The following is a 57671-nucleotide window of genomic DNA, read 5'->3' as shown; positions in this document are numbered from 1 at the left end:
CACCAATTGAAATTTCTATTGATAAAATAAATACAACAATAGGTTTTGAACTATCAGGGGAAGAAATTGAAGCGATTTTTGTACAATTAGGCTTTGAAACAACTAGAAATGGAGATAACTTAACTGTAATGGTGCCTTCTCGTCGTAAGGATATTACGATTAAAGAAGACTTAATAGAAGAAATTGCACGTATTTACGGTTACGACGAAATCCCATCAACATTACCTGTGTTTGAGGATGTCACACATGGTGCTTTAACTGATAGACAAGGTAAGTCTCGTGTTGTGAAAGCAACACTAGAAGGCGCTGGTTTAAGCCAAGCAATTAACTATTCATTGGTAGACAAGCAAAGAGCACAAGATTTCGCATTACAAGATCGCTCTACAATTGATTTATTAATGCCTATGAGTGAGGCACATGCTACTTTACGACAAAGTTTAATCCCTCATTTAATCGACGCTGTTTCTTATAACGTCGCACGTAAAAATAATAATGTGTGCTTGTATGAACTAGGACGTGTATTCTTTGGTAATGGGGACGGCGAATTACCTGATGAAGTTGAATATTTAAGTGGTATTTTAACAGGTGATTACACAGTGAATGCTTGGCAAGGTAAGAAAGAAGAAATTGATTTCTTTGTTGTCAAAGGTATCGTAGATCGCATTGCTGAAAAACTAGATATCCAATTTGAATATGAATCTGGCAATATTGATGGCTTACATCCAGGTAGAACAGCAGTGGTTAAATTAAATGATGAAATCATTGGTTTTGTGGGTGAATTACATCCTAAAACTGAAAAAGAAAACGACTTAAAACGCACATACGTTTTTGAATTAAATTATGAAAAAATGATGGCTGTCGCAGTTGGCTATATTAATTATCAACCAATTCCTAGATTCCCAGGTGTATCAAGAGATATTGCTTTAGTTATTAACCGTACAATACCATCAGCAAAATTAGTGAAAGTCATTGAAAATCATGGCGGAGATATATTACAAAACGCCGAAGTATTTGATGTTTATGAGGGCGAACATATTGCTGAAGATGAGAAATCAATTGCAATTCGTTTAGCTTATTTAGATACACAACAAACACTTACAGATGACAAAGTAAATGCAGTACATGAAGACATCTTAGCTGCGTTACAAGCAGAAGGTGCAACAATTAGATAAAATAGTATTGTTAAAAACCCTTGGTAGACCATTATAAACGGACTACCAAGGGTTTAGAGTGTCGACAAAGTCTCCAACTTTGTTGGCATTTTTTTGTGCATACTTTCTGCGGGCACAGCCTCAGATTGTAGTCTTCAATTAATGCTTTATTAACTAGTCGGGAGTCAGCCCAAAGCACTGCCAATTTAAAACAAAAATATAATACGTCATTTGAAATCAGGTGAAGGTTTAATTTGTTAATGACGTTTCTTTTGTACTAATTTTTCTGCTTTTGCGCGGTTAGCAAAATGCTTTTTAGTAATAGTGTCTAGGTAATCAACACCTTTGCGTTCAATAATTTTAGCTGCTGCAAGGTCGACTTTATTGCTAGCCCCTTTAGGAATCTCTGTTTTAGCAGAACGAGAGAGACTATCCATATTTTTAACAAAGGCATAACGTGAAATAATACTGGCTGCCGCAATTGCGATAGATTTAGATTCACCTTTTGTTTCGAATTTTGTTTTAGTACTGAAGGGTAAATCGGTTAGAGCATAGCGTTTATATACACCAGCTTCTGCAAATTGATCAATGACAATATAGTCTAATTCATCAGTATCTATCTTTTGTGTTACATTTTTAATTGCTTCGTTATGTAATACTGCTTTCATTTTAACTTGTGACCAGCCAGATTTTTGTTTTTCGTTGTATTTTTCATTATGCATAGTTAACAAAGAATGAGGGATAAAAGTCACAAGTTGTTCAGCTAATTCAACGATTTTTACATCGGTCAATTTTTTAGAATCATCGACGCCAAGTGTTTTCAGTACTTTTACGTTCTTTTTGGAAACATATGCAGCACATACAGTCAGTGGTCCGAAATAGTCACCACTACCAGCTTCATCACTACCAATACATTGGTAATTATTATATGGAATAGCCTGTTTAGCACTAGAAGTATTTTTGCTTGAATTTGTTGTGGACTTTGGAGGTTTAGCCGTATTAGGTAATAGTTGAGAAGCTATATTATCTGCATCTTTACCTTGAAACATAACTTTATTTGAATTGTAAATTGAAATTGAAGTGCTTTTATATTTGGTTTTGCCTTTCATTCCTTGAGAAACATTAGATGTGTCAAATTGAATTTTAGACATTAATTGCTGAATTTCTTGATTTGTTAATTTAAGTACAACATTTGTCATGTTTTTGGCCTCACTTTATATGAATTACTAATTTTTATATTTTGACAATGAATATCATATCACAAGTATAAATGACCGAGCTACTAGTGAAGTTTTAACTATTAAAAGACTTTATAGAGGTATTTTAATTTATATTGTCAAAAATGTTATAAATAACAAACATTTCGAATATTACAAATCACACCTCTTACAAAATAATATTTTGTCGTGTATAATGGTTCGTGATAAATAGTATAAATTACTAAATTAAACACTTAAAAGAAACAATTAGAGAATGAATTCGGAAATATAAACAAAAGTCAGGAGTTATTATATGGGAGAGTTTAAAAATCGGATTAATGTCACTATAAATGATCAGCGTTATACAATTGTCGGAGAGGACAATCCTGAGCATATCCGTTATGTAGCACATCTCGTAGATGAAAGGATTAAGGAGCTGGGGAGTAAAAGTGCAGGCCTAGACACGACAAGAAAAGCAATACTAACAGCAGTAAATATCATGCATGAAAAAGTACAATTAGAAGAAGAAAATTATCGTCTACAACAAGAAATAAAACAACTGAAAAACAGTGATGAATAATGATTTTTGATATATTAATTGTAATTGTTTTTATTTACATAGGAATGATTGGGTTTCGAAGAGGGGTATGGTTTAGTGCATTACATTTAGGAGCTACGCTGTTTTCATTATGGGTAGCGCAACAATTGTATTTGCAAATATCACAACGATTGGAATTATTTATACCTTTTCCTAAAACGCAGGCTTACGATTTGAATTATGCGTTTCAATTTGATAATCTACAACAGCGATTTGACCACATTATTGCATTTTTAACCGTAGCGACAATTACTAAAATGATCTGCTATGGAGTTATTGTGGTCTTTGATAAAGTTATTCAATACCAAGGGCTCAATTTAATAAGTCGGTTTACTGGTATGGTAATGGGGATAATATCTTCAATGATTATCTGCACGACACTATTGTATGGTGCAGCACTTTATCCATTAGAATTCATACAACAGCAACTCTCAAGCTCGATTATTGCAGAATATATGTTATTTCATATTCCTTATGTATCTACGTTGGTATTAAACATATAGACAGTACAATGTTAGTGAAATATATAGTGATTTTTAAAATACAGGAGGTCAGGGCATAACCAATTTACTGAGGAACGCATAACAGTAATCTGTCTTGACCTTTTTTTATGGAGTGAAAGTGATGACAAAAAAAGATATTATTCAATTATTAGAAAAAATAGCCACTTATATGGAATTAAAAGGTGAAAACACATTTAAAGTTTCAGCATATAGAAAAGCAGCACAAAGCCTTGAAATAGATGAACGCCCGCTCAATCAAATAGAGGATGTCACAGAATTAAAAGGCATTGGTAAAGGTGTAGGAGACGTGATTAAAGAATATCGACAAGAAGGAGAATCTTCGGCATTAGAATCATTACAAGAAGAAGTTCCAGAAGGTTTAATTCCTTTATTGAAAATACAAGGGTTAGGCAGTAAGAAAATAGCTAAACTTTATAAAGAATTAAATATAGATGGTAAAGAAGCATTACAAAAAGCTTGTGAAGCAGGTGAAGTGAGCCAATTAAGCGGCTTTGCTAAAAAAACCGAACAAAATATTTTAGAAGCAGTTAAAGCGCTTGGTGCGAAAAAAGATAAATACCCGATTGACCAAATGAGAGGTTTAAACATTGAAATCAATGAACATTTAGCTACGATTGCAGATATCGAACAGTACGAGGTTGCTGGTAGTTATAGAAGATTTAAAGAAATGAGTAAAGATTTAGACTATATTATAAGTACTAATGAACCGACAAAGGTACAACAAGCATTACTTGCTATACCTAATAAAATTAAGGAAGTAGCTGTTGGGCAAACAAAAGTGTCACTAGAAGTAGCTTATGATGATGAAACGATAGGTGTAGATTTTAGATTGATCGAGCCTTCAGCCTTCTATCACACGCTACAGCATTTCACCGGTTCTAAAGATCATAATATTCGTATTCGTCAGTTAGCTAAAGAAAGTGATGAAAAAGTGAGTGAATATGGTATAGAACAAGCAAATGGCGAATTACTACAATATCAAAGTGAAAAAGAAATTTATGAACATTTTGGTGTGAATTGGATTGACCCAGCGATACGTGAAGATGGAAGCGAGTTTGATAAAGACCTGTCAGATATCATTAAATTAGATGATATTAATGGTGATATTCATATGCATACGACATATAGCGATGGTGCTTTCAGTATTGAAGAAATGATAGAAGCAAACATTGCTAAAGGTCATCAATTTATGGTGATCACGGATCACTCTCAAAGCTTAAAAGTTGCCAATGGCTTGTCACTTGAGCGCTTATTACGTCAAAATGAAGAAATCAAAGCCTTGAATAACAAATATGAAGAAATTGATATTTACTCAGGTATTGAAATGGATATACTTCCTGATGGTCGTTTAGACTATGAAGACGAAGTATTGGCGCAATTAGATTATGTCATTGCAGCAATACACCAAAGTTTTAACCAATCACAAGAAGACATTATGAAACGTTTAGAAAATGCATGTCGCAATCCATATGTCAGACATATTGCACATCCAACAGGTCGTATTATTGGTAAACGTCCAGGTTATGAACCAGATATTGATAGATTATGTGAAATTGCTGAAGAAACAAATACAATATTAGAAATTAATGCGAATCCTAAACGTTTAGATCTAACTGCTGAAACAGTTAAAAAACATCCGAATGTTAAATTAACTATTAATACAGATGCCCATCATGTTGATCATCTAGAATTCATGAAGTATGGTGTTGCGACTGCACAAAAAGGGTTCGTTAAGAAAAACAGAGTCATCAATACGATGTCACGAGAGGCGTTTAAATCGCTTATAGAAAATAACATTAAATTGAAGAAATAGAGGGATTATATGAGGCAGAAATCATTAAATGTCCTAGAATTCGACAAAATAAAAGCACTAGTAGAAAATGAAACAATAAGTGATTTAGGTAAAGAAAAAGTTGTAGAGATGACACCTGCAACTGATTTCAATACTGTCGAATTTCAAATGAATGAAACGGATGAAATTGCTCAAATCTATAATAAGCATCGAATGCCAAGTTTAAGTGGTTTGGCAAAAATATCTACATTTATTCACAGAGCGACAATTGGTGGCGTACTCAATGTTAGCGAATTAAATGTAATTAAACGCTTAATACAAATACAAAACCAATATAAAACATTTTATAATAATTTATTGAATGAAGAAGAAGAAGAAATTAATTATCCAATTTTAAACGATAGAATGGAGCAACTACCAGTTCTATCAGACTTGTATCAAAATATACATCAAAAATGTGATGCATATGATTTATTTGATGATGCTAGTTACGAATTACAAGGTATCAGAAGTAAGATTTCTAAAACAACACAGCGCATAAAACAAAATTTAGATAAAATTGTAAAGCATCAAGGCAATCAAAAAAAACTTTCTGATGCGATTGTGACATTACGTAATGATCGTAATGTTATACCAGTTAAAGCAGAGTATCGTCAAGATTTTAATGGGATTGTTCATGATCAATCAGCTTCTGGTCAAACATTGTATATAGAACCTTCCTCAATAGTTGAAATGAGTAATCAAATTAGTAGTTTCCGTAATGATGAAGCAGTAGAGCGTGAACGTATATTGACTGAACTTACTGTACAAGTTGCTGAAGAAGCAGAAGCTTGTTTAGTTTCAGAATCTATTATGGGTCAAATTGATTTTTTAACAGCTAAAGCACGTTATGCACGTTCAATTAAAGGTACAAAACCAGAATTTACTACGGATAGAACTGTGTATTTACCAAAAGCATTTCATCCGTTGCTAGACAGAACCACTGTTGTGGCGAATACAATTGAATTTGCTCAAGATATAGAAACCGTGATTATAACGGGGCCAAATACGGGTGGTAAAACCGTAATGCTCAAAACACTGGGCTTAGTTATAGTTATGGCACAATCAGGCATGCTGATTCCCACACTTGATGGCAGTAAATTAAGTATTTTTGAAAATGTGTATTGTGACATTGGAGATGAACAATCCATTGAACAGTCCTTATCGACGTTTTCTTCACATATGAAAAATATTGTTGAAATACTTCAAAATACGACTAAAAAAAGTTTAATCTTATTTGATGAATTGGGTGCAGGGACAGACCCAAGTGAGGGTGCTGCCTTAGCAATGAGTATATTAGACCATGTACATGAAATTGGTTCTCTTGTAATGGCTACGACACACTATCCTGAATTAAAAGCATATAGCTATAATAGGGAAGGTGTAATGAATGCTAGTGTCGAATTTGATGTTAATTCATTAAGTCCGACTTATAAATTATTAATGGGCGTTCCAGGGCGATCAAACGCGTTCGATATTTCTAAAAAGTTAGGGCTCAATATGAAAGTGATTCAAAAAGCCAAATCTATGATTGGACAAGATGAACAAGAAATTAATGAAATGATTGCGTCATTAGAAAATAATTCTAAACGTGTCGATGAACAACGTATTGAATTAGATCAGTTAGTAAGAGAAGCACAAGAAGCGCGTGATGCACTTGCTAAACAGTATGCTCAATATCAAAATTATGAAAAACAACTTTTAAGTGAAGCGAAAGAAAAAGCAAATCAACGTGTGAAATCAGCTACGAAAGAAGCGGATGACATACTTAAAGAGTTGCGTGAACTTAGAGATAAAAAAGGCGCCGATGTTAAAGAGCATGAGTTAATCGATAAAAAGAAACAGCTTGAAGATCAATACGAAGCTAAGTCACTGAAACAAAATGTCCAGAAGCAAAAATGGGATGAGATCAAAGCCGGAGATGAAGTTAAAGTATTAACATATGGCCAAAAAGGTGAAGTATTAGAACTTATTGGTGATAAAGAAGCTGTAGTACAAATGGGCATTATAAAAATGAAATTACCCTTAGAAGATTTAGAAAAAACGAAGAAAACCAAAGAAGCACCAGCTAAGATGGTTAAGCGTGAAAATCGACAAAGTATTAAAATGGAGCTTGATTTACGTGGCTATCGATATGATGAAGCAATGGTAACTGTGGATCAATATTTAGATCAAGCAGTGTTGAGTAATTATGAACAAGTCTATATTATTCATGGTAAAGGAACAGGCGCTTTGCAAAAAGGTGTGCAAAATCATTTAAAACGACATAAAAGTGTGTCATCATATAGAAACGGAATGCCAAGCGAAGGTGGATTTGGCGTTACCGTAGCAGAATTAAAATAAACGTGAGCAAGAGATATGCAGAATGTTATAAAGTCTGTTATAATTTCTTCATCATTTGAAATTTAAGGAGGATTGGCAGTTATGGCAATCGTAAAAGCAACAGATTCAAACTTTGATGAAAACATCAAATCAGGTGTAAATTTAGTGGATTTTTGGGCAACATGGTGTGGCCCTTGTAAGATGATTGCTCCAGTATTAGAAGAATTAGCTGGTGACTATGATGGCAAAGCTAATATTTTAAAACTTGATGTAGATGAAAATCCATCAACAGCTGCTAAATTTGAAGTTATGAGTATCCCAACTTTAATCGTATTTAAAGATGGCGAACCAGTAGATAAAGTAGTAGGTTTCCAACCTAAAGAAAACTTAGCAGAAGTAATCGAGAAACATTTATAGTAAATCATTAGCAAAGCTGGGACATTAATTTAATTAATGTCCCAGTTTTCAATTTATCAGCGTTTCAATAGATTGTTTAATGGGATGGTACTATTTATAATAGATTGTAGGTAATATTTAAAAACTCAAATAATGAGACTCATATATGATTAAAAAATTATTAACTGAAACATGATATGGAATTGTTATCATGTGGTTATACTATATAGGTTTAAACGGAAATATAGAGTGAAAGGAGGAGACAATAACATGGTGACATATCAAGAACAAATTAAACAAAAACTCACAGTTGTGCCAACTGAACCAGGTTGCTATTTGATGAAAGATCGCAATGATCAAATTATTTATGTCGGTAAAGCGAAGAAATTAAGAAATAGATTAAGATCTTATTTTACTGGTGCCCACGATGCAAAGACAACACGCTTAGTTGGAGAGATTCGAAATTTCGAATTTATTGTTACGTCTAGTGAGACAGAATCACTGTTACTGGAACTTAACCTTATTAAACAATACCAACCAAGATATAATATTTTATTAAAAGACGATAAAAGTTATCCATTTATTAAAATTACTAAAGAAAAATACCCACGATTAATTGTGACAAGAACAGTTAAAAAAGGTACTGGAAAGTATTTTGGCCCATATCCTAATGCGTATTCTGCGCAAGAGACAAAAAAATTACTTGATCGCATTTATCCTTTTAGAAAATGTGATAAAATGCCTGACAAATTGTGTTTATATTATCACATTGGTCAATGCCTTGGACCTTGTGTCTATCCAGTTGAATTAGAAAAGTATGCAGAAATGACTAAAGAGGTTTCAGATTTCTTAAATGGCGAAGATAAAACAATTTTGCGTAATTTAGAACAAAATATGAAAGATGCTAGTGAAACATTGGATTTTGAAAGAGCAAAAGAGTATAGAGACTTAATTCAACATATTCATAATCTAACTAAAAAACAAAAAATCACAACATCAGACTATACAATAAGAGATGTTTTTGGTTATAGCGTATCCAAAGGTTGGATGTGTATTCAAGTGTTTTTCGTTCGCCAAGGGAATATGATAAAACGTGATGCAACGATGATACCGATACAACAAACAGAAGAAGAAGAATTCTATACTTTTATTGGTCAATTTTATGATTTGAATCAACATTTGTTGCCTAAAGAAGTGCATATTCCTCAACATTTAGATAAAGCTATGGTCGGTTCAGTGGTAGATACAAAAATTGTGCAACCAATAAAAGGTAAAAAGAAAGAATTGGTAGATTTAGCTAATCATAATGCTGAAGTGACACTTGAAAATAAATTCGAATTAATCGCAAAAGATGAGTCGCGAACAGTTAAAGCGATTGAAGAACTTGGAGACCGTATGGGTATTCAAACACCAATTAGAATTGAAGCGTTTGATAATTCTAATATACAGGGAGTCAATCCAGTTTCTGCCATGGTCTCGTTTGTTGATGGTAAACCCAATAAAAAAGGCTACCGGAAATATAAAATAAAAACTGTAGATGGGCCAGATGATTATAAATCGATGCGTGAAGTGGTTCGTAGACGTTATACACGTGTCCTAAATGAAGGCACACCATTACCAGATTTAATTATTGTAGATGGTGGTAAAGGGCATATGAGTGGTGTAATAGATGTGCTCGAGAATGAATTAGGTTTAGATATACCTGTTTCAGGCCTTCGTAAAAATGATAAGCATCAAACGTCAGAGATATTATATGGAGAAAGTGCTGAAATCGTTCCGCTTAAAAAAAATAGCCAAGCATTTTATCTGTTACAAAGAATACAAGATGAAGTGCATAGATTTGCTATTACTTTCCATAGACAAACACGTCAAAAGACAGGTCTACAATCAGTATTAGATACTGTAGATGGTATCGGTGCCAAGCGTAAAACGAAATTGTTGCGAACGTTTGGTTCAATTAAGAAAATGAAAGAAGCGAGTATTAATGATTTGAAAGCATCAGGCTTACCACAAAATGTAGCGGAAAATTTACATCAAGCCTTATACAATAAAAAATAAAATGTTTATGGCGTGAGAATCATTCTCATGCCCAAAATGTTTTTAATTAGTGTTACAATAGCAAATAAGAGGAATTCTTTTTTTAAAAGGATGTGGAAGCGTTTTCTAATTGAGAAAAATTATCATTTAAATTTAAACCTTTTAAACAGTGAGTAATATTCAATTAAGGATTCACTTAAATGTTTAGAATTATACGGCATAATATTATATTGCGGCAAACATATAATATTATGATAAAGTGTTGTGCGTTTAGTTTTAAATGAAATTATGTAATCGCTTTATATAATTTTAGGAAAGAATTTCAAAAAAAATTAACTGTTTCACAGGGGGGAACTTCCTTTTGGCATACTCGAAAAATCAATTCTATTTAAGACGTTTACATTCTTTACTTGGTGTTATACCTATAGGTGGATTTTTAATATTCCATTTACTCGTAAACCACCAAGCGACGAAAGGTGCAGCTGCATTCAACCAAGCGGCCGGATTTATTGAATCTTTACCTTTCTTAATTGTATTGGAATTTGTATTGATTTACATTCCGATTCTGTATCACGCAGTTTATGGTGTACATATTGCCTTTACGGCAAAAGAGAACGTAGGACATTATTCAGCTTTTAGAAACTGGATGTTCCTATTACAACGAATAACAGGTATTATCACTTTTGTGTTTGTTGCTATTCATGTATGGCAAACACGTATCCAACGTGCTTTAGGTCATGAAGTCAACTTTGACATGGTACATGATATCGTAACAAATCCAGGTTGGTTAATATTCTATATTGTTTGTTTATTAGCTGTTACATTCCACTTTGCGAATGGTTTATGGTCATTCTTAGTAACATGGGGTGTATTGCAATCTCAAAGATCACAACAAATTTTTACATGGGTTTCATTAGTGGTATTTATCGTAGTTTCATACATTGGTATAACTGCTATTCTTGCGTTTTTATAAGATAAAAATTAAGTTTCAGATTTATATTTAGGGGAGTGACAATTTATGGCAGAGAAGAAAGTTATTGTTGTCGGTGGAGGACTTGCCGGTCTAATGTCAACAATTAAAGCAGCAGAACAAGGCGCACATGTCGACTTGTTCTCACTTGTTCCTGTTAAACGCTCACATTCTGTGTGTGCACAAGGTGGAATCAACGGAGCAGTAAATACAAAAGGTGAAGGCGATTCGCCAACAGTTCACTTAGACGATACAGTATATGGCGGAGATTTCTTAGCAAATCAACCACCGGTTAAAGCGATGACAGATGCAGCACCTAAAATCATTCATTTACTTGATCGTATGGGGGTAATGTTCAACAGAACAAAAGAAGGTTTGTTAGACTTTAGACGTTTTGGTGGAACAATGCATCACAGAACAGCTTATGCTGGTGCAACAACTGGTCAACAACTACTATACGCTTTAGACGAACAAGTTCGTAGCTTTGAAGTCGATGGTTTAGTTACTAAGTACGAAGGCTGGGAATTCTTGGGCATAATTAAAGATGATGACAACATGGCTAGAGGTATTGTTGCTCAAAATGTAACGACTTCTGACATTGAATCATTTGGCTCTGATGCAGTTATCATGGCTACAGGTGGTCCAGGTATTATCTTTGGTAAGACTACCAACTCAATGATTAACACTGGTTCTGCAGCATCAATTGTTTACCAACAAGGTGCAATGTATGCTAACGGTGAATTTATACAAATCCATCCAACAGCAATTCCTGGTGATGATAAACTTAGACTAATGAGTGAGTCAGCACGTGGTGAGGGTGGACGTATTTGGACATATAAAGATGGTAAACCTTGGTACTTCTTAGAAGAGAAATATCCAGACTATGGTAACCTTGTTCCACGTGATATTGCTACACGTGAAATCTTTGAAGTTTGTGTTAACCAAAAATTAGGTATCAACGGTGAAAACATGGTATACCTAGATTTATCACATAAAGACCCACATGAATTAGATGTTAAATTGGGTGGAATCATTGAGATCTACGAGAAATTCACAGGTGATGATCCTCGTAAAGTGCCAATGAAAATCTTCCCAGCAGTGCATTACTCAATGGGTGGGCTATATGTAGATTACGATCAAATGACAAATATCAAAGGCTTGTTCGCAGCTGGAGAATGTGATTATTCTCAACATGGTGGTAACCGTTTAGGTGCCAACTCATTATTGTCAGCAATTTATGGTGGTACAGTTGCAGGTCCAAATGCTATCGAATATATTTCTAACATTGAAACTTCTTACGCTGACTTAGATGATAGTATCTTCGAAAAACGTGTGAAAGAAGAACAAGAGAAATTTGATAAATTACTCAATATGCAAGGTTCAGAAAATGCGTACAAATTGCATAGAGAGCTCGGAGAAGTTATGACAGCTAACGTAACTGTTGTTCGTGAAAATAAATCTTTATTAGAAACTGATAAAAAGATTTTAGAATTAATGGAGCGTTATAACAATATTGATATTGAAGATACTCAAACTTGGAGTAACCAAGCAGTATTCTTCACTCGTCAATTATGGAACATGCTTGTACTTGCCCGTGTAATTACAATCGGTGCATACAACCGAAATGAATCTCGTGGTGCACATTACAAACCAGAATTCCCTGATAGAAATGATGAAGAATGGTTAAAAACTACTTTAGCCACATATCAAGGAAAAACAGAAGCGCCTAAATTCACTTACGAAGATGTTGATATAAGCTTAATTCCACCTCGTAAACGAGACTACTCTACGACGTCTAAAGGAGGTAAATAATTATGGCAGATACAAAAGAAGTAAATGAAACGGCAGCACAAGAAGAACAAAACCAACAACCAATCCAGAAATCAATCAAATTAATTATTAAACGTCAAGATACCGAAGAATCAAAACCTTATGAGGAAGAGTTTGAAATTCCTTATAGAGAAAACTTAAACGTTATAGCATGTTTAATGGAAATCAGACGTAACCCAGTTAACAGTAAAGGTGAAAAAACGACACCTGTAATTTGGGATATGAACTGTTTAGAAGAAGTATGTGGTGCTTGTTCAATGGTTATTAACGGTCAAGCAAGACAATCATGTTCTGCAATTGTTGATCAATTAGAACAACCAATTAAATTAGAACCAATGAGTACTTTCCCAGTAATTCGTGACTTACAAGTTGACCGTACGAGAATGTTCGATAACTTGAAACGTATGAAAGCTTGGATCCCAATTGATGGTACTTATGATTTAGGTCCTGGACCACGTATGCCTGAGAAAAAACGCCAAACAGCTTACGAATTATCAAAATGTATGACATGTGGTGTATGTTTAGAAGTTTGTCCTAACGTTACAAGCAGTAATGATTTCGTTGGTGCACAAGCAATATCACAAGTTAGATTATTTAACTTACATCCAACGGGTTCAATGACGAAAGATGAACGTCTTGATGCTTTAATGGGTGGCGGTGGACTACAAGCATGTGGTAATTCTCAAAACTGTGTCAATGCATGTCCTAAAGGTATTCCTTTAACAACATCGATTGCGGCATTAAATAGAGAAACATCATTCCATATGTTTAAATCATTCTTTGGTTCAGATCACCAAGTTCATTAATAACATATAATATAAACGAAAGTATTTGGGACATAAATATCTCATTCTCAAATCTAAAACACCAATCTATTAGTTTCTAATGGATTGGTGTTTTCTATTCAAAATCGGTACAATTATATAAATTCATACAAAAAATAAGCCGCTTTCGTATAATAAAGTTACTCTAACCTAACTTTAAACGAGGTGTCTTATGTATAAAAATTATAATATAACTCAGTTAGCACTGCCAATGGACTTAACAACTGTTTAAAGCAGATGTTAAGTCTTTTTATTTTGAAAGGATTATTTGCTTGGGATATGGGTAGAGTCTTTAATTTCACGCTCATACTATTCCCCTAGGCGTTAGTTTTTTTACCAATCGGTATATTTATATAGGCATAGTAAAAAAATAATATTGTATTTCAGTCTTGATAAATGATTTTGAAAACAAGGCTGTGCTACAATAAAGGACAAGCAAATGAATAAGGATGTAATAAAATATGGAGAAACCAATTGGTGTAATAGACTCGGGTGTGGGTGGTTTAACAGTAGCAAAAGAAATCATGCGCCAACTACCACACGAAACAATTTATTATTTGGGTGATATTAAACGTTGCCCTTATGGCCCGAGAGAAGGCGCAGAAGTTAGGAAATTTACAACTGAACTAGCTGAAAAGTTAATGACATTTGATATAAAAATGCTTGTTATTGCTTGTAATACTGCGACGGCAGTTGCTTTAAAACATTTACAAAAATTATTAGCTATTCCAGTCATTGGAGTCATTGAGCCCGGTGCAAGAACGGCAATTATGACAACGAAAAATAATGATGTTTTAATCTTAGGTACAGAAGGTACAATTAAATCTGAGGCTTATAGATATCATATTAAAAATATTAATCCTAATGTAGAAGTTTCTGGTATCGCATGTCCTGGGTTTGTTCCTTTGGTTGAAGAAATGCGTTATAAAGATCTTACAATAACTAGTATTATCGTGCATCAAACATTGAAACATTGGAGAAATAGTAACGCAGACACGGTTATATTAGGTTGTACGCATTACCCATTACTCTATCAGCCAATAAACGATTATTTTGGTGGCGAAAAAGTGGTGATTTCTTCTGGCTTAGAGACAGCACGTGAAGTAAGTGCACTCTTAACGTTTAGTAATGAACATGCCGCTTATACAGCTCATCCAGAGCATAGATTTTTTGCTACTGGTGAAACTGAGCATATCGAACATATAATAGAAGAGTGGTTAAATATGGAAGTGAAAGTAGAAAAAATAGAAGTATAGAAAGAGGGGACATAATAATGGAGGATATTGTAATTGCATCAACTAATAAAGGTAAGATAAATGACTTTAAAGTTATTTTTTCGGATTTTAATGTCATAGGCATTTCTGAAATTATTGAAGACTTTGATGTAGAAGAAACTGGAGATACTTTTGAAGCTAATGCAAAACTAAAATCAGAAGCAGCAGCAAAAGCATTAAACAAACGTGTGATAGCAGATGACAGTGGACTTGAAGTATTTGCCTTAAACGGAGAGCCAGGTGTTTACTCAGCTCGATATGCTGGAACGGCTAAAGATGATGATGCTAATATAGAAAAAGTACTTTCCAAATTAGGTGGCGAAACAAATCGTAGTGCACAGTTTGTATGTGTAATTAGCATGAGCACACCGAATGAAGAAACAGTTCAATTTAAAGGCACTGTCCAAGGAGATATCACATTAAATAAAATTGGTGAAAATGGATTTGGTTATGATCCGATATTTTATATAGAGGACAAAAATAAAACAATGGCTCAACTAACTGCTGAAGAAAAAAGTGAAATAAGTCATAGAGGTAGAGCGATAGAGAAGTTACAACACTATTTAGAAGGTGATGCTTAATGGCAAAATGGATTATAGTCAGTGATAATCACACTGAACAAGGTGTGCTTTTTGATGTCATCAATCATCATGAAGATTTAGATATTGCATTGCATTTAGGCGATTCTGAATTTGCTTATGATGATAATGAACTAAGCCATTTTCATAGGGTAAAAGGAAATACAGATTTTTCTCCAGAATTTCCAAATGAAGAAAAAATCGAAAAAAATGGCATTCATGCTTTCTCTACTCATGGGCATTTATACAGTGTGAATCGCACAAGAATGAAATTAGCTGAAAAAGCTACGGCGTTAGGTTGTGAATTTGCGTTTTATGGCCATACACATGTGGCAAAATATGAAAATATTGGTGGCATACATGTTATCAATCCTGGTAGTATTTCACAATCACGAAGCCAAGTTGAAGAAACTTATGCAGAATTGTTGGTCAATGAAGAAGACCAAAGTGCAACATTAAATTTCCGTAACCGAAACCATGACATAATTGATAGCGAAACATTTAAAATATAATGTAATAAGTGTATATTCATATCATTATGGATATGCGCTTTTATATATTATTAAAAAGATAAATAATTAATATGTCAGTTGCACCGGTTGTTTTAAATTAAATTTCAAAAATACTATGAAAATATGATAAAAGGTTTATTATAGTGAAAAATCATATTTATTTTTAACGGTTGGAGTATTGCTTTATGAGGCTAAGTTAGATATAATTATTCTTGTGTTCAAAAAGATTATGTCCTGGTAGCTCAGTTGGATAGAGCAATGGCCTTCTAAGCCATCGGTCGGGGGTTCGAATCCCTCCCAGGACACTATAACCCGTTGATATGACAACGTTTCAAGAGAGTGAGTGTCAAATATGTGTCAAGAGAATAATTCTCTGACACGTTGACCTTGCTCTTTTTTATGTTCATCAAGTAAATGTGTATAAACATCTAGTGTAATGGCTATGCTTGCGTGTCCTAATCTTTTGCTAATATATTCAATTGATATGCCTTTACTAATAAGATAACTAGCATGTGTATGTCTTAATGAATAAGGTGTTATTTCATCTTTAATATTAAATTCGGTTTTTGCTTTTTTAAACACTTTAGATATAGCAGCTTGAGATAAGCCAAATAATTCACCGTTAATTTTCTGTGGGTGTTTCGATATCGCTTTTTTAATGTAACTTAAATCAGTATCTGATATTTCAATTTCTCTATCTGCGTTTTCTGTTTTAGTACCAGGCAAATGAATTAAACCAGGTTTATAATATAAGTCTTTATAAGTCATTCTATTCACTTCTGAAAACCTTGCACCAGTTATTAAAAGGATATATAACACAAGCGTGCTTTTATCATCTTTTCGTTTGAAGTATTTTCTTAACTGCTCGTACTCTAATATTGTAAGAAATTTCACACTTTCTTTTTTAGGTAATTTAGTACCTTTATAATTCACTTTATAAGTCGGGTCCTTCTTTAAATAGCCATCATATATAGCATCTTTAATACAACTAGAAATATATAAATGTACTTTTCTAACTGTTTCTGATGTTCTGCCATTTGAATAATTAGAAATGAATTTTTGATACTCATTCCTTGTAATATTTTTAATTAATATATCTTCGCCAAAGTGAGTTAAAAATAAATTAAGAGCATGATCATACCAATATTGCTGTTTCTCGCCAAGTTTATTTTTTCCGTTCGCTATCAACCAATCTCTATAATATTCTTCGAACCTTTTATTATCTTCTATATTATACCCATCTTCTAAAACTCTAATTAGTTGTTGTGCGGCATAAGTAGCCTCTGCCTTAGTCTTAAATCCAGACTTACGCTTTTTACCAGACTTGAAACTAGTATCTTTTACATCATATTGCCATGAAGTTGACGATTTATTTTTTCGTTTTATTACTGTAAATGTTGCCATTTTATTCATTCCTCCTAAAAAAGATAAAAATATATAGGGCATAGTTAAATGTCAATGTTTATTTTATATGTGATGGGGTATTCAATAACAGCTTCGAATATAGTTCAACTATGTTAAAGACTCCTTTTAAAGCATCTCTACGGAGGTGCTTTATTTGTCTTTTTGGTTATCAATATCTGCAGCGATTTTTTTAAGCTTTCTTCTAGCTTGTAATGCAATTGTATTTTTAGGTAAGGTATAAGTGAAAACGTAACCTTTGTCCGTTCTTACTTTATATTCAATATTTCGAAATTTAACTTTATAGTTAATTACTTTCATTGTATTTCCTCCTCAAAAATAAAAATATATAGGGCATAGTTAAATGCCCTTATGGTTTATTTAATAATGTTTATGCATAGGTCACACCATCGTCAGCCATATCTAACCCGACTTTTAATTTTTCTTAATCGTCTTCTTCAACTATCTTTCAATATTTTTAGTTCTAAACCCAATAATTTTATTAAAGAAATTTCTGTTTGTATTTTCAATAATATTTCCATGTTTTTCTAAAATTTCCTCGAATTTATTTTTGCTTTCTTTGCTAGCAATATCAATAATTTTTCCGTTCGAATTATATTTGCTAGATAAGGCAAAATCATCTTTTACAATTTTCTCATTAGGAATTAATATAAATTCATCAATGATTTCGTGCGTTTCAATGTATTTTTGTTTTGTTTTATCTTTTTTTATGAATAAATTAACGATTTTACATGCCTTATCTTCAGTAATTAATACAGTTTCTTTTCCATTTTGCATAGATACTTCAATAAATTCATCTGACCCTGAAAAATGTTCTTTCAAATATTTCATTTCATTTCTTCTCATCATATATTCTCCTTAATGTTTGTGTTTATATATTATTAAAAACAACCTATAAAAATATATAGGGCAGTATAGACTGCCCATATGTTTAATAAAATTGGATTAATTTTTTCCAACTATATGACAATATAATCGCTATATTCATTATTAATAGTGTAATTACAAATTCTGATGCTATATATCCTTGTGATAAATGTACTGTAAATAGCGCACCTAACATAATGGCAATAAATCCTACAGCAATATAATTAGATAAAACACCTAGAATCATTAATATACCACCAATAAATTCAAAAAGACCTAAAAGTACACCAAAGAATGTAGGTAGTCCTAAACCTTGCATCATCTGCATTAGTTCTACAAATCCTCCGAATACTTTTTGACTTCCATGTACAACAAAAGTCAAACCTAACATCAATCTTATTAATAAAATTCCTGCCTTCATTTATTTACTTTCTAATCAGATATTTTAATGGTGATTATTTACATAAGCGCACCATATTTATAAAAGCTATTCTATATTATTCTTCAGTTTATTATCCATATTTTGAGCTACTATATTAATAAGTTCGTTAATTTCATATTCAGTCATTTCGTCAGAAACAGTTACTTTTATAATTAAGCCTAAATCAGTTTTTACGTGATATTTTGGCTTTTCATCTTCATATATTTTTCTTAATATTTTCATGGAATCTCTCCTTACTAATTGATTTCCCACACATTTCTTTTATTCTACACTTTTATATTTGAACACTTGTAGCGGCTCAAACTACATTACATCTTTGTTCTATCAGTAATTTTAGACTCCATAACTCTACGGTGACTCTCATCTGATTTTTTTATTATTCTTTCAATTTTTTTACTTCTTAAAAATTCTTTTGCTTCTTCTACCTCTTCATCTGAAAGTTTTTTACCACCAGTATTAATGTGTACATAACCAAATTCTTCATCATTTATCATCATAGTTTTCGCTCCTTAATAATAAGATTTATATAAAAGCACCACTAAGGACGCTAGCATTAAAATGTTTTTACACTCGCTATGACTCTACCTACAATTTTCACTTCATCGTTTTTGTTATAAACTTGAGGGTAGTGGTTAGAATTATTAGATTCTGGTATTAGAATGATTTGATCATTGTTATATCGGATTCTTTTAACTGTTCCATTATATCCGTTTATCATAACCACACCCAGTTGACCATTTTCGACAATAGAATCTTTTTCTATAACAACTACATCTCCTTCATCAAAAATCTTATTCATACTATCACCAGACACTTTTAAACCAAATTCTTCCTTATCATCGCTCAATTTTTCTTTAGAAAAGTATATGTAATCAATTAAATTTTCTTCACTATATATAGGAAGTCCGGCAGATATTTGAGAGACAACCGGGATTTTCTTCACTGGTAAAGTTTCTAACGTTTTGTTTTCTGTATCAAATAATTCACTGGGTGTGACACCTAAAGCATCGCAATAAATTTGAATATCTAACTCATCGATTTTTCTATTTCCATTTTCGTGATTTGAAATACTATTTTGACTATAACCTGTTAATTCACTAAGTTGTTTTTGCGTCATTTTTTTCTGTTTTCTTATAGATTTAATCTTTTGACCTAGTATATTTCTACTCATTAAGTATCACTCCTTGAGATAAATATAACACATCTATAATAATGAAACAATAATTTTTATCACAAAATGTTATATTTTTCGCTTGTTTAGTATCTCAATATGTGATAAATTATATTTAGCTTCAAAAGAGAGGTGTTATTCGATGACAGCAGTAGAGAAAAAGAAACTACTAAAAGAAAAGTATTTGAGACCGAAAGGAAAATTGAGAAAAGCTAGAAGAGGTGAGGATTTTACGACAGAGTATGTTGCAAACTTAATTGGTTTACAACGGAGACAATATGAAAAGAAAGAATCAGGTGAGTATCCATTTAATGATTATGAGATGGAGATATTAGCCAAAACGTTTAGCGTGACGATTGAGGCTCTTTTTTATAAATGACAATATCTCAAATAGAGATAAAAAGTGAGGGACAAATGCAATATTTACAAACAATCAAAATCGAAAGCAATACAGAATTAGGACCAGTAGTTTCGAGTAGAACTGTAGCAGAAGAATTAGGTAAGAGACATGGTCATGTAATAGAAAGTTTAGAAGATATTATTTCAGAAAACCAAAATGTCGGTTCTCTAATTATACTAAGCAATTACAAAGTGGACGGACAAAGAAGAAGTTATAAAGAATACCTTCTAACTAAAGATGGTTTCACTTTATACATGTTCAACATCCAAGGTCATAACAATTTCAAAATGGCTTACATCAATAAATTCAATGGAATGGAACAACAAATTCAGAATAAATTGCCGAGATCGTATAAAGAAGCTTTAACTGAATTACTAGTAAAAGTTGAAGAAAATGAAAATCTACAACTTGAAAACAACATGAGTAAACAGAAAATCGCCGAATACGAACCTAAAGCATCATATCTTGATTCAATTTTACAAAACAAAAGTTTGGTAACAGTGGGTCAAATCGCAAAAGATTATGGAATGTCTGCACAAGGACTAAACAAATTACTTCACGATTTAAAAGTACAGTACAAACAATCTGGTCAGTGGTTACTTTACTCAAACTTGCATGACAAAGGTTATACACATTCATCTACTACTGAAATTGAACATAAAGATGGAAGTACATCGGTGCGAATGAATACTAAGTGGACGCAAAAGGGGCGATTATTCATTTACAACTTATTAAAAGAAAATGATGTATTACCAATAATCGAACAATAGGAGGAAACGGAATGAACTTAAAACAAGCATTAAAAATAACACTCCTAATTGTCAACTTGGCGGAAGAGATTAAGGGTGTTGGGAAAACTAAACTTCATATTAGAGATTTAGATTCATATCATTTAAAAACTAGTAGTCACGGCATTAGAACAATTATTGATGAAAAAGATGGTTCTAAAGTTGAACTATGCTAATCATTTACTTTTTAGAGTAAGGATAATAAGTCGATAGAAAACTAATTAAGCACACTATGGCAAATATCAATGAATTTTGAACATATAAATCATTATTGTTTATATAGTTTATTGCAAAGTTTCCTATATCAGCACTTGCAATAGTACTGCTCGACCACTTTATTACTGTTTTGAAAGGATGTGGATAATCATTTTTGAAAGCACAGATAAATTCATCGTATCTATTATAAGTATTATTTTCATTTATTTGATAGGTCGAATTGATGGCTTCAATCAAAGTAGAAACAGCAGTTGGATTGACATAAAGGTCTCTAATGGTTTGTTGCGCTTGAGACACTATATCATCATTAAACCTATAAATTTCCTTGAAAGATTTTATTGCTTCTTCAGAAAATAAATTCCTTTGAAAATTCAAAGAATTCGTTATCTGAGAAATACCTAAATTAGATGATGAATTTCTGGTTAAAGCAATTAATTCATTAGTGTTCAAATTAATGACATTTACATGACCAGCTTTCAACAAAGATGATTTTATCGAAGAATTTAGATTTGTTGTAAGTGATGCAGTCTGAGCTATTGAACGAATAGTTTCATTAGGAATAGAGCTTATATATTCTATCTGTTCCATTAAATCTTTACGAGCTTTTATCGCAGCATTAATAGCAGAATTTTGCACATTAAACACCCCCTTTGCACACAGATAAATAAATTATACCAGAAAGGAGCAGATTTAAATGGAATATATCGGATTTGCAGACGCAAAAGAATTCGTAAAAGTAAGTGGGGTTTCGAAAGATGATCTAGAGGAGAAAGTTTTCCCGAATAAAGAGTTTCAAGAAGCATGTATGTATCGATTTGGAAAAGGAAACAAACGTTACATCAAAGTAAGACCAGCTATTGATTTTATAGAACAAAAGATTTTTATTAAAGAAACAAATTTATAAGAGGTGTTAAACAATGAGAGGTTTACTAGCATTATCAACAGCAGTAGTAGTATTCTTCATAGCTTTGATATTCACTAAAGACTTTATCCACTTGTTTCTAATCTACTGGGTAGCCGTTTGCTTAAGCTACATGGCTTGGGACAGTTGGATTAACTATTTAAAGATAGAAAAAAAGACTGAAACTTGTACCAGCAAGTAACAGTCAGGAATGATTAGTAAAATACACAACTTAAATATACACGGAATAGAGGTGTTTCGTCAAATGGCGAAAGGACATAAGAATGAAACTGTCGCTTACCTTATTAAAGAAAAAGAAGGTAAACAGCGCTATATAACGAATAAGCCAAATCATCCAGAAGATGCTACTTATAACATCCAAAGGAGAAATGCTCGACGTTTGACTGGTCTTGAAGAGATAAATGTCGATTGGCAGGACCACCTAATAGATAAAGAAACAACAGTAACAACCACTTTTTACAATACATTCAGTATTGAAGAATTACGGGAGGTAGACAATGACTGAACAAACATTATTCCACCAGTTAAACGCAATAAATGTAAGTGATCATGTAGAGAAAAAGAACAACTTTAATTATTTAGCGTGGACACATGCACATGAACAGTTGAAGAAAATAGACCCTGATTATCAAATTAAGATACACGAATTTCCACACTCAGATATTTCGAACGAACAAATATTTGTACCATATTTAACGACACCAGAAGGTTATTTTGTCCAAGTATCTATAACAGTAAAGGGTGTAACTGAATCAGAGTGGTTGCCAGTATTAGATTTTAAAAACAAGTCACTAGCCAAAGGGCAAGCAACTACATTTGATATCAATAAAGCACATAAGCGTTGTTTTGTTAAAGCTGCAGCACTACACGGTTTAGGTCTCTACATCTATAACGGTGAGGATATGCCAGAACAGCCATTTGTATCTGCATCTGAAGATGAAATAAAACAAGTGAACGACAAAGTAAAACAACTTGCACCACTGATGAAGATAAGCGAATCACAACTAAAAAAGAAGATGAACATACCAGACAAAATTTCAACACAGGATGCTGAAGAAGCACTTGTCAGATTAGATAACGGAATCAAATATTACAACAAAAAGGATGATAAATAATGACAAACTCAATCATATATACAGGACGTATTACGAAAGATTTAGAAATTAAAGAAGTAGGACAAAACAAAGTTACTCACTTCTCGTTAGCGGTGGATAATCCCTTTAAACGTGACGATACAAGCTTCTTTCATATTGAAGCGTGGAATAGAACGGCAGACTTATTAACTGAATACTGCGGAAAAGGTTCGAAAATACTAGTTGAAGGTTCAGCTAGACAAAATACTTTTACTGATAAAGAAGGCAACAATCGCGAACGTGTAGTTTTCAATGCTAACAGAATTGAATTTTTAGATACTAAATCATCTGGTAATCAAGGCAAACAGGATAATCCCTTTGCTAACGGTTCAAAAGATATTGAATCAGAATTACCGTTTTAAGGAGTGATTTAAATGGGTGAAGTATCATGGATCAAGTTGAAAGTCGGTATGTTTGATGATAGCAAAATCAAATATATCGAGGCATTACCCGAAAGAGATACGATCATAACTATTTGGGTTAAGTTGCTAACTTTAGCTGGTAAGTATAACGAACAAGGTTACATCATGCTATCGGAAAACTTACCTTACAACGAAGAAATGTTAGCAAATGAATTTAACAGACCACTTAATTCAATCAGATTAGCATTACAAACATTTGAAACGCTAGGTATGACAGAAATTGTTCAAGGCGTAATCAAAATATCTAACTGGGAGAAACACCAAAATATTGAAGGTCTAGATAAAATAAGAGAACAAAATAGGTTGCGTAAACAAAAACAAAGAGAAAAACAAAAGACATTACCCGATAGTCACGTGAAGTCACGTGACGGTCACGCAACAGATATAGAACTAGAACTAGAAGAAGAATTAGAACTAGAAAAGAGAAATACATTGTCGAGCAAATCGACTATGCATCCATATCAATCAGTAATTGAATATCTAAATAATAAAACTGGTAAGCATTACAAACCTACAACTAACAAAACACAAACTGTTATTAAGGCTAGATGTAATGAAGGATTTACTGAAGATGATTTCAAGAAGGTGATTGATAACAAAGTAGCTGAATGGAAAGGAACAGACATGGAGAAGTTCTTAAGGCCAGAAACACTATTCGGCAATAAGTTTGAAGGCTACCTTAACCAACAAGTAAGCAATAAGGAATCAGATGATAACCCTTATGCAAATCTATTTTAGGGCGTGAGTAAATGAATCCCTTTGAGAATATCGCAAGTAAAGTAGGATTTAAAAACAATATAGTTAAACAAGAGAATGACTTGAAATGTGAAAAGTGTGGACGTACTTATGATTACTATGAATTTGATAATGGCCAAATAGTTAAAGATGGTTGTGACTGCGAAATGATTGCTCTAGCTAAACAACAGAAAGCAGAGTTTGATAAGCGTAACAAATCAGCTAAAGCGAATAGTATATTCAAGAAATCAATTGTCAATGATGATCTATCACAATGTACCTTTGATAACTATAAAGCTACTAATGAAGAATTAACAAGAGCTAAAGCATTATGTGAAAGATATGTAGAGAACTTCACACTTGATAACAAACAGTCGTTATTGTTGCAAGGTTCATTTGGTACAGGTAAGTCACACCTATCTATGTCAGTTGTAAAAGGTATTAGAGAAAAAGGATATTCAGTCCTTTACATGAACATTCCACAATTAATATCAACTATCAAAGGAACTTATAACAAAAATACTAATCTAACCGAACAAGACTTAAACAGAATTATTAGCGAAGTAGATTTAATGGCGTTCGATGATTTCGGAATTAACATGAATGAATTTGCTACAGGTAAGATGTTTGAACTAATTGAATCAAGAGTTGGCAAACATAACATATACACTACTAATTTAAATGCACAGGAACTAAGCAAGAATAAAGACGCACAACGTATATTTAGCCGAATGATGTCTAACACAACATTAATCAAAATGAACGGTGCTGATTATCGAATGAGAGGTATCAAATTTTGATAACTAAGAATTTTATTAAACAAAAACTTGAGTGTTCCGATATATATGCTCAGAAACTTATAGAAGCGTCGCAAGGAGACAATAACACATTGTACAACCTATTTATCCAAAAGTTGAATGAACGCCAAAGACGAGTGGCTATTGTGGAGGTAAGGTAATTGGGATTAAGCACTGAATATGATTTGAAAGATAGTACAGGTAAAGTGGTTGGTTCTGTTATACCACTTAATAATAAAAGAAATAGGTTATTCGGATTATATAAACGATACGGATTAGATGAATTCATCGTTACAGATAATAGATTAGAAAAAATAAAAAACATTTCAATTTAACTATAGTAGATCAAACAAGCATATTTGATTTCATACAGGAGTGAAGACATGGAAACAATTGAATTGAAAGTTGATGCGCCTATGTCATCACCTAGACCACGATTTAGGAACGCTGGCAAGTGTGTACAGACTTACATGCCTAAGAAGTATACAGACCATAAAAAAGACTTACAGTGGCAAATGCCAATGTTGATGATAGATAAACCAATCAAGCTAACAATAGAGTTTCATTTCCCCTTGCTGAAGTCATGGAGTAAGAAGAAACATGTAGCGATGGTTGGACAGTATAAACGTACTAAACCAGATATAGACAACTTAATCAAAACAGTATTAGATTCTGCTAATGGTCATTTATGGAATGACGATAATCAAATAGTAGAGATTACAAGTTTCAAGAAGTATGCAGAGGAACCAAAGATAATCATGCATTTAGATATAGAAGGTGATTCCGATGAATGAAGAAATGATCAAGATTAGATACAACGTGACATACGAAAAGTCATTTGCTTTTCCGGCTAATGCTAATGATGAAGATTGTGATATAGAGGAACGTGTCTACAATGAAATGCCGACTAAGGAAGATGAATACACTGACGCTAAAGTGATTAGATTTGAAGAACCAACAATTATAGATAGAGGATTCTAGGGGGACGAGAGAATGAAATTATACGAAAAAATTATTTTAACAGGTATGGCTATTAGATTAGTGGGCGAAGTTATTGGCTTGTATTACAACATCATTTCTTTATTTAAGGAGGACGACTAATGAACATCAATTTAAGTAGAACAAAAGATGACAAAGGTAACCTATGCTTCGTGATGGTAGATGGTAATGAAGATGTATTCGTCGATGTGGAAGATTACAAAGAAGCAAGACAACTAGGTATCAATTACAAATCAATTAAGCGTCATGCTAAGAAAGGTAGACGACAGTTAAAAGACTACATTAGAAAGTCTGACCAAAGCCAAGGCGTAGAGCGATTGAATAGAGAAGATAGAGAGCGTTCTGAACGTAAGGCAGAGCGAGAAGAAGCTAGGCAACGTAAGGAACAGGAACGCCTGCAGATGATAGAGGACGCTAAGCGTAGTAGTAAGTGGTTCGAACATTTATCAGAGAATGACATATTCGTAAAGGTGGTTAAGTAGATGAAAATTAGAGATTTAGACATCGGCTATACAGTTTGGTTTATTAAACCAGGTAAAACCTTATCAGAATATGGATTGATTAAAGAATTGATATACAACGATGGTGAACCGCAAGCAGTTGTTGAAATGGGAGAGTACACGAAAGTTATTGATGATACTTATGATATAGCGATAGGAAGTAGATACGATGGGGCGACTAGCTAAATTCGAATACGTGATATATAAAGGTGATGAAGTTGTTTGTCATGGTACACGTAAGGAATGTGCAGACATGTTAGGCGTGAAAGAAGATACGATAACTTATCTATCATGCAAACAAAGTAGAGACCATGCTTTGAAATATCCAGATAGTCATAGAATGGTTGCTGAAAAAGTAAGTATTGCAGAAATAGAGAAAGAGTTAGCGATATGATCCTATCCGATACTATGAAAGTTAAATATAAATTAAACACACGTGGTATGAACACTGTGGAAGTGGCAAGGATGTTAAAAAAATATAGAGTTTCCGGATTCTTAATAGCTATAAAAGAGCGGCACATAATAGTAGCAGTGCCACGTGAACATATTAAAAGTAATCGTAAGTTAATGGAGGGGTTAAGGAATGCTAAACACAGTTAAATGTTATGAAGCATTATCCAAACAATACGACAAGATGCTTGCAGAACGTAACCGCCTTATAGACGTTATCGACTGGCAACGAAAGAAGATTGAGAGGTTGGAAGATGTCAACAAATATTTGATAGATGATAACGAAAGATTTAAAAGAAGACACAACATGATAACAGATAGAAACATTGAATTATGTGAAGAAAATAAGAATAAAGACAACTTCCTCTCCGAAATCTCACAACACATTGGATGCAAACCGGAAAGCAGCACGTATAAAGCCTTTAGACGTAAATTGGATGAGTTGGAGATTAAAGGGGATAAATGAATAGAAGAAATTTTGAAACCTATAGAAGATTAACTAAAGAAAACAGCCGATAAAATTGGCGATAAGTAAACTAAAAACATGATTATAGTAATAATCGTAAGTAAAAAATTACTAGGTTCTTTTTCCATTGTCAGATACACCTTTCTCTAAAAAAGTTGATTTGAACAGTGTAGTAAAGCAATAGTAATGTGTCAATCACCAATTTATAGAGGTTGACTTATAATAATATGCTACACAGTACAACATGTTGAAAAAAAATAGAGACAGAAATACAAAAAATGAAGTGAAATTTAAAATTAATGACTTGGAGGACGAGTAAATGAACGAACTAATTAAAGCAGTAGAACAATGGAGTATAGATAAAAACTTACACAGAGGTAATCCAGATAGACAAGCATTGAAATTTTATGAGGAAGCTGGAGAAGTTGGAGCAGCATTATCACGTAACAAGATGGACGATCTAAAAGATGGTATAGGCGATACAGTCGTCACATTAATTATATTGGCGCAACAAACATGGTATGACAAGCGAGGAGTGTTTACAGTAAGCGTATGATGAAATCAAAGGAAGAAAAGGAAAGACTATCAATGGAACATTCATCAAAGAATCAGACTTGTAAGGACAAAGACATACTAGATAAAGTTAAAGAACTACTTAATAAGGAGTGACACCATGCAATACCTAATTACAAAAGTAACTGACTCAACAGGTTATCCATTCACGCACGTAACTAAGGCTAGAGAGAATGAAACTTTTATTGTGGTGGATGCAGAGAGTAAAGAAGAGGCTATTAAGAGGATGGAGAGTGACAGGTGAGAATACTTAAAACACTATTAATCATAGTGCTATATGAATTAAGTAAAAAAGTAACATATCAAACTATTACACGTGTACAAGCAAACGACGCAGTGGATCAGTACCCGATGGATTATGAGGTGAGTGAATGATGTTCTGGTTAATCATAAGCATTATACTCGGTGCCATCGCAGCTGTTTCACTTATATACAATGCAGTTAAAGATACGAAAATAGATGCGTTGGAATATGAGGTAGCTTACTTAACACATGTGCTATTTGAGAAACAAATACCGCATAGAGAATTAACGGATGAAGAAATAAGACAAATCAAAGATGCATGGAATAAACGAATTAAATAACTGGAGGTATTAGATGTACAGTGAATCAGAAGTAAGAGAATTAATTACAGGGTATTATTGGAGAACTAATTTAATTGAAGACCAAGTGTATGAATATGACAGTACATCTACTGCTCAATATGGCATCGAATCAGCAATGCCAAAAGCACAGGGTGGTACGGGTGATAAAGTTTTAGTTAGGGTTATGAGGAACGATAAGAATAACAAGCAGATTAAGAAACTAGCAACCGAAACCTCATTTGTGGATGAGCATGAACATAAAATAAGTAATTCTAAGAACTATCATTTGCTCCAGTTATTAAAGAGAGGTGAAAAAGTTAGTACGATTGAAAGGTTATTAGATATAAGTGAACGAAACATATATAACCGAATCAAACAGATAGTTAAAGTATACATGGAAGTACAGCAGTAAATATGCAGAAAATGCAGAGATTGCAGAGTTTGCGCACTATTATGAAATACTTAATTTATTTTATATAATTGACCCATGAGGTAAAACTCACACTATAAATAAGCAATACTATATTATGCTCGATGTGGTAACGAGGTTAAACAACTACCGCACTAATAATGACTATATTATATGAGGCACACCTTGTGATTGGGTGTGTCTTTTTATATGTACGTATTCATACGCCACGATATAAGGACACATTATATAGGTGCCTTTGAATAGGACACATTAGACACATGCCTTGTTAGGTGGTCGGTGAATAGGTGTACGGTTATAGGTCAGGGCTTTGAGCCTTATGGTTACAACCTTGATACCTGTGACCCAATGCCTTACACGTTGATAGCACAACAGGTCTTGACTCGTTTAGGAGATAGGTAAGGCAACACATAGAAAGCTATAACAATGTGTGAGGTCATAAGACTTTGTATAATCATTGATAGAACATTATGTATTATTATTTCGCTAATATTATTCTATGTTTGTTCTATCTTTGATAACAAAGTAATTGTAAACATGATGAAAGATTATTCAATTGATTGATTAATCAAATGATTATGTTTGTTGAAAGATGTGAGAACAATTCCATTAAAGAAATGTAATAAGATTAATTGTAATAAATTAATTTCATTCAATGAAAGTTATTGTGATGAACATAAAGAATTAAAGAATGAATATAAAAAGAATTATGATTCATTTAGATATGAAAGAGATCAAACATTCATTCGATTCTATAACTGTAAATCATGGAAGGATACAAGACATAGTGTGATGCTTGCACATGATTGGTTATGCTGCAACTGCTTATGCAAAGGGTTGTACACCAAAGCTGATGTGGTCGACCATATTGTTGAGATAAAAGACGATTGGGATAAGAGGTTGGATAAGAGTAATCTTGAACCACTGTGTCATGCTTGCCATAACGTTAAGACTATTCGAGAGAAAGAAAGAAGATTGAAAGAGAAAAAATAAAAATATAATTAAAGACGAATTTATATTGACACCGGTGTTTAATGTTCGCCTTTGAAATGTGCCGGGATATATTTTGAGTATTTAATTTTTTGAATTTATATAATGATTTTATAAAAATAATTATCAATTTTATGAAGGGGCGTCACCATTGACCCCAAATGTTTCTGACATTCACAATCCCGACCCGATACCCTTCCGCGAGTCGGATTCTAGTAATAAAAGTAAAATTGCGTACTATTTGAATTAAATCTAATGAAAAGGAGGTTAAACCATGGGAAGAAACTTGAAATTGCTGTCAGAGAATAAGGGAAACCTTACCGTAGAACAACAAGAAAGTAAGAAAGAAGCGGAAAAATCCATCAGAGATTTAGAGCCTTTGGAAAATAAGCCTCCTGATTGGTTAGATGGCACTGCTAAAATCGAATATAACAGGATTATCCCTCTGTTACAAGAATTACCGATAGCTAGTTTAGACTTGGCGCTCGTTTCAGCGTATTGTCAAGCTTATTCAGATTATCAACGGGCAACTGTAGAACTTGCTAGTGGTGAAATGGTAACTTTCACTGAAAGAGGTTCTAAAGTCAATCCGTGGCATCGAGTTAAGGTGGATTCGTTCAACATCATCAATTCTATTGCACCAAAGCTTGGGCTAACCATTGACTCACGTCTTAAAATCTTCACACCCACTGAAACCAAGAAGGAAGATGCCGACCCAATGGCTAGATTTGCAAAATGATAGATTACGAAAGAGATTATACAACAGAATATGCTAAAGCAGTAGTCAGTGGTGAGATTTTAGCTAGTCGAAAGAATATACAGAGTTGTCAAAGGCATTTAGACGATTTGAATAGCCCTTCATTGAATTATCATTTCAATTATGAGAGAGCTAATAACGTTATTGATTTCTTTGGTGAGTTACCTGATCCAAAAAGTAGAAAGTTATTGACACTGGCAGGATATCAAACATTTATTGTCGGTTCCTTAATGGGTTGGCGAGATTCGGAAGATAATCGACGATATACTAAAGCTTATGTCTCAATGGCTCGTAAGAATGGTAAGACTTTAACAATAGCTGGTCTAGCATTGTACGATTTGTTGTACGGTGATGAACCAAGAGCTGAACGACTTATTGGATTGACTGCAAACAACAGAGACCAAGCATCTATTGCTTATAAGATGGTTAAGTCACAACTTGAAGCGGTTAATTCTAGGTCACAGTACACTAAGAAGAATACAAAGATTACAGACAGTAGGAAAATCATAAATAATCTTATTGATGGTTCTGAGATTCGAGCTACATCTTCGGATGCGGGTAGTCAAGAGGGTGAACAGTATTCGTTAGGTATTATTGACGAGTATCATATTGCTAAATCTAACGATATGTTGCAATCGATTAGTAGAGGACAAGTGTTATTGAAATCTCCTTTGCTTATCATTATTTCAACAGCTGGTGAAGATTTGAACGTACCTATGTATGAAGAATATCAATATGTAACACGTTTACTGAACAGAGAAGTTAAGAATGATAACTATTTTGTATATTGTGCTGAACAAGACAGTGAGGACGAGATACACGACCCATCAACATGGATAAAATCAAATCCTTTACTGGAAGTTAATAGTATTGCAGAAGTATTGCGAGAGAATATAAATGATGATGTACAAGAAGGTATTGATAAGAGCGATTTGAACAGTATCTTGGTTAAGAACATGAACTTGTGGAGACAATCAAGTAAAGATACGTATATTCAGATGCACGATTGGCAAGTAGGTTACATGGAGGACGAATTGGATATCAAAGGTAAAGATGTTTACATAGGCGTCGACCTATCACGAAGTGAAGATTTAACTGCCTTGACATTCATCTATCCATTAGAGGATAAGAAGTATTTTGTTGATGCACATGTGTTTGTAGGCTTCAAGAACTCGATACAAGAGAAGTCTAAGAGGGATAAAATAGATTACGAGAAGTTAGTCCGTACTGATAAAGCTAGTTTGACACATGCTGAGTCAGGAATCATTGACCCTGAACAAGTTGTAAACTGGTTAATTGATTTTATTGACGATAACGAGTTAAACGTTAAAGCTATTTGTTATGATCCGTGGGAATCGAGCTATTTTGTGACCAAGATGGAAAAAGAAACTGGACATCCTTTGATAGAAGTCAAACAAGATTATAAATCACTTGGTCCAGTACTGAAACAGTTTAGACTAGATGTTTTTGAGAAACGGGTTGTTCATAATAACAATCCTAACTTGAATCTAGCAATTGGAAACGCAATAACTAAAACAGATAACAATAACATGATGATATTAGATAAGAAAATCAACAGACAGAAAATTGATGCGCTTGTGAGTCTTGTTACAGGATACAGTCAAGCTATTAATTATGAATTTGAATCAGATTTACAAGATTATATCATGTCCGATGATTTCGGATTTTAGGAGGTAAACAATTGAACACTTTAAACAAATTTAAACTCATAGGAGCAGCGATTATCAATAACTTGATACCGTTGCTTTTTTTAATTGGTTTAACACTCATTAACGTTGCTTGTTATATACAGTGGGGAAACGTTACAGGGTTTATTGTTTCAGGAATAACCCTTGTACTCATTGCACTGATACTTGTTGGTGAGAAATCCCAACAACCACCAGAATAAACGACTTATCTGTAAAGGGGGTGTATAAAACTAATGGGAATCTTTTATGAAACACGAAATACAAACGTGTCTACACAGTCTGGTGAAGCTATATTCAGCGCCTTCCCATCGCACTCAATACCATTAAACTTAATGGGTTACGATGCGTACAAAGCACTTAGAAATAGCGATTTATGGACTGCTGTAACACTACTTAGTCGAGATATTGCAAAACTTGATATCAAGATTAAGGAAAATGGTGTTTATAAGGATAAGGACAGGTTGGAGTTCTTACTTAACAAAACACCGAACCCCTTTATGAACGGTTACATGTTGAAGTATATCGTTATGATGAACGCATTACTAACGGGACATGGATATATCAAAATTGAACGTAAAGGGTCGCAAGTTGCAGAGTTATATCACATTTCTACAAGCCAAGTTACTTTGAAAGAGAACGCTAAAGGTAAATTCTACTATGAAGTGAATAATAACAAAGGAACCATGGATGTAGATTATAAAGATATGATTGATGTTAAACCGTTCACCTTAGATGGTATCAATGCGTTGAAGGTATTGGATGCTATTGAAGAGGATATGAACACACAAAGATTTACAAAGAGTTTCTTTACTAAATTCTTTGCAAATGGTGGTCAGAATTCAGGGTTGTTGAAAGTCAAAGACGGTAAATTGAACCAAAAAGCTAGAAACAAGTTAAGGGACGAGTTTACAAAGGCTAACGCAGGAGAAAACAACACTGGTAAGGTGCTTGTGCTCGATTCAACACTGGAATACAAGCAATTAGAAATTGACAGCTCGTTGTTAGACGTTATCAGCAAGAACCAAACCCCTACAAAGGCTATTGCAAAAGCTTTTCAAATACCTTTATCTAAATTCGGTATGGAACTTTCGAATACGTCATTAAAAGATGTGAACAATGATTATTTAACCAACTGTTTAGGTGGCTATATGAAAACTTGGGAAGCAGAGTTGGATTTTAAACTTGTAGGTGATAAAGATCAATACGTTAAAGAGTTTAAATTTGATTCTAGTTCTTACCGTAAGATTGATTGGGATAAATTTGTTGAAACGCTTAATACTCAACTTGAAAAAGGTGCTATAACACCAGATGAGTACCGTTCGGACATCGGCAGAGAGCCGTTTGATAACGGCGTGGGTGCTGTACCACGCTTTGACCTTAACCATATCAGTGCAGATATTGCTGATGATTATCAGTTGAGAAAAACATCAACAAATAACCAAGCGCCCAATCCGGATACAGAGGGTCAGCCCACTTTGAAGGGTGGTGAGAATATTGAATAACTTAGAATTACGTTCTACAGAAACGATTAAAGCAGTTGATAATGAAAAGATGATTGTGGAGGGTTATGCCTTACGATTCAACACTTTATCTAATGATTTAGGTGGGTTTGTTGAGACTATAAGCCCACAAGCTTTGAAAGACACAGATTTAACTGATGTAAGATGCTTGATTGACCATGATTCTAGTAAGGTGTTAGGACGTACGGCTTCTGAAACATTAAGTTTAAATATAGATGATGAAGGGTTATATTTCCGATGTCAGTTACCTGATACATCATATAGTCGTGATTTATACGAGAACATTAGACTTGGAAACATCAATCAATGTAGTTTTGGTTTCATTCTTGATGAAGACGGGGACACAATCGAAAAGAGAGATGATGGCCTGTTCAAACGAACATTAAATAAGATAAAAAGTCTTTTTGACGTGTCAGTGGTGACTTTCCCCGCATATCAAGACACGGATGTTGCACCAGCTTTAAGAAGTATTGAAGTGGTCAAGGAACAAGAGCAAGAAGAAATTCGTAAACGTGAAACAGAGCAAAGAAATCGAACTGAATTATTAAAAGCACAATTAGATCTACTCAAATTAAAGTAGGTCTATTTTTTATGCGAAAAATCAAGTGGGAGGCAATATAAATGGCTGAAGATATCAAAGAGTTACGTTCATTACGAGCGGAACAAGTAGACGCTGCTGAAAAAGCTATTGCGGATGAAAAACCGGAAGAGGCTAAGGATGCGTTAGAAGAAATTAAGAAATTAGACGAACGTATTTCAAAAATCGAGGAAGAACTCGATCTTGAAAAGAAAGATAAAGAAGAACCAAAAGAGCCGGATGCTAAAGGCGAGCCGGAATTCAACTCACAAACACACGAAGGAGAAACGAGAGATATGAACAATGTGATTAAACCGTCAGTTAATCAAGAAACTGAAAGTAAAGAAGTAAGAGGCTTTATGCAATATTTACGTTCTAAAGGTGAAGTACGTGAAGATGTTACATCTGTAAATATGGATATTATTATCCCTAAAGATATTTCAACACAACCAGTTACTTTACCTGAAACAGTTATCGACTTAAAACAATTTGTAAATATTGTGAAAGTACCAACTGCCCAAGGTTCATACCCAATTTTAGAATCAGCTACAGAAGTTATGCACACTGTGGAAGAACTTGCGAAAAACCCTGAACTTGCAGCGCCTAAATTCTTAGATGTTGACTATAAAGTTCAAACATATCGTGGCCAAATTGCGATTTCAGAAGAATCATTACAAGACAGTACGCCTGAGTTAGCAAATTTAGTAGCACAAAATAACGCTCGTATTGGTTTGAACACAACTAACCAAGCAATCGCTAACGTTATGAAAAAATATTCGCCTAAGACTGTAACAGGTACTGATTCGCTTAAAACTATTTTAAACGTAGATTTCGACCCAGCTTATAATATTAGTTTAGTTGTTTCATCTACTTTTTATAACGAATTAGATTTATTAAAAGATAAAAATGGTCAATATATTTTACAACAAGATGTCACTTCTCCATCCGGTAAGACTGTTTTTGGTCGTCCAGTTTACGTTGTTTCTGATACTGCACTTGGACTTGCTGGAGAAGCTAAAGCGTTTGTCGGTGATTTAAAAGAAGCTATATTCTTTGCAGATCGTGCGCAAGCTGCCGTTCGTTGGATTGATAACGAAATTTATGGTCAATTATTAGCGATTTCACAACGTTTCGATGTTGTATCAGCTAACGAAAAAGCTGGTTTCTTTGTTACGGGTGAGTTTCCGAAAGAAGATACTCCCAGCGAAGCCTAATAACATTAATGTTAAGGCAAATATCAAATCAGCAAGAATAACAGTTAATTAGGAGGCAATACGATGGCAGATGTATTAAAAGTTTATCAAGGACAAACCGTTGTAGGACAAGCAGAACGTTCAGTGGATGGTACAGCGTCAGTAACAGTTGAAGGTTTAGAAGTTGGAACTGAATATCCAGCAGGTACTTATGAAGTGGCGTTTAGTAACGAATCAGGAGAATCAGCAAAAGTTGATGTTCCTGCTTTCACTACTAAAGAAAGTGCACCTACAGAACCTGAAAACGTTGAAGTTAACGCTAATGAAGATTCAGCGGATGTATCGGCAGAATAAGAAAGGGTGATTCATTATGGATTTGGAAACCCTTAAGCTTCATATGCACATCACACATTCAATGGAAGATTCACTAATTGAAATGTATAAGGAATGGGCAGAGTCAGAAATTAAAGACTCTGTTTATCCTGATGATTTAACACGAAATGAAGAATATTTTATCGATAATAAGATTTTTGAACGTGGGGTTTTCTTACTCACATCTCATTACTTCCAAAGCCGATACGCATATTCGGACATTGATTATAAAACGTGTCCAGATGGTGTGCTTGGTACCATACAGAAATTAAGGGGGGGTTATCCGTATGAGAGTTGATGCAATGCAAGACTTTGTAACGTTTTACTCTAGTGGTACTGATAGTCCTTATCCTGGTATGGGTGGAAAAGAAGTAGTTTTTAAATCATGGGGAGAAATTTACGAACCATCAAGTAAAGATATTGAACTAAGTAGTTTAGAAACCTCCAGCGTCAATGTGACGTTAGTTGTTCGTAATACTTTTCCAGAGTTCGTTCCTAAAGTTAACCAAACCTTTATCATACAGACAGGTATGTATCAAGACACTGAATTTAACATTAAAAACGTTGCTCCTAAAGATGAAAATACTATTAAAATAGTAGGTTCTAAAATATGGGCGTAAAAATAGAAGGTCTTGAAGCAATCGAAGATGATATTCGCAGACTATACAGTCGACCAAGTATGAACAAGGCAGAAAAGAAAGCTATACAAGCTGGTGGGAACTTTATAAGGAACAAAATCGCAACTAATTTAAATCGTGTTAAAGATACTGGTGAACTTGCTGTCGGTACTGATTTAAGGAATCCCAATAAAGTTGGTTCTGAAATGATTGGTAATATTTATTGGCGAGGAGATCATAAATCTTTAGCTTACATTAATGAACAAGGGCATTATCTTAAAAATGGTTCTTTCTACAAACCTAGGGGAGCTGGAACAGTTAACACTGTATTACGTTATTACAATGACCAGTATTTTGACATCATCAAAAGGGAGATGAATAAGAGATGACAGATTTGTTCATCGAGATTCACAATGCTCTATTAGATGACCCTGTCATTTCTAAACATTTCCGAAATGGTGATATTGAATTTCTTATTCACCCTAACGCTAACGACATTTCTCAAAACGTAATTGTTATTGATGAAGTGTTTAGTCCGGTGATGTCAGATTTTGCAGATGACAATCCTTTAACTTACGAGTATTTACTACAAATAGATGTGTTCGTTAAACAACAAAATAATCAAGTCAATGGCTCCTTACTCAGTAGGGAGCTTATTTTATGTGTTTCAAAAATCATGTGGGAGCAATTCGGTTTTGGAGAATTCAATTCATTCAAACCTGAATACTACCCAGATTTCAAATTGTATCAAACCTCTAAACAATACAGAGGCAAAAAATATATTAACAAGGGGTATTTATAATGGCTAAAAAATATAACTCATTTACAGGATTAACAGGTTTTCACTACCAAGTACATGGTGAAGAAGCACAGAAAGTAGAACGTATTGAATATTTACAAGAAGTATCAGTGTCTAAAGAACAATCAATCGAAAAAGCTTACGGTGATAACTCTGTAGCAGAAATGGCAGTATCAAACGGAACGATTGAACTTGAGTCTACATTCCATCATTTACCATTAGAAGATCGTGTCGCTTTATTCGGTTTAACTAAAACAGACGATGGACTTGTTTATGTTGGAGATAATACACCACCATACGTTTCAGTTATCTTTGAAAAAACTATGGAATCAGGCGCAGTTGAATATGTTGGTTTACCAAAAGGATTATTCACATTCCCTGAAGTTTCTGGACAAACTAAAGAAGACGGCGTTGAGTTCTCACAAGATGCTTCTACTGGTGAATTCATGCCTACAGACATCAAAGGTGTTGAAGGTAAGCAAGCAATGATTCTTGGACGTGACGAAAAAGGCGAAACTAAGATGCGCGACGCTATCTATCAAAAAGTATTTGGTGTAGCACATCCTGACGCTAAACCAGTTACACCCTAAGGTTCCCCAAAACGTAGTGGTTAATGCTGATATTGATTCAGCATCAATTGTTGCAGAATAGGGGCAAAGTAATCATGAACGAGGTATCCAAAATGTGGATATCTCTTTTCTTATAACAAAAAATAAAACAAAAGAGGTAATTATCTATGACAACTAAAACTAAACAAATGAGTATTGAATTAATCCAAGAAGTTAAAGACAACGGGGAATTAGTAACACAAGAATTTAAATCACCAACTTTTATTCCTTTCAGTAAATTAATGAAAGCTACAAAACAGTTAGAAAAATTAGAAGATAAATCAGAAATGGAAGCAATGGACGAAATGATGCAAGTTATTTGCGACCTTTACAACAACCAATTCACACCTGACCAATTAATGGACGGATTACATGCTCCAGATGCGGTTAGAGTTATTAGAGAAAATATCGAGTTTATCTCTACTGGTGAACTTCCTAAAAAATAATAAGGCGAGTGATTGACGATGAAAAGTAACAGTATAGAATTTGTTACGCAATTTGATTCATCGGGTGAACCTTTGAAGTGGGACACATTCAACACGCGCCCTTCTTTAAAGTTATCCCTCGTATATGAATGTGTAGATTTCCTTTCATCTTCAAACAATAGCCCTAATTTAAAAGATTTACACCAGTTGCTTGACCTTGTTGTGAGAATTTATGATGAACAGTTTACCAAGTCACAGCTAATCGATGGACTACCACTATACAAAGCGATAACAAACCTATATGAACAGGTGACATTCGTTGCAAGCGGTCGGGGTGTCGATGATGAAGTGACTGATAAAGAAATAAAACAAACCACTGTCAACAGTTGGGGAGATTATAAAAACAATCTTAAAGCAACGATACAAGACATGGTGAAAGAAGGCGGTCAGAACATTAACAATGTTTTGGATATGCCTTTTTATTTTGTATTCGATGAATTGAACGGAGAGGCTAAGAAGAAAGAACACAAAGAGTCAATGTTAGACGCGTTCACTTGATAAAGGGGTGACAAGATGAAAAAGGATAGTGAGTTGAATTACGAATCAAGTATGTTACTTGCGTTTCTGAATGTACCTATTAATTACAAATGTGAATCGATGATTACTGCATTCTCTATCTAACGAAAATACATTTGAAAGGTAGGTGAGGAAATGGCAGAAGATATAAGAAGTATGCGAATAGAATTATCCATGAAAGATATGGGTATCAAGCGTACAGTTGGTGAGATAAACAAATCGTTTAGAGCCTTGAAAAGTGAAGTATCTACTTCATCAAAGAAGTTACAATATGGTGAGAAAAGCGTTGCTTCATATGAAAAGAACGTTAAAGATTTAACTTTAGCCCATAAAGCATCAAGACAAAATTTAAAAGAACTAACAAGGCAATATCATGAAGTTGGAAAAGCTCAAGGTTATTCGAGTAGTCAGGCTTTAGGTTTACAGAAAAGTATATCTGACCAAGAAAGAGAAATGCACTTCTTAGGTCGTCAAATTGTTAACACTACAAATGAGATGAATGAATTTAAAACAGCTCAAAAAGTAGACAATACAGGTTGGGCTAAGATGGGTAAAGGCTTTGAAGGTATGAGTACGAAGATAAGAGGCGTATCGACCCAAATGGCTGAAATCGGCTCGACTCTTACAAGTAAAATTACCAAACCCGCATTAATAGCTGGTGCTGCTATGGGTGGTATAACTGCAAAACTTGGTTTCGATAGACTTGTAGGTTTGGATACAGCTAAAGCGAAACTTGAAGGATTGGGTTATTCAACTAAAGAAGTAGGTTCAATCACTGGACAGATAACCAATGCTATTAAAGGTGGTATGACCACAATGGCAGAAGGTACCGACGTTGCAGCAGGTGCTTTGGCAGCAGGTGTAAGTGAAGGTAAAGAGTTAGAGAAATATATCAAACTTGTTGGTGATGCAGCAGTTGGTAGTAACAGACCTGTATCAGAAATGGCAATGATATTTAACCGTGTGCAAGGTCAAGGTAAGTTAATGACCCAAGAGTTAAACATGGTTGAAGAAGGCATGCCCGGTTTCAGTAACGCATTGGCTAAACACTTAGGTGTATCTTACGATGCGTTTAGAGAAATGGTCACAGCCGGAGAAGTGAGCGCGAAAGACTTTACCACAGTAATGGATGATTTCGCTGGAGGTATGGCTGGTGCTTACTCTAAATCTTGGCAAGGTATGGTTCAGAATACTAAAGCTTATGTAGGTATGATTGGTGAAAGTCTATTAAGTGGTGTGTTTGAACAGGCTAAAGGTTCGTTACATGAGTTTGAAAAGTTATTACAATCAGACGGTGCTCAGAAATGGGCAACACAAACTGGTGTTAAATTAGCAAATGCTTTTACAGTTATTGCTAATGGTATTAGTGGTGTTGTTGATTGGTGGAATAGTTTAAATGGTTCTACACAGAAAGTATTGGGTGGAATAATTAAATGGTCAGCTCTAACACTCGTTGTAGTAGGACCGTTACTAAAAATATTCAGTAAGTTAGGATTTATGATTGCAGGTGTGTTTGGTCCATTTGGCAAATTCCTTGGAATCATCGGAAAAGTAGCGGTCGCAAGTAAATCAGCTGGTGGAATCATCGCTGGTATTACGACACTGTTTCCTAAGTTGGGTGCAGCGCTGTTAGTTGCTACTGGTCCAGTTGGTTGGATTGTCGCAGCTATTGTCGCACTTGGTGCAGCCTTTGTCATAGCTTATAAGAAATCTGAAACGTTCAGAAATATTGTGAACGGTGCAATCAATGGTGTTGTAGCTGGATTTAAAATATTGTGGTCGGGTATCATGACGGTGCTTACACCTATTGGTAATGCAATCGCAAAATTCGGTAGACAACTAGCTAAAACTTTCGGTCAATTTTGGGCTGAGAATGGTCCACAATTCATGCAGGCATTGAATAACATTAAATCCGGATTCATGATTGTTTGGTCTATAATACGACCAATACTTTCAGGAATAGGTTCATTATTCAAATCTGTATTTGGAGGAATCTTATCCTTTATTAAATTTATTATGCCGGGCATACAAGCTATATTTAAAGTTGGCTGGGCGATTATCAAATATATTTTCGTCTCAACTTGGGAGGCTATCAAGGGTGTAGTAAATGGTGGACTAAAAGTTATCATGGGTATAATACAGGTATTCTCAGGACTGTTTACAGGTAACTTCAAATTAATGTGGTCAGGTGTAAAAAACATATTCTTTGGCGCATTACAATTCATTTGGAATTTAGTACAACTTTGGTTCGTTGGTAAAATCTTTGGTGTATTCAAACTAGTATTAAACTTAATCAAGAAAGTTGTAACAGGTTCACTTGGTTCAGTAAAAGGTACTTTCACATCCGTACTAGGTTCGATATGGGACGTAGTGAAAAAAGTATTTGGTTGGATTGGTAGTTTTACACGTTCGATTTTTACTGGTATTTGGAAATTTACTAAAGCCGTGTGGTCAAACATAAAATTGGCAATAACTAACCCAGTTGGATTTGTTAACAAATGGGTGACTTCAAAATTCAGAGGGATGTCCGGTGCAGTTAAGGCTATTTTCTCAGGACTTAAAAAAGCCACAACTGTAATTTTCTCAACAATGAGAACTGTATTAGTAAATATTGCAAAAGCTTTATCAAATCTTTTACGTGGTAACTTCTCAGGAATGAGTAAAAATTTACAAAACATTACAAGAGCATTGAAAAATGCAGTTGTGAAATTGTGGAGAATACTGAAAGATACAGTAGTCAATGTAGCTAAATCTTTATGGAACGGTGTAAAAGATCGTTTCAATGGTTTGAAAAAATCAGCTACAGATATTACGCAGAAATTGAAAAACGTAGTAATAGATAAGTGGAAGGGTCTAAAAAAATCAGTTGTCGATTTAGCCACTGGAGCCAAAGGTGGAGTCGTTAATGGTTTCAAAGCCATGTATAACAAAGGCGTTGAATGGCTAGATAAGTTAAAAGGGTTTATTAAAAATGCTAAAGATGGATTCAAGAAAGTTGCTACAGATCTTGGTAAAGGTGTGGCGAACGGTGCTATTTCTGGACTGAACGCTATGATAGATGGAATCAACTCACTATCAAATAAGATTATGAAGAAAAAACTTATCAAGAATAAAATCAAACCATTATCAACTGGTACCGCAGCAAGTCTGGGAGTACAAACTAACTCACAAGGACAACTGACAAAATCAACTAGAGCAGTGGTTAATGATAAAGGTTTAGGTAACGCACGTGGTCCTGGTGGTCACAAGGAAATTATACAACGTAGAAATGGTGACTTACAACAGGTTAAAGGACGCAACAAAGTTGTAAGGCTTAAACGTGGTGACGCAGTTCACAATGGTATGCAATCTAAAGCTTTACGTCCACATCTTTCAACTGGTACTGGTATAACAGGTATGGACTTGTTGAAAAACGGTAAAAAACATAAAAAACATGACGAAGTGTACGGTGATGTACCAGCAAATAATAAAGGTGGTGGCTGTAGTTGGAATCCAGCTACAGCAATAGCCGACGGTTCAAAAGGTGCATGGGATTGGACAAAAGACCAAGCTAAGAAAGCGAAAGATACTTTTGGTAAAGCTATTGGCGACGTAATGGATTATGCTACAAATCCCGGTAAACTCATTGGTAAGGTGATGAATCATTTCGGTATTGACTTCTCTGGTGTAGGCGGGGAAGCGATGGGCGGTACAATATCATGGGCTTATGATGGTTTAAAAAAAGGACTTAAGGATTTAGTGTCTGGATGGTTCACTGAATTAGAGGGCGATGGTGACGGTAGTTACATTGACCTATCTAAAGGCATTAACTTCCCGTACAGCCCAGACGGTCGAGCGCCGGGTTACCCGTTTGCTGGTCCGCATATGGGTGTAGATATTAACTATATTTACGATAAATTGTATTCTGTTCTATCTGGTAAAGCAACAGCTCGAAGTGGTTGGAACGGTGGGTTTGGTAACATGGTTGATATTGTCAGCGGTGCTCATAAAGTCATTTACGGTCATATGAGTAAACATGCTTTCAGCGGAAGTAAACAAGTTAAACCAGGTGATGAACTTGGTGTGTCTGGTAACTCGGGTCGTTCATCGGGACCACATTTACACTTTGAAGTACAGAAAAACGGTACACCTATTGACCCACTTGATTGGTTGAAGAAAAACGACGGCGGAGGTAAAGGTGCTGGTAAATGGAAACCACAAGTTAAAAAAGCTTTACAAATGAATGGTCTTCCAACCTCAGCATCGTATGTTAACGCATGGTTGAAACAGATACAAACAGAGTCTGGTGGCAACGCAAAAGCTATGGGTGGTACTGACGGTTTAGCTGATGGGCGTGCGCAAGGTTTGGTACAAGTTAAACCCGGCACGTTCAACGCTAATAAACATAAAGGTCATGGTAATATCATGAATGGTCTTGATAATTTATTGGCGGGCATTAAATACGCTAAAGGTCGTTATGGTGCTAAAGGTATGTTGAACGCTATCGGTAAAGGCCATGGTTATGCCACAGGTGGGATCATTAACTCTAATGGTATGTACAACCTTGCAGAAGATGGACACAGTGAAGTTGTAGTTCCACTTGATCCAGCACGTGCAAGTGACGCAATGAAACTTATCACTTATGCGCAAAGTAAAATTAAGGATAAGAAGAATAAAAGACCTAATCAAGTACCAACACCATCTACTAGTGGTAATAACACAGGTGGCGACAATACAAACTTATTACTACGAATGATTGCGAACCAACAGAAACAACTAGATGCTTTAATGGAAATTGCAAGAAGTAATAAACACATTGAAGAACAACCTAAAGGATTCAACACCGACGATGTTTCACAAGGACTAGGTAAGAAATCAAGAATGAGAGCAATGAATTTTGGTATGTAATAAATGGAGGTAGCGACTTTGGAGAAAACAGTAAAAATTTATAATGACTCTTTTGAAAAAGTGTTAACCGACATACCCAAGTTAAAAATGTTGGATTTTGATGAAGATGGTGTGGAAGTAGTGGTTAATTCACAAGAAATGAGTGGTAGAGATGGTGTAGGACTTTTGGGTCCTGCAAGTTTCGGTGCTTATAACTTAATTATCCGTTTATTCTATACTGGTCAAGATACTAAGGATTATAATCTATTAAAACAAAAATTGAGGTCTCTCTTGTTTAGGAGGGACCCTTATTTTGTAGTTCACTCTGATATGCCAGGGAAAAAATACGCTGTTTATTGTGATGAAAATGCAATCACAGATGTTGGTACAAGGTATGGAGAATTTGAAATATCTTTTGTGGTTTATAAAGGTTATTCAGAATCACTATTAAACACTGGTGAGTTTAGTTTGGATAAAGCTGACAAGTGGCAATTTGAGAATGGTCACATGGCGAATAGCAATATCAAATACAAACACACAGCTTCAAGTTTCAGAATCTATAACGGTTCAGATGATGCTATTAATCCTATATTAGGTTATGAAATGAAAATTAAGGTTAATACAGAGGCACCTCATGGATTCAAATTAATTAATCATACAACTGAAACTGAATTCGAGTATAAGAAAGCTATCAAGAAAAATAGCCAACTTATATTAGACGGAGTATATCCATTGATAAACAATAAACGAGTGGGCGTAGATACTAATTGGGGTTGGATTAACCTAGATAAAGGTTTTAACGATATAGAAATAACAGGTAAGAATTTAGGAAGTACAACGGTAGAATTTATATTTAATTTTGTATATAGGTAGGTGAAAGTATTGTATCAATTAATTTTAACAAATAGAAAAGGAACATTAGCAGAAATCATTACAGATTTTAACTATGGTTCTTTCAAATATGAATATTCTAAGAATGATGAAAGGTCAATATCTTTCACTGCTTATAAAACAAATAAGAATGCAGATGTGTTTAATTCGATAGTAAACGAAATGATAGTTATTTATGAAGGTCAAAACTATGTGATTAAGTCTACTGATATAAATTATGACGGTGTGGTTGTTAGTGTGGATGTAGTAGCAAAACACATTTTTATGGAATTTCAGAATCATTATATTCAAAAGGATAGTGAAGATGAAGAATTGAATAATGAAGATAAGACGGGTTCAAATGAAGAAAATAAACCAACTTTGACACTTGAGCAATATTTAGATTTCGGTTTCAAAGGTAATAAATTAGATTTCTCATATCAGATAAAAGGTAAGTTTACTCAACGTGTAGCCATTGATGAGATGGGTAATAAGAATGGTCTCGAATATCTCACAGAAGGTGCAGAACTGTTTAACTATATTTATTATGCTGATAATAAGAGAATCACTATTTATGACGAAGCAAATTTCTACGAACTGTCACAGGAGCCAATTATATACAAATTAAATAATAGTGAAGTACAAGCAACTATTACTACTACTGATCTAAAAACTTATATACAAGGATATGGTAAGAAGAAAGATAAAAAGTCTACTAAGAATTACAACCCTATTAAACCAAAAGATTTTAGTTATTCAGGAACATTTATTAAAGATGGGACTTGGAGAACTGAATCAATTGGAGCTAGCTACAGCAAAGAGATTAACTGTAAATGGGGTAATGAAACACTTGAATGGACACTTAAGAAAATGTCTAAAGGTGGGATAGTAGAAGTATTCCTAGATGACGATTTAGTAGGAACATACGAATGCTATAGTAAGACAGCTACAAGTGAAAAGATAATCATAGCTAAAGGTTTAAAGAAAGGTACTCATACTTTTAAAGTTCGTTTCAAATCTGCCAAATCGGGAGTAGATTATAAGAAATCTAAACCTTACATGTATGTAGGCACTGAGAAGGCTACTGTATTGAATTTAACAGCAGTTCTTAAAGGCAGTGATATATATTACACATATGCTGAGTACAAGAGTCCTAACTTTGATGCTTTTGGATTTGCAGAAGCTCCTACAGTGTTTGATGATAATGCATTAGATAAGGCTGAGTTGTTAGAAAGTATTAAATCACAATTACAAGATGAACCCACTGTAGAAGTAAGTACAAATTACTTGGGTAACTGGGATATTAAAGATAATAATTCAATGAGATTCATTCATGAGCCACTAGGATTCAATACGAATTTGAAAGTAGTTAAAATCACTAGGTCACACCCGTATTTAAACCAACCAGTAGAAGTAGAATTTAGTAACGCTAAAGCAGACTTTATTCAGATACAGCAACAAACAGCTAGAAGAATGAAACAAGTAAATAATCTAATCAAAGGCGGTTCACTAAATAGTGGGTCGTCTTTTACTATGCCAGAAAACTATTCGGATATTGTGGGGGTGACGTTAACAGATGGCTAGTGTACCGCATAGATATTTAAAAGATAATGACGGGGAAGATTATTTCCCAGTAACACATGAGGACGCTATCATATGGAAAAACCCATTGGAAGATGAAGATTTAACAGGGATAGCCGGTAAGGTAGCAAAGTTAGAAACGTTAGTTTCAGAACAAGACAAAGCATTGAAATTACATGATGCAACGATCGGGGATATGGTCGGAGATACAGGTTGGATTGATATAGATGTACCAACAACTATGAAAAATAAGGCTGTAGGAACTGGATTTAAATGCGGTATTAGAGAGGTTAGAGCAGGTAATAGCTTAACACCGCGTATGTTTGTTGTACGTTCTATTAGATTGAACGTCTCTAATATCACTGAGAAGAGTATGCAAATAGCTCAACTACCAACTGGATTTGTTACAAATAACCAGTCATTCATGGCTAGAGGTCAAGGCTATAGACACCCATTAACTATTGAGTGTTTGAAAGATGGGAGCGTAATGGCTTTTGTTCATCCTGAAGATCAAAAACTGACTAACTGGGTGTATCAAGAGTTTACTTGGCTAGAATAATGAAAAGGAGCAATTTATAGATGAGACTATATACAGACTTTCCTATTGAATTAGGGCAAGATTATAGATATAAAACAGTTGAGAACTTTAAAAATTTATTAGATGAACATAAAGCAAATAAGAAGAACTTTGAACATCACAAGACTGAAGAGAAACATGCACACAAAGCTAAACAAATTGATTATAAACTCTCAAACGTTCACGATGAATTACAATATCAAGATGGACGCATTGAAACATTACTTGTAGGTCATAATGGTGATGGAGTAGAAGAAGTTAAAGATAGTAGAACAGCTTTAGATGGTACCAATCAAAATCTATTGTCACAACGATTAAAATATGATTTTGAAAATATAAACAAGAAGATTGATGATAATTATAATTACCTCAACAAGAAAATCGAGCGTATTGTGAACGTTAATGATTACGGTGCAGATCCAACAGGTGCACAGCTTTCTGATGAAGCATTTAAAGATGCGTTAGGTTCAGGTAATGTGCATGTTCATATGACAGCAGGAACTTACAAAATTAAAGATGGTATTAAGTTACCAAGTAATACAGTGCTATCAGGTGAAGGTATAGATATTACAACTATTGAACTATCTGATGACTCTCCTAGAAAAACAGTAACAATATCTAATAAGGAAATGGACGGGCATGCTCATAATATTGCTACTAAAGACTTTACTATACATGGTAACAAAGCTAGGTTTGATGAGAAATATGTGAGTGGTGGAGTTCAGTACAATCATCCAGCTCCTAGTGGCGGTTCCCTTTCATCTAACTTGAGATTTGCAGGGGTTAAATATGGTTACGCTTATAATATTAAATCTATAGATGCTTTACTTCATGGTTTTGATATAACACACGCAAGTGATGTTTATTTCTATGAAGGCGACGGTGTACGAGTTAATGAAGAATTAGAAAGTAAGTATATCCATATTGATAACTGTGAGTCAGTTGGACACGGTGATGATGGAATTACAACTCACGCATCAAGGTATCTTAACATTACTAACAACGTATGTCATGACCCTAAAAACTATCACGGGAATAGTAATGGTATAGAGGTAGACGATGGTTCACAACACGTATTCTTAGGTAATAACAATACGTACAATAACCAATGCGGTGTCGAAATAAAAGCACATGCTGAAGCTAATGCAGCAGCAATGGTTGTAGTAGATGGTCATGTTTCTTATAAAGATAATCGTTCATATGTTGTAAGACATATCGGCCATCACAAAGCTACAGACCCTAAATCTAAAACAGCTAAAGATGTAATGTTTAATAACATTGTTTCATTATATCCTTGGGAAAATGGAGTATATCCAACTTGGACACCTAGAGCAATGGTTATTTGTGCTTATGAAAACGTATCAGTTAATAACTTCACTGCGATTGGAGATGGAACATTTACTTCAGGACAACCAGCTATAGCTGTTCAATATAGGGCTGAAAACGTTCAACTACACAATATTAATGTTCGTGGATTTAAGAATGCATCTGCTGATATTAAGATATATGGTGGAGATAACAGACCTAAGAAAGTTACATTTAGTAATATTAATATTCACAAGTCTTCTAATAATATCGGCATTGCTGGTGGTGCAGGAGTTTATGATACTAAGATAATCGGAGCTAACTTAATTGGTAACGGTACAGGAAATGCTATTGAAATGTATAACTCAACTACAACTATCATGGGTGTTCAACATGAAGGTTATACAAACGGTGCAGTTATTATGAAAAAGACTTACAAAGACGTTCCTACTGCTTTACGTGGAGGATTAGTAGCCGGTTCAACAGGTTCCGGAGCTATATCAAAACGTTCTGTTGTTCTCGCTTCTACTGGTGAATCATTTGCTTACAGTGACCGTTCTTGGTTACTTGGTGCTGGTATGAAGTCAGAAGCATACGGTTCACGTAGTGGTGTAATGAACTCATTGGAATCTAAAACTTCTCAAGGAAATTACTCACAAACTATTGTTAACTCTCGTGGTGTTAAAACTGAAGATAACTACATGTTTGCTATGGGTTATGGCACTGGTGGAGCTAAGTATGAGAATACTAGATTCCAAGTTAAAGGAACAAGTGGAACAGTTAAAGCCAAAGGTACGATTACAGCCGGACATGATTTTGGTGACTATGCTGAGTATTTTGAATCACAGTCAGGTCAAGCAATGCTTAACGGAACTATCGTTACTTTAGATGGTAGATTCATCCGTAAAGCTAACTCAAATGATAAACCAATAGGAGTTATCTCAGGTACAGCCGGAATAATTCTAGGGGATGCAATGTTCCATCATAAAGATAAATTCTTAAAAGATGAGTTTGGTGTAACTCAAACTAGAGTAGAAGTTAAAGAGTGGCAAGATGATGAGGGGGAATGGTACTCAGAAGAGGTAGAAGTTCCTATTCCTAACCCTGATTACACTGAGAAAGATGAACAGTATCTTTCACGTGCAGATAGACCGGAGTGGAACGTGGTAGGTTTAATGGGACAAGTCTTCACTAGAGTAGATCCTACTGTATCAGCTAATGACTATATCAAACCTAATAAAGGTATTGGCACAAAAGATAATAATAACGGTTACTACAGAGTGTTGGATATTACAACACCTTACGATATTGAAAAAGGATACGGTGTAGCAGTCGTATTAGTAAAATAGGGGGAAAATAAATGGCTAATGGTATAGATAAAAAAGCCTTATTCAATTTAAAATCTGAACCTTATTTAAAACCAATCTCTGATTTAGGGGTTGGTTTTTATAATTTAGATGAAAACACAGCAATACTAAGATTTCAATTAAGTAATACTAAAGGGCCACTATTAATTCACAATAATAATCTCACAGCCTATGCTTACTTTGAATCAGCTAATGGAAGTACCTCAGATGTAATTGAGTTAGATATAGAAGACCCTAATAATGGAATCGTAACGATCACTTTAGATAAAGAGTTTCTACAAGCTTCTACATCTACAAAGGTTAAAGGTCAAGTTTATATTGGCGTGAACAATGTAAGTGGGAATCCTGGATACAACGAAGTGGCAGTGTTTAGAGAATTTACATTCGAAGTAGCAGGTGCATTAATAAACAAAATTTCATCATTTACTAAGATTGAATATATTCGTATGTTTGACCAATTGAAAATGCGTATTGAACAAAAAGTGAAAGATATTGAAGAAGCTATTGCAAATGGTGCAGATTATGTTGCTGAAATGAAGTCAGTATTACAACAAGGTATAGAAACAATTACAAAACTTGTCGATGATAAAAAGTCAGATGTTCAAACCTATATCACTCAAGCTAAAGCTGATTTAGACACTACTAAGAATAGCACAATAGGAGATATTACTACTCTATCAAATAATGCTAAATCAAGTGTACAGGATACAGCAGACACTTCTATTAACAGTATTACAGCTAAAGCTACAGAAGCTACTGAACATGTAGATACTAAAGTTGCAGAGTTTAATCAAACAGTAGAGGATAACGGTTTCCTTACTCCTGAAAAGCTTACAGAAGACCTAACGGCTTTAGAATGGCAAAAATACAAATGGTCCAATGATGATGGAACAAGAATATATATTAGTAAAGAAAATATGATTGATAAAAACATTAATAGTTTTGACCCTGGTCTTTATGAGTTAGTTGCAAGTGATGTTTCAGAATCTAACGGATTACCAGCAGGATTTAATAGCTATATCATGCAACTTGATGTAACAGCATCAACTAATAGTAGAAAACAATTCTTATTAAATATTAGTAGTAGAAATAAAAAGTTTTCAAAAACTATTCACACTGATGGAGTAGAAAGTGATTGGGAAGAACTTACAAACGCACAGAATGATACAGGTTGGATTCCATTCACTATTACAAACGGTGGTAGAACTAATCCAGCTTATGGTTACGGCGGTTCTCGTAACGGTTTTGGATGTGCTTATAGAACTGTAACTATTTGAACATTGACACAGAAATTTTTAAGAGTGAATGCAGACACGGTTGTTCATAATCAGTACATTGCCCAATTACCTGCTAACTTTGCTAAGAATCCTCAAGTTGGTTTTATAAGAGCTCCATTAGCTCACAATGGTACAAGTATTCTTGTTGAGAATGACGGTTCAGTTAGATTGTATATAGGTAACGAAACAGAATGGGAAGCAAGCACTAGTAAATACATTTACGGTGAGATTAGTTGGATAGATTAAGGAGGTTAAAAAGATGTTTAAACAAGTGTTTTTATATAACGGTACACCTTATTTAGCTTACATGAATGAAGAGGGTGAATATGACTATCCTCAAGACGAATGGACAGATGTGGCTCCGCCTGAAGGTATTTACTCTCCATATTACTTTGATGGTAATGAATGGATAGGCGCTACAAAAGAAGAATGGGAATCTCATAGACCTGAAAAGGAACCTCATATTCCAAAGGTGAATGAAATAATGTTAGCACAAGCTCAAATGCAAGTAACCAAGACAGCTAATCAATTAGTTAAAACTCAAAAGGAACAAGCAGAAACATTAACAGAGTTAACTAAGAAAGAACAGCGACTAAAAGAAATTGAAGAACTACAAGCACAAACAATGCTTGAGATTGCCAAATTGAAAGGGGAAAATTAATATGTATCCAGGATTCGATTCTATCAAATATTTTTATGACATTAACTGTTACACAAACGAGGACATTCAAACGTATGTTGAGCTAGACGCATTGACTAAAGAACAGTATAAAGAAATCACTGGAGAAGATTACCCAGAACAACCACAAGTTTAGGCTTGTGGTTTTATTTTATAGAAAGTAGGTGGAGAAAATGGAGGAAGTTACAGTGAAGTTTACAGAGACAGAAGCATTTCATACCTTTATTTATGCTGGAGATTTAAAATTATTATATTTTTTAATGATATTAATGGCATTAGATATAGGTACTGGGATTGGTAAAGCAATTAAAAATAAAAATTTATGGAGCAGAAAAGCTTTATTCGGTTTTTCTAGGAAAATATTTATATTCTTCATTGTTATTCTAGCAAATATAATTGATCAAGTACTTGGATTAAACGGTGGACTTGTTGTATTGACTATATTCTTTTACATGGCTAATGAAGGATTAAGTATTGTAGAAAATTGTGCTGAAATGGGAGTTCTCATACCTAAAGAAATATCGGAAAAATTAAATGTAATTAAATCAACGAAAAACGATACAACAGATAACTTAAAAAATGATTTTATAAATGAAAATAGTACAAAAGATGAGGAATCGTTACGGAAGTAACGGCTTTTTTATTATGAAATAAGGAGATGTTTTATATATGAAGAAACAAGATGGAGTTAAATGGGCAGTTAAAAATATAGGAAATAGACTTACTGATGATCAACCTTATGGTGCGCAATGTGCAACATTTATTATTGAGTTTACTAAAAAGTATTGGAATGTTCACCCACAAGGGCACGCAAAAGACTTTATTAACTATAAATGGCCTAAAGGATTTCAAGTTATCAAAGGTAAAAATCAAATACCACAACCTGGAGACATCTTTGTGTTTGGTGGGAAATACGGACATACAGGTATAGTTACAGAAGCCAACGGAACATACTTTAATAGTATAGATCAAAACTTTTATAACGCTAATTTAACTAAAGGAAGTCCAGCAGCATTTGTTGAAGACCATGAGTATGGTGATTTCTTGGGTGTAATTAGACCACCATATGAAGATGATGAAAAAGGTGCGGTTTCTAAATCAACTAAGATCCAAACGATTAATCACACTATTAATTATAAGATGTCTAAACGTAGCGGTAGTGTGAAAGGTGTTGTAATCCATAACACGGCAGGTAATGCATCTGCTAAACAAGACTATAAGAGCCTAAGTAACGCATCGGTATCAAGATATGAAGCAGGTATTGCTCACTATTATATCGATAGAAATACAGTATGGCGTGCGATTGATACGTATAGTGTAGCTTGGCATGTGGCTGATGCTAACGGTAATAATAGCTATTTAGGTTATGAAGTTAACGAGTCAATGAACGCTAGTAATAAAGACTTCATGGCAAACGAACAAGCAACGTTTAAAAAGGCTGCAGCTGATATGTTGTACTATGGATTACCAGTTAACAGAGAAACGGTAATGCTCCATAATCAATTTGTACCAACAGCTTGTCCACATAGAAGTATGGCACTTCATACTGGATTTGACCCAGTACGACAAGGTATAGCACCTCAAAGTGTTAGAAATCAATTGAAAGATTACTTCATTCAAGAGATTAAAAAATATTACAACGATCCATCATTAAAAGCTGGTGCACCTGCAAGTGATGATGTGCCAGATAAATCTACTATTCCAACAGAAAAAGAACAATCTAAACCCGCTAATGAACATGGTTCATCAGTTGGTAATGGATGGAAAAAGAATAGTTGGGGAATTTTATGGAAGAAAAAATCTGCTTCATTCACGTGTAAAGTTTCAGAAGGTATTGTTACAAGATATACTGGACCTAGTTTACACAATCCAATTGCTGGTGGTTTAGAATACGGTCAAACAGTTAATTATAGTGAAATACAAGATTATGAAGGATACATCTGGATTAGTTGGGACGTATACAGTGGTGCTACAGTGTACATGCCAATAGGTAAATCAGATGGCAAAGGTAATAGAGTTGGCAAAGCATGGGGCACATTTAGTTAAATCATGTAGCGTTGGTAACAACAATATGTTAAGTTAAAGGAAGACATTTGCAAGGGGTTGCAAATATTTTGATACACTATTTTAGAAAGGCATCTCTTTGTGAGGTGTCTTTTTTAAAAAGAAAGGAAATAGATAATGATGAAAAAATTCTTGGGTATATCAATATTATTAGCAATAAGTTTTATAATAGTAGCTTGTGGTGCTTCTGGAAACGAAAAAAGCAATAAAAATGAAAGTACTAACACTGAAAAGCAGACTAGCAAAGAAGCTCAAGTAAACACTTTATACGGTGAATTAACTATAACAAGCGAAAAAGTAAATGGTTCGTTTTATGACTCGGAGAATAGAACGAAGTATATAATTGACTCTGAGGGTAATATCAAAAAAATTATAGATAAATCTAATAAAGAACAATCACCCAAAAAATTTATGCAAAATGATGCACAAAAAACAAAAAATATTTCTGAGAACGTAAATAAATACCATTCAAAATCGTTAAACAAGGATTATAAAGTAATTCAAAAAAAAGATGTATTAATTGTCGTTCCATATAAATAATATCTTGTTGGAATAAGCGGAATATTCTGATGATATAATAACTATCTCTTTGCTAATGAATTTTAATCAATTTAGTATTTTCAATAAAAAGATGTCACTTCGGTAGCATCTAACAGGTTTTAACGTTACTCTTCATGAGTGGCGTTTTTATATTATTGTTCCAATAGATATCGCGAATGTCATTAACTCCAATTTATTATTTTACAACCACTCCAAGAGGGGGTAATTTTTTGTTTAGTAACTATAATAAAGTGGTAATGTATAATTACAATTGTTGTTAGACATATTGTCGCTACGTTTAAGTATATGTAGGGTAGGCACCGTCATGTGCTTGCCCTATTTTTTTTATTGCATTTTTAATAGAGAATTGTTATCATTTAGTCACTATCTAATATTTATTTTGTTTAGATAGTGTTATTACTAAACTGCTCTTTAATAGTGGTATTTAGAATGAATCTTTTTCAAATGCCCTCCTATAATAATTTATGATTAAAACCCGCCAACATGGCGGGTTTATTTTTTTTATATAAACAAAAAAATTTAAACGAAATAAAAAAACAAGATATACTTTACTCTAAAATATTTTTATAATTACTTCATGTCCTTCTTGTAATAATGGTTTTTGTTTAATTTAACCAAATAAGGGAATAAAAAGTAGGCACATGGATTTCCCTCGATGTGTAAAAATATGTTCGTCACTCTTAATTGAGTGGCGTTTTTTTAATTTCTAAATTTACTGATAAGAAAGGATGGATTAAAAACGAAAAGTATTAGAGTAGTATTAAGTGTAAATAATATGTTAGTGTGGATATAGATATTTTCAGCCAAAATATCGGACACTTTCTTAGCTAAGACATCTCTTACGAGGTGTCTTTTTTATTGTATTATGAAAATTACGCTTATAGACACTTTTGTTATTATGTATTTGTCATAATAAAACAATCACATTTTACGTGGTTGTTTTTTATTATTACTTGTAATATATAGAATATTCTGATAATATGTTAAATAGCCTTTCATATTTCAATCTTTTTTAAATTATTAGTTTTATATCCATTGGGCGACTCGGCGCCTTTTTGAATTAATAACGGAGTGTATGAACTAACGCTTTCTAAATATCTTTATATTGACGCCATTTTGTCCAAGTGGCGTCTTTTTTATTGCTTAATACGAACAAGTGTTCCATTATATTTATGAGGTGAAAAAATGGTGGTTAACCCAGACGCTCCAGATGAATATGAATATGAATATGAATCCGATTATCGTAATATACCACGCGAATTTTTAAATCCACGTATACCCGAAGGTAGAGGAATTGTTAAGTGGAACGCCTTTTCCACAATGCCTGAACAGCATGAGCGTTTGAAAGAATATGTGCAAGACCAAAATATAATAGAAAAGCCTGAACTAAGCGATGACCAATTAAATATTTTAAATGATACATTGATATTTAAAATGTACAACGATCCAGTGATAGAAGTTAGGTATTTTGTAAAAGGTTTTATACAAATAATTGAAGGTTACATACACAAAGTAGATGTACATGAGCAATTACTCTATTTATATGAAGAAACTGGTTTAAGTAAGGTAAATTTAAAGGACATTGGGGAGATAAATTGAAATAATATTTTGTTTTGTTAAGTAGTTTTGTGGTAAAAGAACTGTAATGATTCTAGGAGGTAATGTTGATGAAGATAAAAAGCTTAGCAACTTTAACAATGTCTGCAGTATTATTAACTGCATGTGGAAATGGATCTTCAGATAGTGATACTAAATCTGAGAGCTCAAGTAATAAAGATGCAGATAAACAAGTTATTGCATTAGATAAAATCAAAACAAGTCCTAAAGACGCTGTAAAAAAAGCGCAAGATGTATATAGCGGACAAAACCTAAAAGGTATTTCTTATGAAAAGAGTAACGGCGAATGGGCTTATAAAATTGAACAACAAAAATCAGGAGAAGAATCTGAAGTGATAGTATCTGATAAAAATAAAAAAGTGTTAAATAAAGAGACTGAAAAAGAAGATTCAATAGATAAAAAAGAAGAATTTAAATATAAAGACGCCATTGATTATAAAGATGCAATCAAAAAAGGTCAAAAAGAATTTGATGGCGATATCAAAGAATGGTCGCTATCAGAAGATAACGGTAAACTTGTATATGATATGGACTTGAAAAAAGGAAAGACTAAACATGAAATTAGCGTTGATGCAAAAAATGGCAAAATACTAACTAATGAGCAAGATTAATGAATTATTTACACCCACCTAAATGAGTAGGTGGGTGTTTTAAAATTCAAATAATGAATAGAAATGAAATGTTTAAAGTAATTATAAAAGGGAAAAAGTTTTTGGAAGATTACAACCTTCCCTTTACCCCTACTTTAATTAGTGGGGTTTTTTATGCTGAGAAATGCATTGTGTTGCATCGAGAAGTGATAAGTAAGGTGTGTGGTTGATTGCGTGCGTAAAGAAAGCCACCAAAATAATATGATGGCTTGGAAATTGAAGAAAAAGAAAATTTAGCCCCCTGGCTTAAAGAACTCACTTATCTTAGGTGATACGTTTTTATCTACATTACCATTCGGCGATTCATCTAAATTGAAAATAAGATAATACTCATCCTCATCTAGTATAGATTCAATTTTCTGAGTGAATTCTAGCTTATCAAGTTCGCTTTTTACTATCCAAAGGGATTTTTGCACGCGAATAGGTTCTGTTAATAAATTAAGGAACTTACTTAATTCATTATAGTTTTTCTCGTCATTATTTAAATCGTAAGCAATAGCATATCTATTCATGAATTACACCTTCCTTCGTTAGAATTATTACTATCATAACAAAAATAATCTGATAATTTAAGTGTGAGTGTTTTGATAATTTCATTATGTATAGAACGTACCTAAGAACATAAGAAAGCCCATCTAAATTAATAGATGGGCGACGTTAATAAAGAAATTGATATAAAGCAATCTTACTTTATTAATAATTGTTGTTTTGTATTTCTAATATTTTTATCCCTTCTGATTTTTCAGGTTCT

Annotated in this window: 74 protein-coding genes, 1 tRNA gene and 2 pseudogenes (2 of these 77 cut by a window edge); 66 read left to right on the top strand and 11 right to left on the bottom strand. The window is 33.9% G+C overall.

From position 1 onward, the window contains the following. Positions 1–1172, top strand: partial view of a phenylalanine--tRNA ligase subunit beta gene (gene pheT / locus M4L39_RS08245; protein WP_277581572.1) — the end only. Its footprint begins 1231 nt before the window's first position; only the last 1172 of its 2403 coding nucleotides appear in the window; its start codon lies off the left edge, out of view; it ends in the stop codon at positions 1170–1172. Positions 1173–1408: 236 nt separating this feature from the next. Here pheT and rnhC read toward each other — a convergent pair whose 3' ends face one another. Further along, a complete protein-coding gene (gene rnhC / locus M4L39_RS08240) occupies positions 1409–2350 on the bottom strand; it encodes a ribonuclease HIII (RefSeq protein WP_277581571.1) in 942 nt (313 codons plus the stop codon). Positions 2351–2663: 313 nt separating this feature from the next. Between rnhC and zapA the strand changes: the two genes are divergently transcribed. The 13 genes from zapA to M4L39_RS08175 all read left to right on the top strand — a co-directional run bounded on the left by zapA (position 2664) and on the right by M4L39_RS08175 (position 16351). Next, positions 2664–2930: a cell division protein ZapA gene (gene zapA, locus M4L39_RS08235; RefSeq protein ID WP_277581570.1), complete on the top strand. Its 267-nt coding sequence runs from the start codon at positions 2664–2666 to the stop codon at positions 2928–2930. Further along, positions 2930–3451: a CvpA family protein gene (locus M4L39_RS08230; protein ID WP_277581569.1), complete on the top strand. Its 522-nt coding sequence runs from the start codon at positions 2930–2932 to the stop codon at positions 3449–3451. Before zapA ends, M4L39_RS08230 begins: the two co-directional genes overlap by 1 nt. A 121-nt stretch (positions 3452–3572) precedes the next feature. Continuing rightward, positions 3573–5285, top strand: coding sequence for a DNA polymerase/3'-5' exonuclease PolX (polX, locus tag M4L39_RS08225; RefSeq protein ID WP_277581568.1), 1713 nt, complete (start codon positions 3573–3575; stop codon positions 5283–5285). Positions 5286–5294: 9 nt separating this feature from the next. Then, complete coding sequence (locus M4L39_RS08220; protein ID WP_277581567.1) at positions 5295–7646, top strand: endonuclease MutS2; 2352 nt, start codon at positions 5295–5297, stop codon at positions 7644–7646. Between the two features lie 81 nt (positions 7647–7727). Next, positions 7728–8042 carry a thioredoxin gene (gene trxA, locus M4L39_RS08215; RefSeq protein ID WP_002507961.1) on the top strand — a complete coding sequence of 105 codons (315 nt, stop codon included), beginning with the start codon at positions 7728–7730 and terminating at the stop codon, positions 8040–8042. Positions 8043–8291: 249 nt separating this feature from the next. Then, positions 8292–10079 carry an excinuclease ABC subunit UvrC gene (gene uvrC / locus M4L39_RS08210; RefSeq protein WP_277581566.1) on the top strand — a complete coding sequence of 596 codons (1788 nt, stop codon included), beginning with the start codon at positions 8292–8294 and terminating at the stop codon, positions 10077–10079. A gap of 340 nt (positions 10080–10419) precedes the next feature. Then, a complete protein-coding gene (locus tag M4L39_RS08205; protein ID WP_277581565.1) occupies positions 10420–11031 on the top strand; it encodes a succinate dehydrogenase cytochrome b558 subunit in 612 nt (203 codons plus the stop codon). A gap of 45 nt (positions 11032–11076) precedes the next feature. After that, positions 11077–12840: a succinate dehydrogenase flavoprotein subunit gene (gene sdhA / locus M4L39_RS08200; RefSeq protein ID WP_277581564.1), complete on the top strand. Its 1764-nt coding sequence runs from the start codon at positions 11077–11079 to the stop codon at positions 12838–12840. Positions 12841–12842: 2 nt separating this feature from the next. Next, positions 12843–13664, top strand: coding sequence for a succinate dehydrogenase iron-sulfur subunit (gene sdhB / locus M4L39_RS08195; protein ID WP_277581563.1), 822 nt, complete (start codon positions 12843–12845; stop codon positions 13662–13664). A 479-nt stretch (positions 13665–14143) separates the two neighbouring features. Beyond that, positions 14144–14938 (top strand): glutamate racemase, encoded by a 795-nt coding sequence (gene racE, locus M4L39_RS08190; RefSeq protein WP_277581562.1) that lies wholly within the window; start codon positions 14144–14146, stop codon positions 14936–14938. Between the two features lie 17 nt (positions 14939–14955). Then, positions 14956–15537, top strand: coding sequence for an XTP/dITP diphosphatase (locus M4L39_RS08185; RefSeq protein WP_277581561.1), 582 nt, complete (start codon positions 14956–14958; stop codon positions 15535–15537). Next, on the top strand, positions 15537–16046 hold the full coding sequence (locus M4L39_RS08180) for a metallophosphoesterase (protein ID WP_277581560.1): 510 nt from the start codon (positions 15537–15539) through the stop codon (positions 16044–16046). Before M4L39_RS08185 ends, M4L39_RS08180 begins: the two co-directional genes overlap by 1 nt. 231 nt (positions 16047–16277) lie before the next feature. Continuing rightward, positions 16278–16351 (top strand) — tRNA-Arg (locus tag M4L39_RS08175). 52 nt (positions 16352–16403) lie between these two features. On the opposite strand, the gene M4L39_RS08170 is transcribed toward M4L39_RS08175, so the two are convergent. The 7 genes from M4L39_RS08170 to M4L39_RS08140 all read right to left on the bottom strand — a co-directional run bounded on the left by M4L39_RS08170 (position 16404) and on the right by M4L39_RS08140 (position 19948). Further along, positions 16404–17450 (bottom strand): tyrosine-type recombinase/integrase, encoded by a 1047-nt coding sequence (locus M4L39_RS08170; RefSeq protein WP_057511889.1) that lies wholly within the window; start codon positions 17448–17450, stop codon positions 16404–16406. A gap of 150 nt (positions 17451–17600) precedes the next feature. Further along, a complete protein-coding gene (locus tag M4L39_RS08165; RefSeq protein ID WP_156393406.1) occupies positions 17601–17768 on the bottom strand; it encodes a hypothetical protein in 168 nt (55 codons plus the stop codon). A 141-nt stretch (positions 17769–17909) separates the two neighbouring features. Next, positions 17910–18314: a hypothetical protein gene (locus tag M4L39_RS08160; RefSeq protein ID WP_057511890.1), complete on the bottom strand. Its 405-nt coding sequence runs from the start codon at positions 18312–18314 to the stop codon at positions 17910–17912. A gap of 85 nt (positions 18315–18399) precedes the next feature. Next, the gene (locus M4L39_RS08155) at positions 18400–18756 is read right to left on the bottom strand and encodes a DoxX family protein (protein ID WP_057511891.1); all 357 of its coding nucleotides are present in this window, start codon (positions 18754–18756) and stop codon (positions 18400–18402) included. A gap of 66 nt (positions 18757–18822) precedes the next feature. Then, entirely contained in the window at positions 18823–18999 is a 177-nt protein-coding gene (locus M4L39_RS08150) for a hypothetical protein (RefSeq protein ID WP_172793149.1), read from the bottom strand. An 86-nt stretch (positions 19000–19085) separates the two neighbouring features. Next, entirely contained in the window at positions 19086–19271 is a 186-nt protein-coding gene (locus tag M4L39_RS08145; RefSeq protein ID WP_057512535.1) for a hypothetical protein, read from the bottom strand. 59 nt (positions 19272–19330) lie between these two features. Beyond that, positions 19331–19948: a LexA family protein gene (locus tag M4L39_RS08140; protein WP_057511892.1), complete on the bottom strand. Its 618-nt coding sequence runs from the start codon at positions 19946–19948 to the stop codon at positions 19331–19333. A gap of 142 nt (positions 19949–20090) precedes the next feature. Here M4L39_RS08140 and M4L39_RS08135 point away from each other — a divergent pair, with 142 nt between their 5' ends. Genes M4L39_RS08135 through M4L39_RS08125 form a run of 3 tightly spaced genes read left to right on the top strand, consistent with a single transcriptional unit; the run spans position 20091 to position 21312 of the window. Continuing rightward, on the top strand, positions 20091–20327 hold the full coding sequence (locus tag M4L39_RS08135) for a helix-turn-helix transcriptional regulator (protein ID WP_057511893.1): 237 nt from the start codon (positions 20091–20093) through the stop codon (positions 20325–20327). Positions 20328–20362: 35 nt separating this feature from the next. Next, positions 20363–21118 (top strand): phage regulatory protein/antirepressor Ant, encoded by a 756-nt coding sequence (locus M4L39_RS08130; protein WP_277581559.1) that lies wholly within the window; start codon positions 20363–20365, stop codon positions 21116–21118. A gap of 11 nt (positions 21119–21129) precedes the next feature. After that, positions 21130–21312, top strand: a complete 183-nt coding sequence (locus M4L39_RS08125) for a hypothetical protein (protein ID WP_057511894.1) — start codon at positions 21130–21132, stop codon at positions 21310–21312. Positions 21313–21316: 4 nt separating this feature from the next. On the opposite strand, the gene M4L39_RS08120 is transcribed toward M4L39_RS08125, so the two are convergent. Beyond that, positions 21317–21988 (bottom strand): hypothetical protein, encoded by a 672-nt coding sequence (locus M4L39_RS08120; RefSeq protein ID WP_057511895.1) that lies wholly within the window; start codon positions 21986–21988, stop codon positions 21317–21319. Positions 21989–22046: 58 nt separating this feature from the next. On the opposite strand from M4L39_RS08120, the gene M4L39_RS08115 reads away from it, so the two are divergent. The 49 genes and pseudogenes from M4L39_RS08115 to M4L39_RS07880 all read left to right on the top strand — a co-directional run bounded on the left by M4L39_RS08115 (position 22047) and on the right by M4L39_RS07880 (position 56881). Then, positions 22047–22256: a hypothetical protein gene (locus M4L39_RS08115; RefSeq protein ID WP_057511896.1), complete on the top strand. Its 210-nt coding sequence runs from the start codon at positions 22047–22049 to the stop codon at positions 22254–22256. A gap of 262 nt (positions 22257–22518) precedes the next feature. Beyond that, a complete protein-coding gene (locus tag M4L39_RS08110) occupies positions 22519–22779 on the top strand; it encodes a DUF2483 family protein (RefSeq protein ID WP_057511898.1) in 261 nt (86 codons plus the stop codon). Then, positions 22772–23389: a DUF1071 domain-containing protein gene (locus M4L39_RS08105; RefSeq protein ID WP_057511899.1), complete on the top strand. Its 618-nt coding sequence runs from the start codon at positions 22772–22774 to the stop codon at positions 23387–23389. Before M4L39_RS08110 ends, M4L39_RS08105 begins: the two co-directional genes overlap by 8 nt. Further along, positions 23389–23769: a single-stranded DNA-binding protein gene (locus M4L39_RS08100; protein WP_057511900.1), complete on the top strand. Its 381-nt coding sequence runs from the start codon at positions 23389–23391 to the stop codon at positions 23767–23769. Before M4L39_RS08105 ends, M4L39_RS08100 begins: the two co-directional genes overlap by 1 nt. Positions 23770–23781: 12 nt before the next feature. Next, positions 23782–24567 (top strand): phage replisome organizer N-terminal domain-containing protein, encoded by a 786-nt coding sequence (locus tag M4L39_RS08095; RefSeq protein WP_057511901.1) that lies wholly within the window; start codon positions 23782–23784, stop codon positions 24565–24567. Between the two features lie 11 nt (positions 24568–24578). Further along, entirely contained in the window at positions 24579–25364 is a 786-nt protein-coding gene (locus tag M4L39_RS08090) for an ATP-binding protein (protein ID WP_057511902.1), read from the top strand. Further along, a complete protein-coding gene (locus tag M4L39_RS08085; protein WP_277581558.1) occupies positions 25361–25522 on the top strand; it encodes a hypothetical protein in 162 nt (53 codons plus the stop codon). Before M4L39_RS08090 ends, M4L39_RS08085 begins: the two co-directional genes overlap by 4 nt. Next, entirely contained in the window at positions 25523–25696 is a 174-nt protein-coding gene (locus tag M4L39_RS08080; protein ID WP_156393410.1) for a hypothetical protein, read from the top strand. 48 nt (positions 25697–25744) lie between these two features. Then, positions 25745–26155: a RusA family crossover junction endodeoxyribonuclease gene (locus M4L39_RS08075; protein ID WP_057511903.1), complete on the top strand. Its 411-nt coding sequence runs from the start codon at positions 25745–25747 to the stop codon at positions 26153–26155. Further along, a complete protein-coding gene (locus M4L39_RS08070; protein ID WP_057511904.1) occupies positions 26148–26342 on the top strand; it encodes a hypothetical protein in 195 nt (64 codons plus the stop codon). Before M4L39_RS08075 ends, M4L39_RS08070 begins: the two co-directional genes overlap by 8 nt. A 119-nt stretch (positions 26343–26461) precedes the next feature. Then, positions 26462–26842: a hypothetical protein gene (locus M4L39_RS08065; RefSeq protein ID WP_057511905.1), complete on the top strand. Its 381-nt coding sequence runs from the start codon at positions 26462–26464 to the stop codon at positions 26840–26842. After that, the gene (locus M4L39_RS08060; RefSeq protein ID WP_057511906.1) at positions 26843–27046 is read left to right on the top strand and encodes a hypothetical protein; all 204 of its coding nucleotides are present in this window, start codon (positions 26843–26845) and stop codon (positions 27044–27046) included. After that, entirely contained in the window at positions 27030–27254 is a 225-nt protein-coding gene (locus tag M4L39_RS08055; RefSeq protein ID WP_057511907.1) for a hypothetical protein, read from the top strand. The genes M4L39_RS08060 and M4L39_RS08055 overlap by 17 nt, the downstream gene beginning before the upstream one ends. Positions 27255–27443: 189 nt before the next feature. Next, positions 27444–27776 carry a hypothetical protein gene (locus tag M4L39_RS08050; RefSeq protein WP_057511909.1) on the top strand — a complete coding sequence of 111 codons (333 nt, stop codon included), beginning with the start codon at positions 27444–27446 and terminating at the stop codon, positions 27774–27776. 319 nt (positions 27777–28095) lie between these two features. After that, a pseudogene (locus M4L39_RS08045) lies at positions 28096–28396 on the top strand (MazG-like family protein). Between the two features lie 53 nt (positions 28397–28449). Next, positions 28450–28593, top strand: coding sequence for a DUF1381 domain-containing protein (locus M4L39_RS08040; protein ID WP_082587044.1), 144 nt, complete (start codon positions 28450–28452; stop codon positions 28591–28593). Beyond that, positions 28590–28724, top strand: coding sequence for a transcriptional activator RinB (gene rinB, locus M4L39_RS08035; RefSeq protein ID WP_156393414.1), 135 nt, complete (start codon positions 28590–28592; stop codon positions 28722–28724). Before M4L39_RS08040 ends, rinB begins: the two co-directional genes overlap by 4 nt. Then, the gene (locus tag M4L39_RS08030; protein ID WP_172793150.1) at positions 28724–28933 is read left to right on the top strand and encodes a hypothetical protein; all 210 of its coding nucleotides are present in this window, start codon (positions 28724–28726) and stop codon (positions 28931–28933) included. Before rinB ends, M4L39_RS08030 begins: the two co-directional genes overlap by 1 nt. 13 nt (positions 28934–28946) lie before the next feature. Further along, positions 28947–29345 (top strand): hypothetical protein, encoded by a 399-nt coding sequence (locus M4L39_RS08025; RefSeq protein WP_057511911.1) that lies wholly within the window; start codon positions 28947–28949, stop codon positions 29343–29345. Positions 29346–30155: 810 nt separating this feature from the next. Continuing rightward, a complete protein-coding gene (locus M4L39_RS08020) occupies positions 30156–30356 on the top strand; it encodes an HNH endonuclease (RefSeq protein WP_277581645.1) in 201 nt (66 codons plus the stop codon). A 271-nt stretch (positions 30357–30627) separates the two neighbouring features. Continuing rightward, positions 30628–31092, top strand: a complete 465-nt coding sequence (locus M4L39_RS08015; protein ID WP_057511913.1) for a phage terminase small subunit P27 family — start codon at positions 30628–30630, stop codon at positions 31090–31092. After that, positions 31089–32801 (top strand): terminase large subunit, encoded by a 1713-nt coding sequence (locus M4L39_RS08010; protein WP_057511914.1) that lies wholly within the window; start codon positions 31089–31091, stop codon positions 32799–32801. Before M4L39_RS08015 ends, M4L39_RS08010 begins: the two co-directional genes overlap by 4 nt. Before the next feature lie 11 nt (positions 32802–32812). Then, complete coding sequence (locus M4L39_RS08005; protein ID WP_057511915.1) at positions 32813–33019, top strand: hypothetical protein; 207 nt, start codon at positions 32813–32815, stop codon at positions 33017–33019. Between the two features lie 33 nt (positions 33020–33052). Beyond that, a complete protein-coding gene (locus tag M4L39_RS08000; protein WP_277581557.1) occupies positions 33053–34321 on the top strand; it encodes a phage portal protein in 1269 nt (422 codons plus the stop codon). Continuing rightward, on the top strand, positions 34311–34919 hold the full coding sequence (locus M4L39_RS07995; RefSeq protein ID WP_431197632.1) for an HK97 family phage prohead protease: 609 nt from the start codon (positions 34311–34313) through the stop codon (positions 34917–34919). The genes M4L39_RS08000 and M4L39_RS07995 overlap by 11 nt, the downstream gene beginning before the upstream one ends. 41 nt (positions 34920–34960) lie before the next feature. Beyond that, positions 34961–36130, top strand: coding sequence for a phage major capsid protein (locus M4L39_RS07990; RefSeq protein WP_277581555.1), 1170 nt, complete (start codon positions 34961–34963; stop codon positions 36128–36130). 63 nt (positions 36131–36193) lie between these two features. After that, positions 36194–36463: a fibronectin type III domain-containing protein gene (locus tag M4L39_RS07985; protein WP_277581554.1), complete on the top strand. Its 270-nt coding sequence runs from the start codon at positions 36194–36196 to the stop codon at positions 36461–36463. A 16-nt stretch (positions 36464–36479) separates the two neighbouring features. Further along, positions 36480–36779 (top strand): head-tail connector protein, encoded by a 300-nt coding sequence (locus tag M4L39_RS07980; protein ID WP_057511920.1) that lies wholly within the window; start codon positions 36480–36482, stop codon positions 36777–36779. Then, positions 36769–37101: a hypothetical protein gene (locus M4L39_RS07975; protein WP_277581553.1), complete on the top strand. Its 333-nt coding sequence runs from the start codon at positions 36769–36771 to the stop codon at positions 37099–37101. The genes M4L39_RS07980 and M4L39_RS07975 overlap by 11 nt, the downstream gene beginning before the upstream one ends. Further along, complete coding sequence (locus tag M4L39_RS07970; RefSeq protein WP_057511922.1) at positions 37092–37487, top strand: hypothetical protein; 396 nt, start codon at positions 37092–37094, stop codon at positions 37485–37487. Before M4L39_RS07975 ends, M4L39_RS07970 begins: the two co-directional genes overlap by 10 nt. Next, on the top strand, positions 37484–37900 hold the full coding sequence (locus tag M4L39_RS07965) for a hypothetical protein (RefSeq protein WP_057511923.1): 417 nt from the start codon (positions 37484–37486) through the stop codon (positions 37898–37900). The genes M4L39_RS07970 and M4L39_RS07965 overlap by 4 nt, the downstream gene beginning before the upstream one ends. Beyond that, a complete protein-coding gene (locus M4L39_RS07960) occupies positions 37897–38487 on the top strand; it encodes a major tail protein (protein ID WP_156393416.1) in 591 nt (196 codons plus the stop codon). Before M4L39_RS07965 ends, M4L39_RS07960 begins: the two co-directional genes overlap by 4 nt. Before the next feature lie 146 nt (positions 38488–38633). Next, on the top strand, positions 38634–38951 hold the full coding sequence (gene gpG, locus M4L39_RS07955) for a phage tail assembly chaperone G (RefSeq protein WP_277581552.1): 318 nt from the start codon (positions 38634–38636) through the stop codon (positions 38949–38951). 18 nt (positions 38952–38969) lie between these two features. Further along, positions 38970–39278, top strand: a pseudogene (gene gpG, locus M4L39_RS14605) (phage tail assembly chaperone G); the annotation flags it as partial. An 81-nt stretch (positions 39279–39359) separates the two neighbouring features. Beyond that, positions 39360–39488 carry a phage tail assembly chaperone GT gene (gene gpGT, locus M4L39_RS14600; RefSeq protein WP_394802728.1) on the top strand — a complete coding sequence of 43 codons (129 nt, stop codon included), beginning with the start codon at positions 39360–39362 and terminating at the stop codon, positions 39486–39488. A 153-nt stretch (positions 39489–39641) separates the two neighbouring features. Then, positions 39642–44393 (top strand): peptidoglycan DD-metalloendopeptidase family protein, encoded by a 4752-nt coding sequence (locus tag M4L39_RS07945; RefSeq protein WP_277581551.1) that lies wholly within the window; start codon positions 39642–39644, stop codon positions 44391–44393. A gap of 18 nt (positions 44394–44411) precedes the next feature. Next, on the top strand, positions 44412–45245 hold the full coding sequence (locus tag M4L39_RS07940) for a phage tail domain-containing protein (RefSeq protein ID WP_253721356.1): 834 nt from the start codon (positions 44412–44414) through the stop codon (positions 45243–45245). A 9-nt stretch (positions 45246–45254) separates the two neighbouring features. Continuing rightward, a complete protein-coding gene (locus M4L39_RS07935; RefSeq protein WP_156393418.1) occupies positions 45255–46826 on the top strand; it encodes a prophage endopeptidase tail family protein in 1572 nt (523 codons plus the stop codon). Next, a complete protein-coding gene (locus tag M4L39_RS07930; protein WP_057511930.1) occupies positions 46819–47382 on the top strand; it encodes a hypothetical protein in 564 nt (187 codons plus the stop codon). The genes M4L39_RS07935 and M4L39_RS07930 overlap by 8 nt, the downstream gene beginning before the upstream one ends. A 20-nt stretch (positions 47383–47402) precedes the next feature. Then, entirely contained in the window at positions 47403–50054 is a 2652-nt protein-coding gene (locus tag M4L39_RS07925) for a peptidase G2 autoproteolytic cleavage domain-containing protein (protein WP_277581550.1), read from the top strand. Positions 50055–50065: 11 nt separating this feature from the next. Then, on the top strand, positions 50066–51349 hold the full coding sequence (locus tag M4L39_RS07920; protein WP_277581549.1) for a hypothetical protein: 1284 nt from the start codon (positions 50066–50068) through the stop codon (positions 51347–51349). Positions 51350–51352: 3 nt separating this feature from the next. Beyond that, a complete protein-coding gene (locus tag M4L39_RS07915; protein WP_277581548.1) occupies positions 51353–51595 on the top strand; it encodes a hypothetical protein in 243 nt (80 codons plus the stop codon). Between the two features lie 13 nt (positions 51596–51608). Beyond that, complete coding sequence (locus M4L39_RS07910; RefSeq protein WP_057511933.1) at positions 51609–52010, top strand: hypothetical protein; 402 nt, start codon at positions 51609–51611, stop codon at positions 52008–52010. 1 nt (position 52011) lies between these two features. Beyond that, positions 52012–52164, top strand: a complete 153-nt coding sequence (locus tag M4L39_RS07905; protein ID WP_082587045.1) for an XkdX family protein — start codon at positions 52012–52014, stop codon at positions 52162–52164. A 52-nt stretch (positions 52165–52216) separates the two neighbouring features. Beyond that, entirely contained in the window at positions 52217–52660 is a 444-nt protein-coding gene (locus tag M4L39_RS07900) for a phage holin family protein (RefSeq protein WP_431197629.1), read from the top strand. Positions 52661–52697: 37 nt separating this feature from the next. Beyond that, positions 52698–54074, top strand: a complete 1377-nt coding sequence (locus tag M4L39_RS07895) for an SH3 domain-containing protein (protein WP_057511935.1) — start codon at positions 52698–52700, stop codon at positions 54072–54074. A 135-nt stretch (positions 54075–54209) separates the two neighbouring features. Beyond that, positions 54210–54632 (top strand): hypothetical protein, encoded by a 423-nt coding sequence (locus M4L39_RS07890; RefSeq protein WP_057511936.1) that lies wholly within the window; start codon positions 54210–54212, stop codon positions 54630–54632. 1206 nt (positions 54633–55838) lie between these two features. Beyond that, positions 55839–56252, top strand: a complete 414-nt coding sequence (locus M4L39_RS07885; protein WP_057511937.1) for a YolD-like family protein — start codon at positions 55839–55841, stop codon at positions 56250–56252. A gap of 68 nt (positions 56253–56320) precedes the next feature. Continuing rightward, positions 56321–56881, top strand: coding sequence for a PepSY domain-containing protein (locus tag M4L39_RS07880; RefSeq protein ID WP_057511938.1), 561 nt, complete (start codon positions 56321–56323; stop codon positions 56879–56881). A gap of 272 nt (positions 56882–57153) precedes the next feature. Here the strand turns inward: M4L39_RS07880 and M4L39_RS07875 are convergent, their stop codons facing one another. Further along, positions 57154–57432 carry a hypothetical protein gene (locus M4L39_RS07875; RefSeq protein WP_057511939.1) on the bottom strand — a complete coding sequence of 93 codons (279 nt, stop codon included), beginning with the start codon at positions 57430–57432 and terminating at the stop codon, positions 57154–57156. A gap of 181 nt (positions 57433–57613) precedes the next feature. Further along, positions 57614–57671 carry the 3' portion of an AAA family ATPase gene (locus M4L39_RS07870; protein WP_082587046.1) on the bottom strand. The gene runs 443 nt beyond the window's last position, so only the last 58 of its 501 coding nucleotides appear in the window; its start codon lies beyond the right edge, outside the window; its stop codon occupies positions 57614–57616.

Origin of the sequence: Staphylococcus equorum, assembly GCF_029531845.1 — a bacterium.
GTDB classification, from domain to species: domain Bacteria; phylum Bacillota; class Bacilli; order Staphylococcales; family Staphylococcaceae; genus Staphylococcus; species Staphylococcus equorum_C.
This window is presented reverse-complemented; position numbering and strand designations above follow the sequence as displayed.

Coding starts and splice junctions, on each gene's coding strand:
- M4L39_RS08075 (WP_057511903.1), top strand. CDS start 25,745: ATGGAAACAATTGAATTGAAAGTTGATGCGCCTATGTCATCACCTAGA.
- M4L39_RS08140 (WP_057511892.1), bottom strand. CDS start 19,948: ATGAGTAGAAATATACTAGGTCAAAAGATTAAATCTATAAGAAAACAG.
- M4L39_RS07920 (WP_277581549.1), top strand. CDS start 50,066: ATGGCTAATGGTATAGATAAAAAAGCCTTATTCAATTTAAAATCTGAA.
- sdhA (WP_277581564.1), top strand. CDS start 11,077: ATGGCAGAGAAGAAAGTTATTGTTGTCGGTGGAGGACTTGCCGGTCTA.
- M4L39_RS08105 (WP_057511899.1), top strand. CDS start 22,772: ATGACTGAACAAACATTATTCCACCAGTTAAACGCAATAAATGTAAGT.
- M4L39_RS08040 (WP_082587044.1), top strand. CDS start 28,450: ATGCAATACCTAATTACAAAAGTAACTGACTCAACAGGTTATCCATTC.
- M4L39_RS07965 (WP_057511923.1), top strand. CDS start 37,484: ATGACAGATTTGTTCATCGAGATTCACAATGCTCTATTAGATGACCCT.
- M4L39_RS08185 (WP_277581561.1), top strand. CDS start 14,956: ATGGAGGATATTGTAATTGCATCAACTAATAAAGGTAAGATAAATGAC.
- M4L39_RS08100 (WP_057511900.1), top strand. CDS start 23,389: ATGACAAACTCAATCATATATACAGGACGTATTACGAAAGATTTAGAA.
- M4L39_RS07890 (WP_057511936.1), top strand. CDS start 54,210: ATGATGAAAAAATTCTTGGGTATATCAATATTATTAGCAATAAGTTTT.
- M4L39_RS08010 (WP_057511914.1), top strand. CDS start 31,089: ATGATAGATTACGAAAGAGATTATACAACAGAATATGCTAAAGCAGTA.
- M4L39_RS08110 (WP_057511898.1), top strand. CDS start 22,519: ATGGCGAAAGGACATAAGAATGAAACTGTCGCTTACCTTATTAAAGAA.
- M4L39_RS07875 (WP_057511939.1), bottom strand. CDS start 57,432: ATGAATAGATATGCTATTGCTTACGATTTAAATAATGACGAGAAAAAC.
- rnhC (WP_277581571.1), bottom strand. CDS start 2,350: ATGACAAATGTTGTACTTAAATTAACAAATCAAGAAATTCAGCAATTA.
- M4L39_RS08060 (WP_057511906.1), top strand. CDS start 26,843: ATGAAAATTAGAGATTTAGACATCGGCTATACAGTTTGGTTTATTAAA.
- M4L39_RS08180 (WP_277581560.1), top strand. CDS start 15,537: ATGGCAAAATGGATTATAGTCAGTGATAATCACACTGAACAAGGTGTG.
- M4L39_RS07980 (WP_057511920.1), top strand. CDS start 36,480: ATGGATTTGGAAACCCTTAAGCTTCATATGCACATCACACATTCAATG.
- sdhB (WP_277581563.1), top strand. CDS start 12,843: ATGGCAGATACAAAAGAAGTAAATGAAACGGCAGCACAAGAAGAACAA.
- M4L39_RS07985 (WP_277581554.1), top strand. CDS start 36,194: ATGGCAGATGTATTAAAAGTTTATCAAGGACAAACCGTTGTAGGACAA.
- M4L39_RS08165 (WP_156393406.1), bottom strand. CDS start 17,768: ATGAAAGTAATTAACTATAAAGTTAAATTTCGAAATATTGAATATAAA.
- M4L39_RS08095 (WP_057511901.1), top strand. CDS start 23,782: ATGGGTGAAGTATCATGGATCAAGTTGAAAGTCGGTATGTTTGATGAT.
- trxA (WP_002507961.1), top strand. CDS start 7,728: ATGGCAATCGTAAAAGCAACAGATTCAAACTTTGATGAAAACATCAAA.
- M4L39_RS08070 (WP_057511904.1), top strand. CDS start 26,148: ATGAATGAAGAAATGATCAAGATTAGATACAACGTGACATACGAAAAG.
- M4L39_RS07975 (WP_277581553.1), top strand. CDS start 36,769: ATGAGAGTTGATGCAATGCAAGACTTTGTAACGTTTTACTCTAGTGGT.
- zapA (WP_277581570.1), top strand. CDS start 2,664: ATGGGAGAGTTTAAAAATCGGATTAATGTCACTATAAATGATCAGCGT.
- M4L39_RS07910 (WP_057511933.1), top strand. CDS start 51,609: ATGTTTAAACAAGTGTTTTTATATAACGGTACACCTTATTTAGCTTAC.
- gpGT (WP_394802728.1), top strand. CDS start 39,360: ATGGTGAAAGAAGGCGGTCAGAACATTAACAATGTTTTGGATATGCCT.
- M4L39_RS08025 (WP_057511911.1), top strand. CDS start 28,947: ATGTACAGTGAATCAGAAGTAAGAGAATTAATTACAGGGTATTATTGG.
- M4L39_RS08130 (WP_277581559.1), top strand. CDS start 20,363: ATGCAATATTTACAAACAATCAAAATCGAAAGCAATACAGAATTAGGA.
- M4L39_RS07925 (WP_277581550.1), top strand. CDS start 47,403: ATGAGACTATATACAGACTTTCCTATTGAATTAGGGCAAGATTATAGA.
- M4L39_RS08020 (WP_277581645.1), top strand. CDS start 30,156: ATGCTTGCACATGATTGGTTATGCTGCAACTGCTTATGCAAAGGGTTG.
- M4L39_RS08030 (WP_172793150.1), top strand. CDS start 28,724: ATGTTCTGGTTAATCATAAGCATTATACTCGGTGCCATCGCAGCTGTT.
- M4L39_RS07945 (WP_277581551.1), top strand. CDS start 39,642: ATGGCAGAAGATATAAGAAGTATGCGAATAGAATTATCCATGAAAGAT.
- racE (WP_277581562.1), top strand. CDS start 14,144: ATGGAGAAACCAATTGGTGTAATAGACTCGGGTGTGGGTGGTTTAACA.
- M4L39_RS08155 (WP_057511891.1), bottom strand. CDS start 18,756: ATGAAGGCAGGAATTTTATTAATAAGATTGATGTTAGGTTTGACTTTT.
- M4L39_RS07905 (WP_082587045.1), top strand. CDS start 52,012: ATGTATCCAGGATTCGATTCTATCAAATATTTTTATGACATTAACTGT.
- M4L39_RS08065 (WP_057511905.1), top strand. CDS start 26,462: ATGAACATCAATTTAAGTAGAACAAAAGATGACAAAGGTAACCTATGC.
- M4L39_RS08145 (WP_057512535.1), bottom strand. CDS start 19,271: ATGATAAATGATGAAGAATTTGGTTATGTACACATTAATACTGGTGGT.
- M4L39_RS08000 (WP_277581557.1), top strand. CDS start 33,053: ATGGGAATCTTTTATGAAACACGAAATACAAACGTGTCTACACAGTCT.
- M4L39_RS08090 (WP_057511902.1), top strand. CDS start 24,579: ATGAATCCCTTTGAGAATATCGCAAGTAAAGTAGGATTTAAAAACAAT.
- M4L39_RS07930 (WP_057511930.1), top strand. CDS start 46,819: ATGGCTAGTGTACCGCATAGATATTTAAAAGATAATGACGGGGAAGAT.
- M4L39_RS08125 (WP_057511894.1), top strand. CDS start 21,130: ATGAACTTAAAACAAGCATTAAAAATAACACTCCTAATTGTCAACTTG.
- M4L39_RS07880 (WP_057511938.1), top strand. CDS start 56,321: ATGAAGATAAAAAGCTTAGCAACTTTAACAATGTCTGCAGTATTATTA.
- M4L39_RS08220 (WP_277581567.1), top strand. CDS start 5,295: ATGAGGCAGAAATCATTAAATGTCCTAGAATTCGACAAAATAAAAGCA.
- M4L39_RS08055 (WP_057511907.1), top strand. CDS start 27,030: ATGGGGCGACTAGCTAAATTCGAATACGTGATATATAAAGGTGATGAA.
- M4L39_RS07885 (WP_057511937.1), top strand. CDS start 55,839: ATGGTGGTTAACCCAGACGCTCCAGATGAATATGAATATGAATATGAA.
- M4L39_RS08160 (WP_057511890.1), bottom strand. CDS start 18,314: ATGAGAAGAAATGAAATGAAATATTTGAAAGAACATTTTTCAGGGTCA.
- uvrC (WP_277581566.1), top strand. CDS start 8,292: ATGGTGACATATCAAGAACAAATTAAACAAAAACTCACAGTTGTGCCA.
- M4L39_RS08170 (WP_057511889.1), bottom strand. CDS start 17,450: ATGGCAACATTTACAGTAATAAAACGAAAAAATAAATCGTCAACTTCA.
- M4L39_RS07970 (WP_057511922.1), top strand. CDS start 37,092: ATGGGCGTAAAAATAGAAGGTCTTGAAGCAATCGAAGATGATATTCGC.
- M4L39_RS08050 (WP_057511909.1), top strand. CDS start 27,444: ATGCTAAACACAGTTAAATGTTATGAAGCATTATCCAAACAATACGAC.
- gpG (WP_277581552.1), top strand. CDS start 38,634: ATGACAACTAAAACTAAACAAATGAGTATTGAATTAATCCAAGAAGTT.
- M4L39_RS07990 (WP_277581555.1), top strand. CDS start 34,961: ATGGCTGAAGATATCAAAGAGTTACGTTCATTACGAGCGGAACAAGTA.
- M4L39_RS08150 (WP_172793149.1), bottom strand. CDS start 18,999: ATGAAAATATTAAGAAAAATATATGAAGATGAAAAGCCAAAATATCAC.
- M4L39_RS08135 (WP_057511893.1), top strand. CDS start 20,091: ATGACAGCAGTAGAGAAAAAGAAACTACTAAAAGAAAAGTATTTGAGA.
- M4L39_RS08230 (WP_277581569.1), top strand. CDS start 2,930: ATGATTTTTGATATATTAATTGTAATTGTTTTTATTTACATAGGAATG.
- polX (WP_277581568.1), top strand. CDS start 3,573: ATGACAAAAAAAGATATTATTCAATTATTAGAAAAAATAGCCACTTAT.
- M4L39_RS08015 (WP_057511913.1), top strand. CDS start 30,628: ATGGGAAGAAACTTGAAATTGCTGTCAGAGAATAAGGGAAACCTTACC.
- M4L39_RS07895 (WP_057511935.1), top strand. CDS start 52,698: ATGAAGAAACAAGATGGAGTTAAATGGGCAGTTAAAAATATAGGAAAT.
- M4L39_RS08115 (WP_057511896.1), top strand. CDS start 22,047: ATGGAATATATCGGATTTGCAGACGCAAAAGAATTCGTAAAAGTAAGT.